This is a genomic window from Gluconacetobacter tumulisoli (genome assembly GCF_014174155.1).
In the GTDB taxonomy this organism is placed as follows: Bacteria; Pseudomonadota; Alphaproteobacteria; order Acetobacterales; family Acetobacteraceae; genus Gluconacetobacter; species Gluconacetobacter tumulisoli.
Genome location: NZ_JABEQM010000021.1, coordinates 1 through 52,942, shown reverse-complemented (window position 1 = coordinate 52,942; position 52,942 = coordinate 1). Strand labels below are relative to the sequence as shown.

General features: G+C 68.5%; 46 protein-coding genes and 1 tRNA gene. 16 read left to right on the top strand and 31 right to left on the bottom strand.

Features of this window, described 5'->3' with window-relative positions:
* Positions 1-328: 328 nt before the first annotated feature.
* From clpB to HLH28_RS17005, 6 genes are all read right to left on the bottom strand, one after another.
* Positions 329-2,932 (bottom strand): ATP-dependent chaperone ClpB, encoded by a 2,604-nt coding sequence (clpB, locus tag HLH28_RS17030; RefSeq protein WP_182961435.1) that lies wholly within the window; start codon positions 2,930-2,932, stop codon positions 329-331.
* A gap of 260 nt (positions 2,933-3,192) precedes the next feature.
* A complete protein-coding gene (gene adhP, locus HLH28_RS17025; RefSeq protein ID WP_182961433.1) occupies positions 3,193-4,221 on the bottom strand; it encodes an alcohol dehydrogenase AdhP in 1,029 nt (342 codons plus the stop codon).
* 97 nt (positions 4,222-4,318) lie between these two features.
* Positions 4,319-5,962: a S10 family peptidase gene (locus HLH28_RS17020; RefSeq protein ID WP_182961431.1), complete on the bottom strand. Its 1,644-nt coding sequence runs from the start codon at positions 5,960-5,962 to the stop codon at positions 4,319-4,321.
* A gap of 426 nt (positions 5,963-6,388) precedes the next feature.
* Positions 6,389-7,771, bottom strand: coding sequence for a M28 family peptidase (locus tag HLH28_RS17015; RefSeq protein ID WP_220790158.1), 1,383 nt, complete (start codon positions 7,769-7,771; stop codon positions 6,389-6,391).
* 64 nt (positions 7,772-7,835) lie between these two features.
* Positions 7,836-8,336, bottom strand: coding sequence for a GlcG/HbpS family heme-binding protein (locus HLH28_RS17010; RefSeq protein ID WP_182961446.1), 501 nt, complete (start codon positions 8,334-8,336; stop codon positions 7,836-7,838).
* A 29-nt stretch (positions 8,337-8,365) separates the two neighbouring features.
* Positions 8,366-9,424 (bottom strand): aldo/keto reductase, encoded by a 1,059-nt coding sequence (locus HLH28_RS17005; RefSeq protein WP_182961429.1) that lies wholly within the window; start codon positions 9,422-9,424, stop codon positions 8,366-8,368.
* Positions 9,425-9,537: 113 nt separating this feature from the next.
* Here HLH28_RS17005 and HLH28_RS17000 point away from each other — a divergent pair, with 113 nt between their 5' ends.
* Positions 9,538-10,428: a LysR family transcriptional regulator gene (locus HLH28_RS17000; protein ID WP_182961427.1), complete on the top strand. Its 891-nt coding sequence runs from the start codon at positions 9,538-9,540 to the stop codon at positions 10,426-10,428.
* Positions 10,429-10,543: 115 nt separating this feature from the next.
* Here HLH28_RS17000 and HLH28_RS16995 read toward each other — a convergent pair whose 3' ends face one another.
* Entirely contained in the window at positions 10,544-11,236 is a 693-nt protein-coding gene (locus HLH28_RS16995) for a fumarylacetoacetate hydrolase family protein (RefSeq protein ID WP_182961425.1), read from the bottom strand.
* 220 nt (positions 11,237-11,456) lie between these two features.
* On the opposite strand from HLH28_RS16995, the gene HLH28_RS16990 reads away from it, so the two are divergent.
* The gene (locus tag HLH28_RS16990; RefSeq protein ID WP_182961423.1) at positions 11,457-11,939 is read left to right on the top strand and encodes a hypothetical protein; all 483 of its coding nucleotides are present in this window, start codon (positions 11,457-11,459) and stop codon (positions 11,937-11,939) included.
* 111 nt (positions 11,940-12,050) lie between these two features.
* Here the strand turns inward: HLH28_RS16990 and ilvC are convergent, their stop codons facing one another.
* From ilvC to miaA, 4 genes are all read right to left on the bottom strand, one after another.
* Positions 12,051-13,070, bottom strand: coding sequence for a ketol-acid reductoisomerase (gene ilvC, locus HLH28_RS16985; RefSeq protein WP_182961421.1), 1,020 nt, complete (start codon positions 13,068-13,070; stop codon positions 12,051-12,053).
* Positions 13,071-13,135: 65 nt separating this feature from the next.
* The gene (ilvN, locus tag HLH28_RS16980) at positions 13,136-13,651 is read right to left on the bottom strand and encodes an acetolactate synthase small subunit (protein ID WP_182961419.1); all 516 of its coding nucleotides are present in this window, start codon (positions 13,649-13,651) and stop codon (positions 13,136-13,138) included.
* Between the two features lie 109 nt (positions 13,652-13,760).
* The gene (gene ilvB / locus HLH28_RS16975; protein WP_182961417.1) at positions 13,761-15,587 is read right to left on the bottom strand and encodes a biosynthetic-type acetolactate synthase large subunit; all 1,827 of its coding nucleotides are present in this window, start codon (positions 15,585-15,587) and stop codon (positions 13,761-13,763) included.
* A gap of 74 nt (positions 15,588-15,661) precedes the next feature.
* Positions 15,662-16,660 carry a tRNA (adenosine(37)-N6)-dimethylallyltransferase MiaA gene (miaA, locus tag HLH28_RS16970; RefSeq protein WP_182961415.1) on the bottom strand — a complete coding sequence of 333 codons (999 nt, stop codon included), beginning with the start codon at positions 16,658-16,660 and terminating at the stop codon, positions 15,662-15,664.
* Positions 16,661-16,689: 29 nt separating this feature from the next.
* Here miaA and serB point away from each other — a divergent pair, with 29 nt between their 5' ends.
* Entirely contained in the window at positions 16,690-17,586 is an 897-nt protein-coding gene (gene serB, locus HLH28_RS16965) for a phosphoserine phosphatase SerB (protein ID WP_182961413.1), read from the top strand.
* A gap of 159 nt (positions 17,587-17,745) precedes the next feature.
* On the opposite strand, the gene HLH28_RS16960 is transcribed toward serB, so the two are convergent.
* Positions 17,746-18,690, bottom strand: a complete 945-nt coding sequence (locus HLH28_RS16960; protein ID WP_182961411.1) for a cation diffusion facilitator family transporter — start codon at positions 18,688-18,690, stop codon at positions 17,746-17,748.
* Between the two features lie 242 nt (positions 18,691-18,932).
* Between HLH28_RS16960 and HLH28_RS16955 the strand changes: the two genes are divergently transcribed.
* From HLH28_RS16955 to HLH28_RS16945, 3 genes are all read left to right on the top strand, one after another.
* Positions 18,933-19,097: a hypothetical protein gene (locus HLH28_RS16955; RefSeq protein WP_182961409.1), complete on the top strand. Its 165-nt coding sequence runs from the start codon at positions 18,933-18,935 to the stop codon at positions 19,095-19,097.
* A gap of 52 nt (positions 19,098-19,149) precedes the next feature.
* Complete coding sequence (locus tag HLH28_RS16950; protein WP_182961407.1) at positions 19,150-19,956, top strand: NAD kinase; 807 nt, start codon at positions 19,150-19,152, stop codon at positions 19,954-19,956.
* A gap of 213 nt (positions 19,957-20,169) precedes the next feature.
* Positions 20,170-20,469 (top strand): FxLYD domain-containing protein, encoded by a 300-nt coding sequence (locus tag HLH28_RS16945; protein ID WP_182961405.1) that lies wholly within the window; start codon positions 20,170-20,172, stop codon positions 20,467-20,469.
* A 103-nt stretch (positions 20,470-20,572) separates the two neighbouring features.
* Here HLH28_RS16945 and HLH28_RS16940 read toward each other — a convergent pair.
* From HLH28_RS16940 to HLH28_RS16915, 6 genes are all read right to left on the bottom strand, one after another.
* A tRNA-Leu gene (locus tag HLH28_RS16940) sits at positions 20,573-20,658 on the bottom strand.
* Positions 20,659-20,721: 63 nt separating this feature from the next.
* Positions 20,722-21,444, bottom strand: coding sequence for a M48 family metallopeptidase (locus HLH28_RS16935; protein ID WP_182961403.1), 723 nt, complete (start codon positions 21,442-21,444; stop codon positions 20,722-20,724).
* Positions 21,441-21,971, bottom strand: coding sequence for a YcgN family cysteine cluster protein (locus HLH28_RS16930; protein WP_182961401.1), 531 nt, complete (start codon positions 21,969-21,971; stop codon positions 21,441-21,443). The genes HLH28_RS16935 and HLH28_RS16930 overlap by 4 nt, the downstream gene beginning before the upstream one ends.
* Before the next feature lie 59 nt (positions 21,972-22,030).
* The gene (locus HLH28_RS16925) at positions 22,031-22,495 is read right to left on the bottom strand and encodes a hypothetical protein (RefSeq protein WP_182961399.1); all 465 of its coding nucleotides are present in this window, start codon (positions 22,493-22,495) and stop codon (positions 22,031-22,033) included.
* The gene (locus HLH28_RS16920) at positions 22,492-23,409 is read right to left on the bottom strand and encodes an extracellular solute-binding protein (protein ID WP_338029761.1); all 918 of its coding nucleotides are present in this window, start codon (positions 23,407-23,409) and stop codon (positions 22,492-22,494) included. The genes HLH28_RS16925 and HLH28_RS16920 overlap by 4 nt, the downstream gene beginning before the upstream one ends.
* A gap of 141 nt (positions 23,410-23,550) precedes the next feature.
* Positions 23,551-24,687: an ABC transporter ATP-binding protein gene (locus tag HLH28_RS16915; protein WP_182961397.1), complete on the bottom strand. Its 1,137-nt coding sequence runs from the start codon at positions 24,685-24,687 to the stop codon at positions 23,551-23,553.
* Between the two features lie 73 nt (positions 24,688-24,760).
* On the opposite strand from HLH28_RS16915, the gene HLH28_RS16910 reads away from it, so the two are divergent.
* The 7 genes from HLH28_RS16910 (at position 24,761) to HLH28_RS16880 (ending at position 31,093) form a co-directional block, all read left to right on the top strand.
* Positions 24,761-25,039, top strand: coding sequence for a hypothetical protein (locus HLH28_RS16910; protein ID WP_182961395.1), 279 nt, complete (start codon positions 24,761-24,763; stop codon positions 25,037-25,039).
* A gap of 39 nt (positions 25,040-25,078) precedes the next feature.
* Positions 25,079-25,519, top strand: a complete 441-nt coding sequence (locus tag HLH28_RS16905) for a hypothetical protein (protein ID WP_182961393.1) — start codon at positions 25,079-25,081, stop codon at positions 25,517-25,519.
* Between the two features lie 166 nt (positions 25,520-25,685).
* Positions 25,686-26,201 (top strand): MarR family winged helix-turn-helix transcriptional regulator, encoded by a 516-nt coding sequence (locus HLH28_RS16900; RefSeq protein ID WP_182961391.1) that lies wholly within the window; start codon positions 25,686-25,688, stop codon positions 26,199-26,201.
* Positions 26,192-28,420, top strand: coding sequence for an FUSC family protein (locus HLH28_RS16895; RefSeq protein ID WP_182961389.1), 2,229 nt, complete (start codon positions 26,192-26,194; stop codon positions 28,418-28,420). The genes HLH28_RS16900 and HLH28_RS16895 overlap by 10 nt, the downstream gene beginning before the upstream one ends.
* On the top strand, positions 28,420-28,614 hold the full coding sequence (locus HLH28_RS16890; protein ID WP_182961442.1) for a DUF1656 domain-containing protein: 195 nt from the start codon (positions 28,420-28,422) through the stop codon (positions 28,612-28,614). Before HLH28_RS16895 ends, HLH28_RS16890 begins: the two co-directional genes overlap by 1 nt.
* A 33-nt stretch (positions 28,615-28,647) precedes the next feature.
* Positions 28,648-29,559, top strand: coding sequence for a biotin/lipoyl-binding protein (locus HLH28_RS16885; RefSeq protein WP_182961388.1), 912 nt, complete (start codon positions 28,648-28,650; stop codon positions 29,557-29,559).
* A 16-nt stretch (positions 29,560-29,575) separates the two neighbouring features.
* Positions 29,576-31,093, top strand: coding sequence for an efflux transporter outer membrane subunit (locus HLH28_RS16880; RefSeq protein ID WP_182961387.1), 1,518 nt, complete (start codon positions 29,576-29,578; stop codon positions 31,091-31,093).
* A 125-nt stretch (positions 31,094-31,218) separates the two neighbouring features.
* Here the strand turns inward: HLH28_RS16880 and HLH28_RS16875 are convergent, their stop codons facing one another.
* The 10 genes from HLH28_RS16875 to hpnA all read right to left on the bottom strand — a co-directional run bounded on the left by HLH28_RS16875 (position 31,219) and on the right by hpnA (position 45,897).
* The gene (locus tag HLH28_RS16875; protein ID WP_182961439.1) at positions 31,219-33,588 is read right to left on the bottom strand and encodes a phosphoketolase family protein; all 2,370 of its coding nucleotides are present in this window, start codon (positions 33,586-33,588) and stop codon (positions 31,219-31,221) included.
* Positions 33,589-33,638: 50 nt separating this feature from the next.
* The gene (locus tag HLH28_RS16870; RefSeq protein WP_182961386.1) at positions 33,639-34,871 is read right to left on the bottom strand and encodes an acetate/propionate family kinase; all 1,233 of its coding nucleotides are present in this window, start codon (positions 34,869-34,871) and stop codon (positions 33,639-33,641) included.
* Between the two features lie 129 nt (positions 34,872-35,000).
* Entirely contained in the window at positions 35,001-37,526 is a 2,526-nt protein-coding gene (locus HLH28_RS16865) for a glycosyltransferase family 2 protein (RefSeq protein ID WP_182961385.1), read from the bottom strand.
* Positions 37,527-37,718: 192 nt separating this feature from the next.
* On the bottom strand, positions 37,719-38,420 hold the full coding sequence (locus HLH28_RS16860) for a phosphorylase family protein (RefSeq protein WP_246396332.1): 702 nt from the start codon (positions 38,418-38,420) through the stop codon (positions 37,719-37,721).
* A gap of 20 nt (positions 38,421-38,440) precedes the next feature.
* On the bottom strand, positions 38,441-40,366 hold the full coding sequence (gene shc, locus HLH28_RS16855; RefSeq protein ID WP_246396335.1) for a squalene--hopene cyclase: 1,926 nt from the start codon (positions 40,364-40,366) through the stop codon (positions 38,441-38,443).
* 136 nt (positions 40,367-40,502) lie between these two features.
* Positions 40,503-41,816, bottom strand: coding sequence for a hydroxysqualene dehydroxylase HpnE (hpnE, locus tag HLH28_RS16850; RefSeq protein WP_182961381.1), 1,314 nt, complete (start codon positions 41,814-41,816; stop codon positions 40,503-40,505).
* A gap of 4 nt (positions 41,817-41,820) precedes the next feature.
* Entirely contained in the window at positions 41,821-42,705 is an 885-nt protein-coding gene (gene hpnD / locus HLH28_RS16845; protein WP_182961379.1) for a presqualene diphosphate synthase HpnD, read from the bottom strand.
* A gap of 49 nt (positions 42,706-42,754) precedes the next feature.
* Complete coding sequence (gene hpnC, locus HLH28_RS16840) at positions 42,755-43,678, bottom strand: squalene synthase HpnC (RefSeq protein WP_246396330.1); 924 nt, start codon at positions 43,676-43,678, stop codon at positions 42,755-42,757.
* 35 nt (positions 43,679-43,713) lie between these two features.
* Positions 43,714-44,889 (bottom strand): glycosyltransferase, encoded by a 1,176-nt coding sequence (locus HLH28_RS16835; RefSeq protein ID WP_182961377.1) that lies wholly within the window; start codon positions 44,887-44,889, stop codon positions 43,714-43,716.
* 12 nt (positions 44,890-44,901) lie between these two features.
* A complete protein-coding gene (gene hpnA, locus HLH28_RS16830; RefSeq protein ID WP_182961375.1) occupies positions 44,902-45,897 on the bottom strand; it encodes a hopanoid-associated sugar epimerase in 996 nt (331 codons plus the stop codon).
* Between the two features lie 191 nt (positions 45,898-46,088).
* Between hpnA and HLH28_RS16825 the strand changes: the two genes are divergently transcribed.
* Both HLH28_RS16825 and HLH28_RS16820 read left to right on the top strand, forming a co-directional pair.
* Complete coding sequence (locus tag HLH28_RS16825; protein ID WP_182961373.1) at positions 46,089-47,147, top strand: lysylphosphatidylglycerol synthase domain-containing protein; 1,059 nt, start codon at positions 46,089-46,091, stop codon at positions 47,145-47,147.
* A 12-nt stretch (positions 47,148-47,159) separates the two neighbouring features.
* On the top strand, positions 47,160-48,095 hold the full coding sequence (locus HLH28_RS16820) for a prephenate dehydrogenase/arogenate dehydrogenase family protein (protein WP_182961372.1): 936 nt from the start codon (positions 47,160-47,162) through the stop codon (positions 48,093-48,095).
* Between the two features lie 125 nt (positions 48,096-48,220).
* On the opposite strand, the gene HLH28_RS16815 is transcribed toward HLH28_RS16820, so the two are convergent.
* The 3 genes from HLH28_RS16815 to HLH28_RS16805 form a co-directional block, all read right to left on the bottom strand.
* Positions 48,221-49,867: an NAD-dependent malic enzyme gene (locus HLH28_RS16815; RefSeq protein ID WP_182961371.1), complete on the bottom strand. Its 1,647-nt coding sequence runs from the start codon at positions 49,865-49,867 to the stop codon at positions 48,221-48,223.
* A 73-nt stretch (positions 49,868-49,940) separates the two neighbouring features.
* A complete protein-coding gene (locus tag HLH28_RS16810; RefSeq protein WP_182961370.1) occupies positions 49,941-50,606 on the bottom strand; it encodes a histidine phosphatase family protein in 666 nt (221 codons plus the stop codon).
* Between the two features lie 12 nt (positions 50,607-50,618).
* Positions 50,619-52,709 carry a hypothetical protein gene (locus HLH28_RS16805; protein WP_182961369.1) on the bottom strand — a complete coding sequence of 697 codons (2,091 nt, stop codon included), beginning with the start codon at positions 52,707-52,709 and terminating at the stop codon, positions 50,619-50,621.
* A 122-nt stretch (positions 52,710-52,831) separates the two neighbouring features.
* Between HLH28_RS16805 and HLH28_RS18185 the strand changes: the two genes are divergently transcribed.
* Positions 52,832-52,942: NAD-dependent epimerase/dehydratase family protein (locus tag HLH28_RS18185; RefSeq protein WP_182961913.1), on the top strand; the 111-nt coding region annotated here is incomplete at its 3' end.

Sequence of the window (52,942 nt, the reverse complement as noted above, 5' to 3'; positions counted from 1 at the left end):
CCCAGAACAAACCAGATGCCCAATCCTCCTCAACAACCCAACCTAAGCCAGGTCGTCAGAACGCCGCCAACATATCCCTTCCAAACTCTCTCTATTCTATTGTCAAAGATCAGCACCGAAGGGGCAGTGCCGTTCGGTGAAGCGGCTTTTACGGGGACTGGCGGGGGATGTCAACACACTGTCTCGCCTGCCAAAAATCGCTGCTTCCGCCGGAAAACCGCCATTTCTGCCCCCCGTCCCCCCAGGCGGGCCGAAAGAATGATGAATTTTTTTCGTCAGCCCCGGGACCGGAGGCAGGGAAAGGCGGAAACCACCCTTCCCCTTGCCGTCAGGACGCGCCGATCGGCTTGCCGTTGATGGTCAGCCCGTCATCGTCAGCCGACACGCGCACCGTTTCCCCATCATGGATGGTGCCTTCCAGCAGCAGGCCGGCCAGCGGGTTCTGCAATGTCCGCTGGATCACCCGCTTGAGCGGACGCGCCCCATAGACCGGATCGTAGCCTTCCTCGGCCAGCCACAGATGGGCGGCCTCGTCCAGCGTCAGTTCGATATGCCGGTCGTCCAGCAGCTTGCGCAGGCGGGCAATCTGGATATCGACGATCCGGGTCATGTCGGCGCGCTGCAGGCGCGAGAACAGGATGATCTCGTCCAACCGGTTGAGGAATTCCGGCCGGAAATGATCCCGCACCACCTTCATCACCTCGGCTTGCACCCTGTCAGTCGATTCATTGTCCGGCAGGTGGGCCAGCACGTCGGATCCCAGATTGCTGGTCAGGACGATGATGGTGTTGCGGAAATCGACCGTCCGGCCCTGCCCGTCCGTCAGGCGTCCGTCGTCCAGCACCTGCAGCAGGATGTTGAACACGTCCTCATGCGCCTTCTCGACCTCATCGAACAGGATCACCTGGTAGGGACGACGCCGCACGGCCTCGGTCAGCACTCCGCCTTCCTCATACCCGACATAGCCCGGGGGGGCGCCGATCAGGCGGGAGACCGCGTGCTTCTCCATGAACTCGCTCATGTCGACGCGCAGCAGCGCCTTTTCATCGTCGAACAGGAAGCGGGCCAGCGCCTTGCACAGTTCGGTCTTGCCGACACCGGTCGGGCCGAGGAACAGGAACGATCCGATAGGCCGGTTGGGGTCCTGCAGACCCGCCCGGGCACGGCGCACGGCGTGGGCCACCGCCGTCAGCGCCGCTTCCTGGCCGACGACGCTGCGGCGCAGTTCGTCCTCCATCCGCAGCAGCTTGGCACGCTCGCCCTCCAGCATCCGGTCCACCGGCACGCCGGTCCAGCGCGAAACGATCGCGGCGATGCCCTGTTCGGTCACGGCCTCGCTGACCAGGCCGGCCCCTTCAGCCGCCCCCTCGATCTCCTCCTGCGCGCGGGCGATCTGATCTTCCAGGCCGGGGATAACACCGTACATCAGTTCGGACGCCCGCCCCAGATCGCCGCGGCGCTGCGCCACCTCGACATCCGAACGCGCCTGATCGAGCTGTTCCTTCAGCTTCTGGACCGCGTTCACCCGGTCCTTCTCGGCGTGCCAGGCGGCCGACATGGCGTTCGATTTTTCCTCGATCTCCGCCAGTTCGGCCTCCAGCTTCACCAGCCGTTCGCGGCTGGCCGAATCCTCTTCCTTGCGGATGGCCTCGCGCTCGATCTTGAGCTGGATCAGGCGGCGGTCGAGTTCGTCCAGTTCCTCGGGCTTGCTGTCGATCTGCATGCGCAGCCGACTGGCGGCCTCGTCCATCAAATCGATCGCCTTGTCGGGCAGGAAGCGGTCGGTGATGTAGCGGTTGGACAGCGTCGCCGCCGCCACCAGCGCGTTATCGGTGATCCGCACGCCGTGATGGAGTTCGTACTTCTCCTTGATGCCGCGCAGGATCGAGATCGTGTCGGCCACAGACGGTTCGCCGACATAGACCGGCTGGAACCGGCGGGCCAGGGCGGCGTCCTTTTCGATATATTTGCGATATTCGTCCAGCGTCGTGGCGCCGATGCAATGCAGCGTGCCGCGGGCCAGTTCCGGCTTGATGAGGTTGGACGCATCCATCGCGCCGTCGGACCGGCCGGCGCCGACCAGCGTGTGCATCTCGTCGATGAACAGGATGACCTGTCCCTCGGCGCTCTCGATTTCCTTCAGGACGGCCTTCAGCCGTTCCTCGAACTCACCCCTGAACTTCGCCCCGGCGACCAGCGCGCCGAGATCGAGGGACAGCAGCTTCTTGTTCTTCAGCGCCTCGGGCACGTCGCCATTCACGATCCGCAGGGCCAGCCCCTCGACGATCGCGGTCTTGCCCACCCCGGGCTCACCGATCAGCACGGGATTGTTCTTGCTGCGCCGCGCCAGGACCTGGATCGCGCGCCGGATTTCCTCATCCCGCCCGATGACGGGGTCCAGCTTGCCCTGCTGCGCGACCTCGGTCACGTCACGGGCATATTTCTTCAGCGCGTCGAAGCCGGCCTCGGCGTTCTCGCTGGTCACGGTACGTCCCTTGCGGATGGCCGCCACGGCCTTGTCCAGTGCCTGCGGGGTGGCACCCCCGTCACGCAGCGCGCGACCGGCCGGCGTGTCGGACGCCGCGATGGCGACCAGCAGCCGGTCCTGCGCCACATATTCGTCGCCGGCCTTCTGGGCCGATTGCTGCGCCGCATCCAGCAGCCGGACCAGGTCCGGCGTGGCCTGCGGCTGCCCGGCGCCGCCACCCTGCACGCGGGGCAGTTTCGCCAGCGCAGCCTCGACCGCCGACACGACCGCCGGCGTCTGGCCGCCCGCCGCGCGGATCAGCGCTGACGCGGCCCCTTCCTCGTCATCCAGCAGGGCCTTGAGCAGATGCTCCGGCGTCAGCTGTTGATTGTATTCCCGCACCGCGATGGTTTGCGCGGCCTGGAGGAAGCCGCGCGACCGTTCGGTGAATTTCTCGATATTCATTATCCCATGTCCCTTTCACTCAGGCGACCTGTCAGCCGGCGACATCGCCCCTTCTCGAGGCAGCGGCGTCACCGGAACGATTCCGAGATGGGATGCCGCAGGCGTTATGACAAGAGGAAAGCCATGGGCGGGCGGGATGGCAGCCCCCCGCTCGGCCGGGGAAGGTCGGGCTCCGCCCGAACCCGGCAAGGGCCGAGGCCCTTGCATCGCGTTCGTCCATAAAATCCATGATAATCTGTGGGTTAGGGACGTCGCCCGCCTCAGTTCCGGAAGTCGATCACCATGCGGCCCTGTACTGTGCCGTGTTCCAGATCGTCGAAGATGCGATTGATGTTCTCCAACCGTTCCGGGGCCACCACAGTGCGGACCTTGCCGTCGGCGAAGAAGGACAGGGCCTCGATCATGTCCAGGCGGGTGCCGACGATGGATCCCCGCACCGTCGTGCCTGCCATCACCATGTCGAAGATCGAAATCGGGAATTCACCCGGGGGCAGGCCGTTCAGCACGATCGTTCCGCCCCGTCGGGCGTAGCCCATGGCCTGCGCGAAGGCGCTGCGCGACACCGCCGTCACCAGCGTGCCGTGCGCGCCGCCCACATGATCCTGGATGAAGGCGGCGGGATCGGTCTGGGCCGCATTGACCGTCAGAGCCGCCCCCAGTGTACGGGCCGTCGCCAGCTTGCCGTCGTCGATATCGACGGCAATCACGTTCAGGCCCATGGCCACGCCATACTGCACCGCCATCTGCCCCAGCCCGCCCACGCCCGAGACCGCCACCCACTGGCCCGGGCGGGCATCGGTCATCTTCAGGCCCTTGTAGACCGTCAGCCCCGCGCACAGCACCGGTGCGACTTGGACCGGATCCACCCCCTTGGGCAGATGCGCCACGTAATTCGGATCGGCCACCACATATTCGGCAAAGCAGCCGTTGACGGTATAGCCGGTGTCGTCCTGCGTCTTGCACAGCGTTTCCCACCCGCCCAGGCAATGTTCGCAATGCCCGCAGGCGGAATACAGCCAGGGCACGCCGACCACATCGCCCTCGCGCACCCATTTCACCGCGCTGCCCACGGCCACCACATGGCCCACCCCTTCATGCCCCGGAATGAAGGGCGGCGTGGGCTTCACCGGCCAGTCGCCGCGCGCGGCGTGCAGGTCGGTATGGCAGACCCCGCAGGCGTCCATCTTCACCAGAATCTGGTCGGGCCGGATCTGCGGAACCGCCAGTTCCTCGATCGTCAGGGGCGCGCCGAACGCCCGTACGACGGCTGCCTTCATTGTCCCGGCCATTCTCTTGCCCTCCGCCCGTATGTCGGGTTTCAGCAAAGGCGCACCGGCCCCGCTGCCGCCATGATACAGATCAACGGCGGCAGGGTCACGCGGCGGATCAACCGGGCAGGTTGTCGGTCCGGCGGATGAAGTCGGCGGCGTTGTCGTGCAGTTCCTTCAGCGCCGGCGCATGGGCATAGACCATGTGGCCCGACATGTACTGATGGATTTCGACATTGCCCGCCAGCTTGCGCGGGATCGGCAGATGGCGCATTTCAAACACGCCCTCGAAATACGGCGTACCGAGATCGAAATAACCCTGGTTCAGCTGGACCTTCAGCAGGGGGTTTTCCTTGATCGCCATGGCCAGGTCGGGCAGCACGTTGGGCAGGCCGCGGTTTGAATGCGGGCTGTCGGGCTGTTCGTGGGTGAACGACCAGGCGCCGATGGAATGGGCGCTGACCTTGTATTCCTCATAGGCGCCAGTCGGGCTTTCGCCGCCGTAATGCAGCACGTCGCGTGCGTAATCGTTGAAGGTGGACAGATAGGCCGACCCCATCGATGAATCCATCGGATCATAGAACGGACGCTGCGACAGCGGATCGATCGAAATGCCGGAGAAACGGCTGTCCAGGCGGCCGGTGTCGGTGTCTTCGTCCCCCATCAGGGTCTTTTCGAACTCGCCGCCATTCACACGCAGGTTCGCGTGCTTGATGTAATCGACCGGCAGGCCCGTATAGGTATGCAGCCGCGCGGCGATGTCGTTGAAGCGCGCATCGGAAATCGCCGTGCCCTCCTGCAGGGCGCTGGTATAGTCGGTCAGGGCGAAATGCTCGACCTCATGCAGGAAGGCCTTCAGGTCCGCCGGCTGCTGCGGCAGCTTGTGGTGGTACCACGCCGTGGCAGCGAAGCTGGGCAGCGCCAGGACATAGGGCTGATCGACGCTGGGATTGTTCTGCGGACGATCGATGCTGTTATCGTAATCGAGGATCTGCGACAGCAGCATTACCCCGTTCAGGTCGATTTCCTTGTCCTGCTTCAGCATGTTGGCGACGATGGCCGATCGGGTGGTGCCATAGCTTTCGCCATACAGATATTTGGGCGAGTTATAACGGCGGTAGCGGCCCAGGAACTGGGCGATGAAATCCGTGAAGGCCCAGGCATCGGGATCGGTGCCGTAGAACGCCTTGTCCTTGTCCTTGCCGCCCAGGCGACCGAAACCGGTGCCCGGCGCGTCGATGAAGACCAGATCCGTCACATCCAGCAGGCTATCGTCATTATCGATCAGCTTGTACGGCGCGGCGGCGGTATGCGTGTCGTCCGCCGTCACGATGCGCCGCGGGCCGAACGCGCCCATATGCAGCCAGACCGTCGCCGAACCCGGCCCGCCATTATAGACGAAGGTGATCGGGCGCGCGGTGCTTGCCGCCCCTTTCTTGAAGTAGGCGACATAGAACATCGCCGCGACCGGCTCTTCCTCGGGCTTGGCCTTCTTTTCCGGGGCGGCATCGTCCCAGTCACGGGGATGGACGATCAGCGTGCCCGCAACGGCCTGATAGGCGATCTTCTGCCCGCGCACGGTGACCGTGCCGTCCGAAATCTTCTGCTGCGGGGTAAAATCGAACCCGCCTGTGGCGGATTTGGCCGGGATGTCGGCGTGGATCGGATGATCCTCGGCCCGCGCTGCAGAGAGGCGGGGCATGGCAAGGCATGGCGCCAGCATCGCCAGGGCGACGCCGGCGAGAAGGAAGGATCGTGTCATCTCATCTGTCTTGGTTGCTGCGCAGCACAATCACGCACCGTCATGCTGCAGACAGGCAGAGAGACGCGCCGCGCAAGGGTCGATCGAAAACCGGAACCTGGCGGGACAGTCGTCGCACGGCGCAAACAGGACGATCCCGCGCCGTTTCCGGCGGATTGGCAGGACGGATCTCCTTGCAGGATCGTTCGGATATAGCAGGGGCCCAGCTATAACAATGGCCTGTTCCCGGAACAATCGCGGGTGATCGCGTATGTCGTAAATTTAATTTTATTGTGATATGGAAAGAGAGATTCCCAATCATCTGCAAATAATATTTATTCTTCGCAATGATACGTCGGAACGGGGCGGCCTTTCGCCGGGCCTGACAGGGCCCGGGGCCCTGGTCCCCGGGCGTGGATCAACGACAGGTTCCGTAAGCGCGCGACGTCAGCGTGTATGGCCGGGAATCGGGCGCGGCGGCATGCCGGCGAAGGTCACGAGGCTTTCGGCCCCCGTCGCGGAAAGGGCCGATACACCGAAGACATGATCGTCGATATTCACGTTCTTCAGCACCAGCGACGTCGCGTTCGCAGGCGTATCGCGCCGGTCCGTCCAGACCGTCCCGTCGGCGAGACGCCAGCGCACGCGATAGGACACGGCCCCAGGAACGACCGCCCAGGTCACCGTCGTGTCGTCCGACAGCGCACCGGCGATCGTCGCCGTGGCGGGCGCCGCGGGGGCGGCTGCCAGGTCGGACAGCACCAGCATGTTCAACGCCGTGACCCGCGCCAGATACGGGAAATCCACGAACGCGATGGTGTCGCCATACTGGCGGCCGGCCTCGACCCGCACACGCTGGTGCTGGCGGTCGTAATCCTCGACCGCCTCGGTAAAGCGGACGGCCGGAAAGCCCTCGGCCAGGAAGGGAATATGGTCCCCACCGCGCATGAAACGGTCGGGCCGCCGTACCGCCAGCACCGACAGCCCGAGGCCCGGATGTGCCTCCGCCCCCATCACCACCGCCTTCGCCAGCGCGCGGGACGGCGAATCGTCCTCACCCCCCGTCGCGCGCTGCGCCTTGATGCCGGCGGCATCGGCAGCCGCGCGGATACCCTCGCTGAATACGCGAACGCGATTATCGACGTGCTCCCCCCCGATGCCATGGGTATTGCCGACGATGTCGTTGTTCAGCACGCCGGCCACTTGCCACCCGCGCGCCTTGGCCGTACGGGCCAGCAATTCGCCGCCCCACAATCCCTGCTCCTCGCCCGACAGCACGGCATAGACGATCGTGGCGGGGAAATGCTGCCGCGACAGCAGGCGCGCGGCCTCCATCACCAGCGCCACGCCCGACGCGTCGTCATTGGCACCGGGCGCGTCGGTGGTCGCGTCCATCACATCGTTCACGCGGCTGTCGATATGGGCCTGCACGATCACCACGCGGTCGGGATCGGTCGTGCCCTTCTGTACCGCCAGCACGTCTTCCACCCGCACACCATCCGGCGCGCGCGGGCCGGTGAAGCGGTCGCCGATCGTCTCGACCGACAGGCAGCCGCCGCAGGCCGCGCCATAGGTCGCGAACCGATCGGCCACCCAGCGCCGCGCCGCCCCGATCCCGCGCCCCGCGTCCGTCGTGGTGGACAGCGTGTGCCGCGTACCGAACCCGACCATCGCCGTCACCGTCTGGCGCAGCATCGCCTGGTCCGGATGGGGCAGGCCGCCGGGGGCTGCGGCCATCGGGGCGTGCATGGTCCCCAGGCACAGCACGGCGGACAGGGCGGGAACGAGACAGGGGCGCAGGCGGGCGCGCAAGCCGGAGAGACGTTTCATGTTACAAACATTGCCGCCTTTCCGCCGCCACGCAAGGCCGCCGCCCACCACCCCGGACGCCGGCCTAGCGGAACTGCGGGGAGACTTCCTTCAGCGCGTCGACGGCACAGGCCTCGTCCTTGTCGCCGCCGGGGGCGCCGGATACCCCGACGCCCCCCAGGATCGTCCGGTCGGCCCGGCGGATCAGCGCGCCGCCGGGCACGAACAGAACCTGCGGAATCGTGTTCAGGGCCCCGTTTTCCGGGCCCGTCACCTTCGCCGCGATCAGGGCGCTGGTCGTATCCTTGTCGAAGGCCAGGCCGTAGGCATAAGCCGTATAGGCCTTGCGATAGGACACCGACAGCGATTGCAGCGGCACGGTATCGCCCTTGATGATGACCTGTTCGTGTCCCGAAGGGTCGACCACCGCCGCCGTCACCGACCATCCGCGCGCGGCACAGATCCGCACCGCCGTCGCGGCCAGGCGTTCGGCAAGTTCCCATGACAGTTTCTGGGTCGTGATGATCGGGGACCCGGCTGCCCGGGCCGGGGACGCCGCAACGAGGGCGGCGCAGGCCACGCCCATCGCCACGAAGGTGGAGCGGGGCACCGCCGCTATGCCGTCTTGATCGACGGGCCGAGCAGCAGCAGATCCGCCGCCGACAACCGGTCCGACGATGTGCTGGCCTGGTGCCAGTAGGGATAGATCAGCGGCGGTGCGCTGGCCTTGTCCAGCCGGGCCATTTCCTCGGCCGAGAGCGCCAGTTCGGCGGCCTTCAGATTGTCGGCAAGCTGCGCGTCGGTACGGGCCCCGATCACCACCGAGGTAATGGCCGGGCGATGCGCCACCCAGGCCAGCGCCACCTGGGCCGCCGACACCCCGCGTTCCGCGCCGATCGCCACCAGGACCTCGACCACGTCATACAGCTTTTCGATGTCATAGACCGGCGGTTCGTTCCACTGGGCCAGCTGGCGCGTGCCCTCGGGTTCCGGCTTGCCGCGCCGGTGCTTGCCCGACAGCAGGCCGCCCGCCATCGGGCTCCAGACCTGGACGCCGAGACCCTGGTCGAGGGCCAGCGGCAGCAATTCGTACTCGGCCTCGCGCGCCTGCAGCGAATAATAGATCTGCTGCGACACCGGGGCGATCAGGCGGTTGCGTTCCGCCGTGCCCAGCGCCTTCATGATGTGCCAGCCCGAGAAATTGGACACCCCGGCATAGCGGATCTTGCCCGAGCGGGTCAGGGTGTCCAGGGCCTCCAGCGTTTCGTCCAGCGGGGTCTGCCCGTCCCATTCGTGCAGATAATACAGGTCGATGTGATCGCGTCCCAGCCGGCGGAGGCTGGCCTCGCACGCGCTGACGATATGATAGCGCGAGGACCCGGCGTCATTCTGCCCCGGCCCCATGTGGAAGCGGGCCTTGGTGCCGACCAGGATCTCCTGCGGGCGGCCCTTCAGCGCCTCGCCCAGGATTTCCTCGGACACGCCGGAGGAATAGACGTCGGCGGTATCGAACATGTTGATGCCGGCCTCGATGCACATGTCGATCTGCCGCTTGGCGCCCGCCACGTCCGTGCTGCCGGTCTTGGCGAAGGCGCCCTTGCCGCCGAACGTCATCGTCCCGAGGGTGAAGACGGATACGCGCAGGCCGGAGCGGCCGAGCTGGCGATACTGCATGGTAGGTCTCCCGGTCGAATATGATCGAATATCCCTGGGGACTATGGGCGCCGCCGCCGGGGAATGATAACCGTCAAATCCGGAAAACAGCTTCCGGAAAAGGCGAAGGATCGATGCGCGACGCGGACGAGATGGAGATTTTCGTCGAGATCGTCCGCCAGGGGGGCCTGTCGGCAGCGGCCCGCCATCTGGGGCTGGCGCCATCGGTCGTCAGCGACCGGCTGTCGCGTCTGGAACGCCGGCTGGGCACACGCCTGCTGGTCCGCACCACGCGCCGCCAGACCCTGACCGAGGCGGGGCGGATCTATCTGGACGAGGCCACCGCCATCATGGCGGCCACCGCCGGGATGGAGGCGCGGGTCCGCGCCACCGTGAACGCCCCCGGCGGCATGTTGCGCGTCACCGCGCCCGTGCCGTTCGGCCGCATCCGCCTGGCACCGTTCGTCGCCGGGTTCGCCCGGCGCCATCCCGACATGCGCGTCCATCTGGCGCTGGAAGACCGGATGACGGACATCGTGGGCGAGGGATATGACATCGCCATCCGCGCGGCCCCCGTCGTCGATACCACGCTGACCGGGCGACGGCTGATGGAAAGCCGGCGGGTGCTGGTGGCCAGCCCCGGCTACCTGGCGCGGCATGGGCGACCCGAGACGCCGGGCGACCTGGCCCGCCATGCCTGCCTGGTCGCCAACATGACCGGCCAGTGCCGCGGGGAATGGCGGTTCGGCCGGGGGGAGGACATCCGCATCCTGCGGGTCGACGGCGTGCTGGCATCCAGCAATTCGGAATTGCCCGTCCAATGGGCGCTGGACGGGCTGGGCCTGGCCCAGAAATCATTGTGGGAGGTCGAGGACCATCTGCGCGCCGGCCGGCTGGAGACGGTGATGGAGGCCTGGGAGCCCGACCCGGTCACCTTCTACGCCATCCATACCGTCAGCACCGCCCAGTCGCACAAGATCGCCCTGTTCATGAGCGAGTTGCTGCATCCGGGCGAGTTCCCGTAGGTGCCCGGTGGAAAAGGAAGGTCGGGCGCTGCCCGAACCCGGCAAGGGCCGGGGCCCTTGCATCCCGTTCGTTTTTTGAAGCCCCCGGGTTCCGGAGGCGACGCCGTCGTCGCAATCAGGCGCCGTAGGTCACATCCAGTGCGCCGAGGCCGTCGCAGGTCGCATGCAGCACGTCGCCGGGCCGTACCGCGCCCACGCCCGCGGGCGTGCCGGTCATGATCAGGTCGCCCGGGGCCAGCGCCACGAAGGCGCTGAGCTGCGAGACGATTTCGGCCACCGGCCAGATCATGTCCGCCAGGTCGCCCTGCTGCCGGATTTCACCATTTACGGCGAGGGCGATCCGGCCCGCGTCCGGCGAACCCATCCGATCCGCCGGCATGACGGGACCGATCGGGCAGGACTGGTCGAACCCCTTGGCCAATGCCCAGGGCCGGCCGGCCTTCTTGGCTTCGGCCTGCAGGTCGCGCCGCGTCATGTCGAGGCCGAGCGCGTAGCCATAGACATGCGACAGGGCGTCGGCGACCGGGATGTCCCGCCCGCCCTGGCCGATCGCCACGATCAGTTCGACCTCGTGATGCAGGTTCGACGTCTTCACCGGGAACGGCAGCACCCCGCCGCCGGGCACCACCGCGTCGGCGGGCTTGGCGAAGAAGAAAGGCGGCGCGCGACCCGGTTCCTGTCCCATTTCGCGGGTGTGTTCGGCATAATTCTGGCCCACGCACCAGATGCGGCGCACCGGGAAACGCGCGTCGCCGCCCACGACCGCCAGGCTGGCCTGCGGGGGCGGGGGAATCACATACTCGACCATATATCCTGCTTCCTGTCTGTGGCCACGACATGGCGTGGCCGCCACATAGCATGCGCGACGCGTCGGGATGACGCACGAGCCGGTGAGGCCGAGGGCCGGCAGCCCTCCCCCACGGCATGCAGGTGCGGGAAGCAATGCAATGACAGCCGGATGCGCCCCGGACGGCACTGCTGTATAGGCCATCGCCATGCGATACCGTTGCACAGAAAAGGGTCCGGCCATGCGCCATCATGTCGTCCGGCACGCGCGACACATCCGGGGCGCGATCGGGGCCATCGTGCTGGCCGCGACATTGGGGGGATGCTTCGGTCCGACCGGCCCCATCTATGGCCAGTGGTCGGGATATCAGCCCGACGGCGCCATCGGGTACGAACGCAATGTGCAGCTCGTCCTGGAAGGCACCCCCGACGTGCGCGAGGGGACCTATCGGATGCGGATGACGCCGCTTAATCCGGCCGCCCTGCTGCAGGGCGCGTCGAGCGTCTTCTACAGCGATCACTGGGAACTGGAATCCGGGACTGCCGACGGGCAGGCCTGGACGCGCCTTCATTTGAAGGGGCTGCCTGGCACGCAGTACGATACCTACGACATGCTGCCGGACCGCACGCTGGTGCCGCATATCCCGGGCCAGTCGCCGCAGGCCGCCATGCCCTACCGGCTTGGTCCCCTGCCGACGACCACCTACGGCTACGGACGGATCTGAAAACCGCCCCGCCGCAGATTCGCGGCCGAAAGCCGCTCAACGACCGGATTTCAAAGGCAGGCCCTTGATGGGGTCCAGGGGACTGTGTCCCCTGGACCCGACTCGTCGAGATCAGTTGCGGGTCTTGTCGACCAGCTTGTTCTTGCCGATCCACGGCATCATGGCGCGCAGCTTCTCGCCGACCTGTTCGATCTGGTGGGCGTTGTTGCGGGCGCGGATCGCCTTGAAGCCGACATTGCCGGACTGGTTTTCCAGGATGAAGTTGCGCACGAACGTGCCGTCCTGGATATCGGTCAGGACGCGCTTCATCTCGGCCTTCGTCTCCGGCGTCACGATGCGCGGGCCGGTGGCGTATTCGCCATATTCGGCGGTGTTCGAGATGGAATAGTTCATGTTCGCGATGCCGCCCTCATAGATCAGGTCGACGATCAGCTTCGTTTCGTGCAGGCACTCGAAATACGCCATCTCGGGGGCGTAGCCGGCCTCGACCAGCGTTTCGAACCCGGCGCGGATCAGTTCGACCATGCCGCCGCACAGCACCACCTGCTCGCCGAACAGGTCGGTCTCGACCTCTTCCTTGAAGGACGTCTCGATGATGCCGGCGCGGCCGCCGCCGTTGGCCGAGGCATAGGACAGGGCGATTTCCAGCGCATTGCCCGACGCGTTCTGCGCCACGGCGACCAGCGAGGGCACGCCGCCGCCGCGCTGGTATTCCGAACGCACGGTATGGCCCGGGCCCTTGGGCGCGATCAGGAACACGTCCAGGTCGGGACGGGCCTCGATGATGCGGAAATGGATCGCCAGGCCATGCGCGAAGGCCAGCGCCGCGCCCGGCTTCAGGTTCTTTTCCAGATGCTCGGCATACAGCGCGCCCTGGCCCTCGTCCGGCGTCAGGACCATGACGACGTCGGCCCAGGCGGCGGCCTCGGACGGGCCCATCACCTTGAAGCCCGCGGCCTCGGCCTTGGCCACCGCGGTGGAACCCGGACGCAGGCCGATCACCATGTCGGTGACGCCGCTGTCCTTCAGGTTGTTGGCGTGGGCGTGGCCCTGGCTGCCATAGCCGATGATCGCGACCTTCTTGGACTTGATCAGGTTCACGTCGGCGTCGCGATCGTAATACACGCGCATGGAAAATACTCCTGTTGCAACGATAGAAAGCGAAAAGACCCGTGCGTCGGGACCGGCCGGGGGCGTCAGATCGTCCGGGGGCCCCGGACGATGGCGGCGACCCCGGTGCGGGAGACCTCGGCCAGGCCGAGGGGACGCATCAGGTCGATGAACGAATCGAGCTTGTCGGTCGCGCCGGTCAGCTCGAAAACGAAGGATGTGGCCGTCGTGTCGACGGCGCGGGCGCGGAATGCCTCGGCGATGCGCAGGGCCTCGGTCCGGGATTCGCCCGAGGACACCACCTTCACCAGCGCCATTTCACGCGCGACATGGGGGCCGAGCGTGGTGAGGTCCGACACGCGGTAGACCGGGACCAGCCGCCCGACCTGGGCCTTGATCTGCTCGATCACCTGCGGCGTGCCCGACGTCACGATATTGATGCGCGACTGGTGGCGCGATTCCTCGACCGGTGCCACCGTCAGGCTTTCGATATTGTAGCCGCGCCCCGAAAACAGGCCGATGACGCGGGCCAGCACGCCGCTCTCGTTCTCGACCAGAATGGAAATGACCGCGGAGATCGTCGTCTCCTCCTGCGTGGTCATGATGTGTCCGTTCCTGCATGGATATCGGCGCGGGGCCCCGTCACCCCGCAACCGACTGGAAAAAAGAAGGTCCGGCCGACTCATCCGGCCGGAAGCATGGGCGCGTCCGTCAGACCAGCATGCGTCCCTCGGCACTGACCTTGACCTCGCCGTCCTGCTCCGGCCCAAGCAGCATCTGGTTGTGGGCGGCCCCGGACGGGATCATCGGGTAGCAGTTCTCGTCCTGCGCCACGCTGATGTCGGCGACCACCGCACCGGGTTCGGCCAGCATCGCGCGGATCACGTCGTCCAGTTCGCCCACGCAGGTGGCGCGCATGCCGCGGGCGTGGAAGCTTTCGGCCAGGCGGACGAAATCCGGCAGGGCGGCGCTGTAGCTTTCGGAATAGCGCGACCCGTGCAGCAGTTCCTGCCACTGCCGGACCATGCCCATATACTGGTTGTTGAGGATGAACAGCTTCACCGGCAGGCGATATTGCGCGATCGTTCCCAGTTCCTGGATGTTCATCAGGGTCGAGGCTTCGCCCGCGATGTCGATGACCAGCGCGTCGGGATGGGCGATCTGCGCGCCGACCGCCGCCGGCAGGCCATAGCCCATCGTGCCCAGGCCGCCCGAGGTCAGCCAGCGGTTCGGGCGGTCGAACTGGAAATGCTGGGCCGCCCACATCTGGTGCTGGCCGACCTCGGTCGAGACATAGGTGTCGCGGCCGGTTTCCATGGCCAGTTCGTACAGGCGGCGCACCGCGTGCTGCGGGCGGATGATCGCCGACGGCGTCATGTCCTGCTCGAAATGCAGGCTGCGGATCCCGCGCCAGGCGTCGATCTGCTGCCACCATTGCGCCAGCGCCGCGCTGTCGGGGATTTCGGACTGGCGGGCCCATTCCTCGATCATCATCTCGATGATCCGGCCGGCGTCGCCCAGGACCGGCACGTCGACCTGCACGATCTTGTTGATCTGCGACGGGTCGATATCGGCGTGGATCTTGAACGAATCGGGCGAGAACGCATCCAGCCGCCCCGTGACGCGGTCGTCGAAGCGCGCGCCCAGCGCCACCAGGACGTCGCACCCATGGGTGGCCAGATTGGCCTCGTAGGTGCCGTGCATGCCCAGCATGCCCAGGAACTGCCGGTCGGTGGTGGGGAACGCCCCCAGCCCCATCAGGGTGGAGGTGCAGGGAAAGCCCGTCATCCGTACCAGGCGGCCCAGCGCCTCGCTGGCGCGGGGACCGGAATTGATGATGCCGCCGCCGGTATAGAACAGGGGACGCTTCGCCCCCTTCATCGCGGCGACCGCGCGCGCCACCGCCTCGCGATCCGGTTCGGTGCGCGGACGGTAGGACGGGTGCGGGGCGCGGGACGCCGGCTGATAGGGCGCGGGGCCCACGGTCAGGTTCTTCGGCAGGTCCACCAGCACCGGGCCGGGACGGCCGCTGCGCGCGATATGGAAGGCCTCATGCACCACGCGGGCCAGGTCGCCCGCGCGCCGCACCAGGTAATTATGCTTGGTCGCCGGGCGGGTGATGCCCGTGGTGTCGGCCTCCTGGAACGCATCGGTGCCGATCAGCGGCACGCCGACCTGGCCCGAGAAGCAGACGACCGGAATGGAATCCATCAGCGCGTCGACCAGCCCGGTCACCGCGTTGGTGGCGCCGGGGCCGCTGGTGACCAGCACCACGCCAACCTTGCCGGTGGAGCGGGCGTAGGCCTCGGCCGCATGCACGGCCGCCTGCTCGTGCCGGACCAGCACGTGGCGGATCGCGTTCTGCCGGAACAGCGCGTCATAGATCGGCAGCACCGCCCCGCCCGGATAGCCGAAGACGACCTCGACACCCTGGTCGACGAGAACGCGGAGCAGGACTTCGGCCCCGGAGAGGACGACGTCCCCTGCCGCGGCGCGTGCGTTCGGCTTCAGATCGTTCAGGTTCGGTGTCGCGTTCATATCCCTGGCTCCTCCGTCCGGCGTGTTCAGGAGGGCCCCCAGCGAGGCCCATCCGGACGGAATGTCGGGTGGGTTTAGGGAATGCTCCGGCCCGCGTCAATCCGGTTTAGAATAAAAGAAACGATATCGTCGTCGTTTCTTTCCATTTGTTGCGCATCCGCGGATATTCTTGTCCCGATCACCCGACTGTCATCGGGCGCGGCCAGGGAATGGTGGCCGAACCAGGTCGATTGCCGCCGCGTATAGCGCCCGGTGGCCAGGACCGCGCGGCGTTCGGCCTCGTCCAGCGTGATCTCGCCCCGCAGATGGGCGGCCAGTTCGGGGACGCCGTGCGCCCGCATCGCCGGCAACGCGGGCGACAGATCCCGGGCCAGCAGGGCGCGGACCTCGTCCAGCGCGCCGGCCCGCACCATCGCCGCGAACCGGACCGCGATCGCCGCACGCAGCATGTCGCGTGGCGGATCCAGGCGTATGGCGACGAAACGGCAGGCCAGCGGCGGCAGCGTCGCCTCCCGCCGCCAGCGGGCGATGCCCCGTCCGGTGCCGGACCAGACCTCCCACGCACGGGCGATCCGCTGGGTGTCGGCGGGATGCAGCGTGGCGGCGCTCTCGGGATCCACTTCCGCCAGGCGGGCATGCAGGGCGGCAGGGCCTTCGGCCGCGGCCAGCGCCCGGGCCTCCGCCCGGGCGGCGGGACCGGGATCGGGGATGTCCGTCAGGCCGTCGGTCAGCGCCCGCAGATACATGCCCGTGCCGCCGCACAGCACCGGAACCCGGGCTTCGGCCCACGCGGCCTCGATTTCCGCGACCGCCCGCTGGCGCCACCACGCGACGCTGCCGGTTTCCGCGGCCGGCAGCACCCCATACAGGCGATGCGGCACCGCGTCCTCGTCCGCCGGCGACGGACGGGCGGTCAAGATCCGCAGGTCACGATAGACCTGCATGGAATCCGCGTTGACGATCATCCCCCGGACCGCGCGCGCAACCGCCAGGGCCAGCGCCGATTTCCCCGAACAGGTCGGCCCCGCGATCACCACGACCGGCCGCGCGGGCCCATCCGCCGCTTGCGTCATGCCGTCATCCCTGCCACACGCCTTGCGTCATGTCGCTGTCCCATACCCTTACGCTCGTCGCCCGCCGCGACGCCACGACCCTGACCGACGCCCAGGTCCGCGCCGCGCGCGACATGGTCAAGGGCGGCGCGCCCGTCATCCTGTCACCCGGTGAGGCCGTGGATATCCCCTGTCCCGCCCCCGGGCCGGGCATGCCGACGCTGGACACGATCCGCGCGGTCTTCGGCCCCCGCCATGTCGACACCCTTCTGACGCGTTCGCGCGGACGACGCAAAGGGCTTCTGGTCGCGGATATGGACAGCACCATCGTCGCGAACGAGACCCTGGACGACCTGGCCGCCCATGCCGGGATCGGCGAGCGCATCGCCGAGATCACGCGGCGGTCGATGAATGGCGAGATCGATTTCGAATCCGCGCTGCGTGAGCGGGTCGGCCTGCTGAAGGGCCTGCCGGCCTCGCTGCTGGACACCGCATGGAAGGATGTGCGGCTGAACGAAGGCGCGCGCGAACTGGTGGCCACGATGCGTGCGCGCAACGCGCACACCGCGCTGGTGTCGGGGGGCTTCACCTTCTTCACCGGCCGGGTCGCGGCGCTGTGCGGGTTTTCCGAACATCATGCCAACGTGCTGGAAAGCCGGGACGGCACCCTGACCGGCGAGGTCGGCACACCGATCCTGGGCCCGGACGCCAAGCGCGCGCACCTGCATCGCCTGGCCGAGGCCGGCCGGCTGAAGCCTGCCGCCACCATGGCCGTCGGTGACGGCGCCAACGACCTGGCCATGCTGCGCGAGGCCGGGCTGGGCATCGCCTTCCACGGCAAGCCGATCGTACGCGCGGCAGTGACCAACCGCGTCGATCATACCACCCTGCGCACCCTGCTGTTCGCCCAGGGTTATCCGGCTGCGTCCTTCGTTAGCGTGGACTGACGGGGCGCCGGCCCAAGGGGCGTTGCCCCTTGAACCCCATCAAAGGCGTCGCCTTTGAAATCCGGTCGGCGAGGGGCACGGCCAAAAGCTCGGACCTGTTCCCGGATCGGGGTCCAGGGAAGCTGGCGGCACGCGTCGGATCGGCCGACAGGCCGCATGTCAGGCCATTCTCGGGGCGCCAGCGGCCAGGCGGTCCTGGCCATTCTGCGCCTCGATGAACGTGTGGGTGATTTCGGGGAAGCTTTCCTTGACCCGTCGTTCGATGCGCGACACCGCATCCTCGACCCGGCCGGCCGACACGGCATCATCGAAATCCAGGCTGATCGCCACCAGCACGTCCGACGGGCCGAAATGCATGGACCGGATCTCATTCAGGCCCAGCACGCCCGGTTCCGCCAGGGCGATGGCGCGGACGCGGGCCAGCCCTTCCGCCGCCATGCCCTCGCCGGTCAGCAGGGATTGCGATTCCCGCGCCAGGAACATGGCCGTGAATGCCAGGATCGCCCCGATCACGATCGACGCCGCCCCGTCCAGGACCGGCAGGTCGAACAGGTCCGACAGGATCGTGCCCAACAACGCGACCACAAGGCCGCACAGCGCGGCCGTATCCTCGAACAACACGGTGAAGACGGTCGGGTCCTTGCTGTGCCGCACCGCCTCGATCCAGCCGCGCCGGCCCTTGCCGTGGCGGCGGAACGTTCGCAGCGCCGTCAGCCAGACCGCGCCCTCGAACACCAGGGCGATGGCCAGGACGGCGTAGTTGACCGCCACATGGTCAACGGGATGCGGATGGCGGATCCGGGCGATCCCTTCCAGGACCGACACGCCGGCCCCGACCCCGAAGATCAGCAACGCCACCACGAAGGTCCAGAAATACAGTTCGAGCCCGTAACCGAACGGATGCGACGCCGTCGCCGGCCGGGCCGCACGCCGCATGCCCACCAGAAGCAGCACCTGGTTGCCGGTATCGATCAGGGAATGGATCGCCTCGCTCAGCATCGCCGCACTGCCGGTCAGTGCCGCTGCGCCGAATTTCACCAACGCGATCAGCAGGTTGCCCGACAATGCCGCATAAACCACGAAACGGGAGGACGAGGGGGCCATGACTGCTCCGCCAGAGGATGGAGGATCATATCCCGCGCTGGCCGACGGCCCAAGCACCGCCCCCGCATCGGGCCGGGCGACCCTGACGGTGGCTGTTGCAGTCCCGTCGGCCGGCCCCTTATAAGCAATGGGTCATGATCGGCATGCCACGTGCGGTTCGCGCGGAAGCACGGGGCAGAACGACAGGGCGACGCCCGGGGCGCCCGGCGAATGCCCCCGCCCCCCCTCGGATGGAGTTTCACGTGCGCGCCACCGTCGCCCAGATGGCCCCCGGGTCGTCCCTGCCGGACATTATCGACCGGGCGCCCCACCGGGTCGAGGCCGCGATCCGCGCCGATCGGCCGGCCCCGGCGCGGCAGGTGCGCGCCGGGACAGCGGTGACCGCTCATCGCCGCCTGCCCCTGTGACGACGATGCCCCTGTCCATGCTTCCCGTTTCGCCGACGCCCCGCGCCGCCCGATGACCGAACCCCACCAGCCCCCGCCCTGGCCCATCGGCATGATACCGAGCCGTTTCGCCTTCGTCGCGGCGCCCAACACCGGCGCCCGCCAGACGCTGGAAATCCTGACCGCCCGCTACGGCCAGCATGACCCGCTGGAGGCCGATGCCATCATCTGCCTCGGCGGCGACGGCTTCATGCTGGAGATCCTGCATACCACCCTGGGCCGCAATATCCCCGTCTACGGGATCAATTGCGGGTCGGTGGGGTTCCTGATGAACCCGGCGATCCCCGACGATCTGCCGGCCCATCTGGCCAAGACGCAGGCGGCGACGCTGCACCCGCTGCGCATGCAGACCACCACCCGGGCCGGCGAGGTGATCGAGGCGCTGGCGCTGAACGACGTGTTCCTGTTCCGCCAGACCCGCCAGGCCGCCAAGATCCGCATCGAGGTCGACGGCCGCGAACGCCTGTCCGAACTGATCTGCGACGGGGTACTGGTCTCGACCCCCGCCGGATCGACGGCCTATAATTTGTCGGCACACGGGCCGATCGTGCCGCTGTCGGCCAACCTTCTGCCGCTGACGCCGATCAGCGCCTTCCGCCCCCGGCGCTGGCGCGGCGCGCTTCTGCCCTCCACCGCGCGGGTCAGTTTCACGATCCTCGAGCACGAGAAGCGCCCCGTCGCCGCCGTCGCCGATTTCACCGAGGTCCGCGACGTGATCTCGGTCGCGATCGAGGAAGACCGGACGCTGCACACCACCTTGCTGTTCGACCCGGACCAGAGCCTGTCCGAACGCATCCTGGCCGAACAATTCACCGTATAGCCCCGCCCATTGTCCGACAGGTGCCGCATTCATACCCATCCGCGTCATGAATCGCCGTTCGACCGCAAGCCCCGGGGCGCTGCCCTGAAACCCGCCAGAGGACCCCACCCCTTTGAAACCCGGTCGGTGGTGCATGATCGGGGTCCAGGGCCTCAGGCCCTGGTGGGTCCGGGCAAAGCCCGGGTTCTATCATTACTATTGGCCGCCCTGCCGGTGCTGCCCGCCCTCCCCGCCCACGCGCAGGACCTCATCGTCCGCGAAGCCCGATCGGTGAACGAGGCAGGCGGCCGGCACGCCATCGTCGGCACCGCCGAAAACCGGTCGGGCCGGATGCTGCAAACGGCCACGGTGATGTTCAACCTGTACGGCGAACACGGCACGATCATCGGCAGCGCCATCGACGAAACCCACGATCTGCCGCCCGACGGACGCTGGACGTTCCATGCCCGGGCCTGGACGCTGTTCGCGGATTTCGGGCTGGCGCGGATCCGGACCGTGCCGGCAGCCCGCTGAGGGGCACGCGCCCTTTATGCGGCACGAACGGCCGGCGTCAGAAACATCCTGTTTCAGGATAAAAGGGCGCTCCGGTTCAGGACGCGACCTGCGACAGACAGGCTGGTGCGAGCTGCGGGACTCGAACCCGCACGCCCTTGCGGGCGCAAGATTTTAAGTCTCGTGCGTCTACCATTCCGCCAAGCTCGCCCGGCTCGCCCTCTAGCACACTCGCCGAACCCGTAAAATCCGGTGGCGGGGGTTTTTCTCCGCCTATGCGGCACGCAGCAGCGCCGTGCCGTGGCGGCGCAGCCAGGCCTCTGCCGCGCGGCGATGCGGGGTCAGGGTGGCGACCAGGGCCCAGAAATCGGGGCCGTGATTCAGGTGCCGCAGATGCGCCAGTTCGTGGGCGATGACGTAATGCTGGACCTCGGCCGGGGCCATCAGCAGCCGCCAGCTCAGCATCACCGTGCCCTCGGCGTTGCAACTGCCCCACCGGCTGCTGGTATCCTTGATCGTCAGGCGCCGGGGACGCAGGCCCGACCGGGCGGCCAGTTCCGCCACCCGCGCGCCCAGCCGCACCCCGGCTTCGCGCCGCAGGAAGGCGCCCAGGCGCCTTTGCAGGAACGGGGCCTCGCCGCTGACCAGGACGACGCCGTCCTCGATCCAGACGCCGCGCCGGCCCTGCGGGCAGTGGCGGATGGCATGCGGCCGGCCGTCCAGCAGGACCTGCCCGCCATCCTGCCAGGGCGTCGGGGTGGGCAGCGTGTCGATCCGCGCCACCACCCAGGCGGCATGCGCGCGCAGCAAGGTCAATCCGGCCTCGCGCCCCGCACGGGGCGGCAGCGTGACGACGACCCCGCCGCCGCGCGGATCGATCCGCAGCGACACCCGGCGCGCCCGCGCCGAACTGCGCCAGCGCAGCGGGATCTCGCGCCCTGCCAGATGAATCGTCTCGCCCATCCCGCCCCGACCGTCGGACAGGGCGGCCGTCATCGGGACCCGTCGTCCGGGCCGGACCGATCGCCGACCTTCAGGTCCCGTGCGAGCCGGCGGACCCGGGGCTTGCGCGCGGCAGGCATCTGGCCCGGCCAATCGGCGATATGATGTTCCAGCGGGCCGGCGCGTCGTTCGCTGATGGCGCGGCCGCGCACCGAAACCCCGGCCTCATGCACCGTTTCCGGCCGGCCCGACACCAGCGGATGCCACCACGCCAGGGGCCGGCCGGCCGCCACCAGCCGATAGGCGCAGGATGGCGGCAACCAGTCGATATCCGCCAGCGCGGCCGGGGTCAGCCGCACGCAATCCGGTACCTTGCGCTGCCGGTCCGCATAATCCGAGCACCGACATGTGTCGGTATCCAGCAGCCTGCAGGCCACGTCGGTATACAGGACCGTATCGGTCTCGTCCTCGCGCAGCTTGTGCAGGCAGCACCGGCCGCAGCCGTCACACAGCGATTCCCATTCCTCGGTCGTCATCTCGTCCAGGCGGCGGACCTGCCAGAAAGGGGGAGAATCGGTCATGGGGGCTGTTTTACGCACTCCGGCCCGTGCCGGAAAGAAAAAGGCGCGGCAAGGCCGACCTATCGCACATCGACCAGCGCGACCAGCACCGACCCGCCGACCGCCAGCAGCAACGCCGCCAGGCCGGACGGCCCCAGCAGCGGCAGCCACAGCATGCGCGCCCGCATACCCTGCCCCGCCCCCAGCCCTTCCGCCGTGCGGGCCAGGCCCGCCGGCAGCCGGCAGATCGCCCCCAATGGCGGCAGCACCACCAGCGGCACAAGGCACAGCCCTTGCAGGACGGCACGGGGCACGCCGCCATCGCCCCCCGCCAGGCGCGGCAGCAGCAGCGCCAGCACGCAACCGGGAATCGCCAGGGCCACGGCCAGGGTGAGGCAGGCCGCCAGCACGCGGCCGGACAGGCCCGGCCCCGCGGCGCGCAGCAGGACGAACGCCGCCAGCCCCACGCCGGCGGCGGCCCCCGCCGTCGCCAGGCAGATGACCAGGTCGGACAGTCCCAATCCGGACAACGAGAGGCCCGTCACGCGGGGGCCGCCAGCCAGTCCGCGAACTTCCGGGCCAGGTCGGGCAGGTGATCCTGCCAGAACGCTGCGTCCATCGGCAGGGGCTGCGCCGCCGCGTCGTCGGGACGGGCGCGATACAGCGCGGCGAAGCGGGCCACGCGGTCCGACCCGGCCATGTAGTGCAGAAGATCGCGCGCCCGGTCCCGCTCGCCCGCGTCCAGTCCAGGGGCGATGCCCCACGACAGGCCGTCATCCAGGCCCTGCGCGCCCTGGAGCCCGACATCGCGCCGCCCCCCGGTGGCGGCCTGCGCCGCGACCTCGCCCGCCGCCGCGCTGGTCATCAGCACGCTGCCGTTGCCGATGATCCGCGCGGAATCCGCCGCGGTCGTCCACCAGACGATATAGGGCCGCAACTGGCTGAGCTTGTGGAACGCCCGCGCCACGCCTTCGGGCGTGGCCAGCAGGGCATAGACATCCCCAGGCGCCACCCCATCGGCCATCAGCGCGATTTCCAGCGTCGAGCGCGGATCCTTCCGCAGGCCCCGCTTGCCGGGATAACGGACAACGTCCCAGAAATCGCTCCAGCGCGGAGCGGTCGGGACGCGGCCCCGATCCCAGGCCAGGACGATGCCGTCATGCAGCGCCGGCACGCTGCAGGCGTCCGCGCTGCCGGGGGCACCGCCCAGGCGCTGCAACTGCCCCTGCATGCAGGCGATGCGGGCGGTGCTGTCCTCCATCAGGGCCATCGCCCAGGCGTGGCGCCCCCGCGCCGGACGGTTCGCCGGAACCTGTCCGTCGCCATCCCAGGCAAACCGCCGGACGCCGACGCCCCTGGCGCGTGCGAAGGGCTGGAAGAACGCTTGGTCCTGCGCCTTGCCCAGGGCACCGCCCCAGGTCGCGACCGCCAGCGTGTGCCCGCTGCCCCGGGCATCCACCCGGGCCGGCGCCGACAGCGCAAGCAGCAGAAGAATCCCGGACAGAGGACGGGACGGTCTGAAGGGCAGACAGGACGGACCGGACAGGGGGATCACTTTCACAGCGGGGACGAAAAGCGAATAAGGACTAAGGGCGGAAAACTAGACCAGTTCGCCCCGAAACGGAAAGGCCACGGCATGCGCCGGTTGCCACGCCAGCAGGGCCCGGCGGCCGGGCGACAGGCCGGCCAGGGTCTGGATCGGCGGGCGGCGGACCAGGACCTCCTGCCCGTCGGGCAGGCGCAGGCGCAGGCGCACGTGATCGCCCATGTGATGAACCGCCACGAGGGTGGCGGGGACGTCGCCGTCACCGCCATCCGCCGCGTCGCGGCCGTGGAAAGGCCCGGCGGAAAATCCCGCGGGAAACAGCGTCGCGATCCGGTCGGGCCGAACGCACAGCGTGCACAGCGCGTCGGCTTCCAGCCCGTCGGCAGCCATCGCCTCCATCACCGCGCCGCTGGCCAGGCGGACGCGGGCCTGGTCGTCCTCGACCCACTCGACGCGGCCGGTCAGGCTGTTGGCGTCGCCGAAGCCGGTGGCGACCCGGTCGCAGGCCGGGCGGTCGAACAGCTCGGCCGCCGTTCCCGTCTGCAGCAGCGTCCCCCCGGACAGGAACCCGATCCGGTCGCCCAGCAGCAGCGCATCTTCCCGGTCGCGGGTGGCCAGCAGGATCGTCAGGCCCTGCGCCCGCGCCAGGCGGGCCAGCAGCGTTTGCATCGCCCGCCGCCCCTCGGGCTCCAGCGCCGCGAACGGATCGTCCAGCAGCAGGACGGGGGGCGCGAAGGCCAGCAGGCGCCCCAGCCGGACACGCCAGGCCTGTTCCGGATCCAGGTCGCGCGGCCGGCGCGACGCCTGCCCGTCCAGCCCCAGCAGGGCCATGATTTCGCGCACGCGTGCCGCGGCCTGCGGACGGGGCATCCCCCGCGCGGCCAGCGGAAACGCCAGGTTCTGCCGCACGGTCAGATGGGCGAACAGCGGATCGCGCGCGCTGAACAGGCCCATCCCCCGCCGGCCGGGCGGCCGGGCGGTCACATCCTGCCCGTCCACGACGATGCCGCCCGCCACGGCCGGCAGGTGTCCGGCCAGCGTATCCAGCAGGCAGGACAGGTCCGCCGCGCGATTGCCCAGCAGCGCCAGGCACGTGCCGGCGGCGACCTGCACCGAGAATCCGTGGCGCGACGGGTCCAGCGGCGCGCGCACAAGTCCGCGAACGTCAAGACGTGGGAGGGAAGGTGGCATGCAAGAACCGAAACCTGACGAACGGACGAGGCGTTGGTAACAATGTACACATCCACATCGAGGGAGACGACCCATGTTCGGCTGCAAGACCAAGAAACCGACCCAGGAAGCCCTGAAGGCGACCCACGACGAACTGCTGTCGCTGAAGTCGCAGGTGGAACGGTTGATGAACGAGCACGTGACCCCGGTGCTGGCCGATGCGGCCGACAGGGCGGAGCACGTCGTTGCCAATGCGCGCGAACTGACCGATCATCAGGTTCAGGACGTCACCAGCCGCGTGCGCGCGAAGCCGCTGATCGCCATCGCCATCTTCGCCGCGGTGGGCTATCTGGTCGGGCGCATGCGCCGGTAGGTCGTCCGCCCAACACAGCAGAGGGACGAAGCGAGGACCATGAGAATAGCCGAACTTGGCAAGGCCACCGTGCAGGCGGAACTGACCGTCCGCCGGCAGATGGCCATCCGCATAGGCCGGCAGGCGGCTTTCCTGGTCATCGCAGGGATATTCGGCCTGCTGGCCATCCTGTCCGGCCATGCGCTGCTGTGGGCCTTCGCCTACCAGACGCTGGGCTTCAGCGTCCTGGGGGCGGCAATCCTGGTCTTCGCCGCCGACGCCCTGGTCGCCCTGCTGTTCCTGCTGCTGGGCCGTCGGTCCATCATGACGCCGCAGGAAATCCGCGCGCGCTTCGAACGGGATCACGCGATCAACGAGTTGCGCCAGGCCGTGGCCCTGACGGCGGTCACCACCGCCGTCGCGGGTCCGGTCGGCCGCCAGGCCGGCCGGGCGATCTGGCATGTCGTGCGGTCGGCCTTCGGCCGGAAGGGCCAGGTCTGAGCCCTTCCCCTTCCGGAACCGGAGGGATGGCATTGCCGGAAGGTATCCATGCTGAAATTGCATTGGCTCCCGTCCGGCATTTCTGGAAACGTGCCCCCGGACTATGATCGTGAGCACGCGAACGATTTGTGTGCTCATCAATTGGGAAACCGGGTAGCAGAAACGGATGGCCGAGACCGAGCGGAGCGCGCGGGAACGATCCTTTGGACGTCGCCTGGCCCATCTGGGGGCCGCCTGGCGACGCCAGATCGATCATGACCTGCGGGATTTCGGCCTGACCGAGGCCACGTGGCGCCCCATCCTGTACCTGGGCCAGCTGCCGCCGCCCGTCCGGCAGAGCGACCTGGCCCGCGCGCTGGGGATCGAGGCCCCGTCCCTGGCCCGCCTGCTGGACGTGCTGGAACGCCGGGACCTGATCGTGCGCACCCGCGACAAGGAAGACCGCCGCTCGAACCTGGTGCGGCTGAGCCCCGGCGGCCAGAGGATCGAGCACCAGGTGCGCCAGACGGCCGATTCCGTATCGGCCCGCCTGCTGCGTGACGTCTCGACCGGCGAACTGCAGGCCTGCTACGCGATCTTCGACCGGATCGAAAGCGCGCTGGGCACCCCTCGCGACGCCGGGACGACGCCGGTCGCCGAGAGCGTGGCCCCCGACACAGTGGCGGTCCTGCCATGCGGCTGATCCCGCCGAGCGGCGCATGGTCCCTGTCGATCCCCCTGGCCCGCTTCGGCACCTTCGCCTTTCCGGAATGGAAGACGGTCAGGCCGACGGCGGCCTATGCGGCGCGGGCGCTGCTGGCCGTCGGGCTGGCGCTGTTCCTGTCGTTCTATTTCCAGCTCCAGACGCCGATGTCGTCGGTGACGACGGTCCTGATCGTCGCCAATCCGGTCGTCGGCGCCATGGTGTCCAAGAGCTTCTGGCGCATCTTCGGCACGGTGGTCGGGGCGGCCAGCGCCGTCATCCTGATGGCGCTGTTCCCGCAATCGCCGCTGCTCTATTTCCTCGGCCTGTCGCTGATCATCGGGATCGCCTGCTGCGTGTCGACGCTGCTGCGCTTCTTCAAGGCGTATGCCGCCGTGCTGACGGGCTATACGATCGTGCTGATTTCGGTCTCCGCCTTCAGCGACCCCGACCATATCTTCATGGCCGCGATGTCCCGCCTGTCGGCGGTGACGGTGGGCATCATCTGCACGGCGGTGGTCTTCCTGGTCACGTCCATCAGCCGGCCGGAGCGAATCCTGCGGCAGGTGGACCAGACCCTGCGCAACATCACCGCGCGGTTTTCCCACCCCGCCGACCTCGAAGGCGCGATCGCCGGCGCCACGCCGATGCCCGACGACAGTGGCCAGCCGCTGTCGTTCCGGGCGATGACGGTGACCAGCTACGACGAACGCGCGCGCCTTCTGTCTCAGGCCAATGCGCTGGTCGAGGCGATCGAATATGCGGCCGCCGACAATTTCGCGATCGGCCGTCGCGCCCGCGGCCTGCACGCCGGCGTCGCCCGCCTGCTGGGATTGCTGAGCACGCATCACCCGATCTGGGAGGACGTGCCGCCCGACACCCCGCATTCCGCCGAGGCGCGCCAGATCGTGCAGACGGTGATGGCGACGTTCGCCGCCACCCCACCCGAGAACCTGCATCTGGACGATCCGGGCGACATGCGCGCGCGGATCGCCGCCGCCATCGCCCGCCTGGACGAACTGACCGAGCAGACGCACGACCTGCCGACGATCGCGTTCATCGACAACGAGCGCGACATTCTCGACCAGCTGCGCGCCGCGCTGGACGATTTCGTGGGACCCCAGCACCGCGTGCGGCGCCTGCCGCTGAAGGTGTATTTCGACTGGCCGGCAGCCCTGCGCAACGGCGCGCGCGGGGCGTGCGTGACGTTGCTGGGCTGCCTGGTCTGGTACGTCTTCCGCTGGTCGAACGGCGCCACGATGCTGACCTACCTGATCCCGGCCTCGTGCCTGCTGGCGACCAGCCCGCTGGCATCCCGGGCCAGCGCCCTGTTCGCCAGCGGCACGCTGGCCGCGATCCCCGCGGCCTTCATCTGCCAGACCTACATGCTGCCGCGGATCGACGGATACCCGCTGCTGTGGCTGTCGCTGTCGATCTGCCTGCTGCCGGGCATCTGGATCCAGTTCCATCCGCGCCACGCCATGCGCGGCTTCGGCTACGCGGTGTTCTTCAACGCGATGGTGCAGATCCGCAACCCGATTTCCTATGACGACATCTCGCTGATGAATCTGTGGCTGTCGTACCTGATCGCCCTGATCGGACTGGCCCTGGTGTTCAGGGTGATCCTGCCGGCCGACCACCGGCTGGATACCGGGCGGCTGGTGATGTCGATCACCCGCGCAACCGAACGCCTGGCGTGCCGGCCCATCCACCGGCGGGTGGACTGGATGGTGTGGGAAAACCTGCAGATGCAGAAAATCCTGCGCATGATCCAGCGATTCTCGCTCGTCGCGCCACCACGCCGCGTGTACGAGGTCACGGATGCGGCCTTCATCGCCGTATCGCTGGGCCGGGTGATCGCGCGCCTGCGCCGCCTGGTGCTGGACCCGGCGGTGCACGAGGACGATCGCGTCCGCGCCCGCGCGGCCCTGGCCGCCTTCCGGCACCTGCGCAGCCGCCCGAACCTGACCGCGACGACCCTGCGCGAAACCGCGCAGGTGATCATGACACATGTCGAGGGACGGCACGCGGCCTCGCACATGCCCACGCGCCGGATTGCCGCGTGCCTCGAACAGGCGTCGCTGCTGCTGGATGCGATTCCGGGATTCTTCCATGCGAATGGACCGCTGCAATTGTCAGCCAACATGCCTGGCGCCAATAACAGGCTGACCCTGGCCGTCCCCCCCGGAACGAACCTGTTCGGAATGAAAGCCGCGTGATGCTGACCGAGTTCAATTTCTTCGGTGTCTTCATGGCCCCGATCGTCGTCTACGCGATCGCGGCCCTGCCCGTGACCATGCTGATCCGCTTCGTGCTGTGGTGGAGCGGCATCATGAAATGGTTCTGGCACCTCGCGCTGTTCGAGGTCGCCCTGTACGTCTGTGTCCTCTGCCTGCTGATCCTCTACGTCTGAACTGCTGCCCCCAGGAAGGTTCGAGAATCCCCAATGCCCCTTCTGCGCACCCTGATCCGCGTGGTCCTGACCCTGACCGTGGTGGCCCTGGCCATCGCCATGGGCATCACCCTCTGGGACACCTACATGATCGCCCCGTGGACCCGCGACGGCCGGGTCCGCGTCTATGTCGTCGACGTGGCGCCCGAAGTCCCCGGCACCGTGGTGCAGGTGCCGGTCGTGGACAACCAGTTCGTCCATAAGGGCGACCCGCTGTTCGTGCTCGACCCCGTGCGCTTCCGCCTGGCGATCCGCGAGGCTCAGGCCCGGCTGGACGGCGCGCTGGAGGACCTGAAGCTGAAGCAGAACGACGCCAAGCGCCGCATGGGCCTGGGCGGCATCGTCTCGGCCGAAGAGCAGGAAGTCTTCAACTCGAACGTCGCGACCCAGGTCGCCGCCGTCGACGCGGCGCGCGCGTCGCTGGACCTGGCGAAGCTGAACCTGCAGCGCTCGGTCCTCTATTCCCCGGTCAACGGATACGTCACCAACCTGAACCTGCGGGTCGGCGACTACGTGACCGCCGGCGCGGCGCGGCTGGCGGTCATCGACGCCGACTCCTACTGGGTCAACGGCTATTTCGAGGAAACCAAGATGTGGGGCGTGCATGTCGGCGACGTCGCCCGCGTCAAGCTGATGGGCTACAAGCAGATCATCCCCGCCCACGTCGTCTCCATCGCGCGCGGCATCAACGACCAGAACGGCGCCCCCGACCGCCTCGGCCTGCAGGACGTCAACCCGATCTTCACCTGGGTCCGCCTGGCGCAGCGCATCCCCGTCCGCGTCCATCTCGACCACGTGCCCGACAGCGTGACGCTGGCCGCCGGCATGACCTGCACCGTCACCGTCGGCCCCGAATCCCGGGGACAGCGGGGACGCCTGACCACCTGGCTGCAAGACCATCTGTAAGGCCCCCGGCATCCCCATGACCATGAAGACAATGCCCAGAAGGGCCGGCCTGTTCCTGACCTCCGCCCTGTTCCTGGCGGGGTGCACGGTCGGGCCGCGCTACCAGCCGGACCGGATGAAGCTGCCCCCGGCCTTCGCCGAGGACGAGCATCCGGCCACCCCGGACGAGATCGCACGCACCAACGCCGAAATGAAGGATTGGTGGCATCGTTTCAATGATGCGGAACTGGACAAGCTGGTCGATCGCGCGATCGCGGGCAATTACGACCTGCAGATCGCCGGCCAGCGGATCCTGGCCGAACGCGCGCTGCGCGACGTCCAGGCGTCGGCCTGGTATCCACAGGTGGATGCGAACACCACCAACGGCGACAGCCGCTATTCGCTGAACATCGACAACTGGCCGCTGCGCCCGGGCAATCCGGCCAACCGGCCCGGCGCGTCCTACCTGTCGTACGGCGTCAGCGCCAGCTGGCAGATCGACGTCTTCGGCCGCATCCGCCGCAGCGTCGAAGCCCAGGAACATGCCGTCGAACAGACGATCGAGGACCGGCGCGCCGTCCTGATGACGATGCTGTCCTCACTGGTCAGCGACTATATGGTCCTGCGCGACACGCAGTTGCGGCTGGATATCTCCAACCGCAACATCCGTGTGGCCCAGGACGCCTATGACCTGACCAACCGGCTGTACCTCGAAGGCATCGGCAACACCCTGCAGATCGCCCAGGCCAAGGCCGAGCTGGATTCCCAGATGGCGGCCCGCGAACCTCTGCGCACCCATATCGCGCAGATCACCCACGCCATCGACGTGCTGATGGGCCAGGTGCCCGGCACGACCGAGGCCGAGCTGAAGGTGGCCCAGCCCCTGCCCAAGGTGCCGGACTTCCCGGCGACCCTGCCCTCCATCGTACTGGCCAACCGGCCCGACATCCGCCGCGCCGAACGCGCCTATGCCGAGGCCACGGCCCGCGTCGGCGTCGCGGTCGCGCAGATGTATCCGAATTTCAGCATTCCGCTGAACTTCAACCCCAACGCGTCGGCCATGTACCAGGTGTTCGAGGCCGGCGCGCTGAGCTGGCAGTTCTTCATGCTGGCGTCGCTGCCGCTGATGCACGGCGGCAAGCTGACCGGCCAGATCCGCGCCGCCCAGGCAGCGGCCGAGGCCAGTCGCCTGACCTATCGGCAGACGGTCCTGCAATCGTTCCGCGAGGTCGAGGACGCGATGGCCGCGTGGCACGACGACGTGGAGCACACCGAGCTGCTGCACCGCGCGGCCGAGGACAGCACGCTGGCCAGCGACCGGGCGCGCAGGCTTTACAGCGCGGGACTGGTAGGCTTCCTGGACGTGCTGACCACGGAACGCATGGCCCTGGCCGCCGAGAACGCCGAGGCGGTGGCCCGGCTGGAACGGCTGCAGGACGCCATCGACCTGTACACCGCCATGGGCGCCGGCTGGCAGGGCGTCGCGGCCACCGCCACCGCCCTGCCGGTGTCGCTGGAAACGCAGAACGTCCTGGCCCGCGCCCTGAAGCAGTAGGGCCGGCAAGGACTGCCGAGCAGGGTTTTCGGGCTTTGCCCGAACCTACCAGAGTCTGAGGCCCTGGACCCCGATTCAGGCCAGGCGGGGCGCGAAAGTGCGCCCCGCCCCCCCTGTCGTCCCCGTCAGGACCAGCGCCATTCCTCGATTTCCGGCATGTCCCGCCCATGTTCGGCGATATAGCGCGTGTGATCGACCAGCTTGTCGCGGATCGCCTGCTTGGCATAGGCCGCGCGCGTGGCCAGGCCCGGCACGCGATCGATGACGTTCGACACCAGGTGGAAGCGGTCCAGATGGTTGCGCACCACCATGTCGAACGGCGTCGTCGTCGATCCTTCCTCGCGGAAGCCATGAACGTGGAAATTCCGGGCATTGGTCCGCCGGTAGATCAGCTTGTGGATCAGCTGCGGATAGCCGTGGAATGCGAAGATCACCGGCGTCTCCAGCGTGAACAGCGCATCGAACGTGGAATCGGGCAGGCCGTGCGGATGCTGGCTGGCGGATTCAAGCGTCATCAGGTCGACCACATTGATGACGCGGATCTTCAGATCCGGCACATGCTCATGCAGCAGCTTGACGGCGGCCAGGGTTTCGATGGTCGGCACGTCGCCGGCGCAGGCCATCACCACGTCGGGCGTGCCGTCCTTGTCGTTGCTGGCCCATTCCCAGATGCCGATGCCGGAACTGCAATGGCGGACGGCCGCATCCATGTCCAGCCACTGGGGCTCGGGCTGCTTGCCGGCGACGATGACGTTGATGCGGTCCCAGCTTTGCAGGCAATGCGCCGCCGTGCACAGCAGGGTATTGGCATCGGGCGGCAGGTAGACGCGGACGATATCGGCCTTCTTGTTGATCACATGGTCGATGAAGCCCGGATCCTGGTGGCTGAACCCGTTATGGTCCTGCCGCCAGACATGCGACGTCAGCAGGTAGTTCAGCGACGCGATCGACCGCCGCCACGGCACCTCGCGCGACGTCTTCAGCCATTTCGCATGCTGGTTGACCATCGAATCGACGATGTGGATGAACGCCTCGTAGCAGGACATGAAACCATGGCGCCCGGTCAGCAGGTAGCCTTCCAGCCAGCCCTGGCAGGTATGCTCGCTCAGGATTTCCATGACATGCCCGTCGCGGGACAGGTGATCGTCATAGTCCAGCGTCTCGGCATTCCAGGCGCGGTTGGTGGCGTCCAGCACCGCGTTCAGCCGGTTCGAATTGTTCTCGTCCGGGGCCAGGACGCGGAAATTGCGCGACGGCAGGTTTTCCTTCATCACGTCGCGCAGCCACGTTCCCAGAATGCGCGTGCCCTCGGCCGTATCATGGCCGGGCGAGGCCACCTGCACGGCGTATCCCCCGATGTCCGGCAGCTTCAGCGGACGTTTCAGCTGCCCGCCATTGGCATGGGGATTGGCGCTCATCCGCCGGTCGCCCACGGGCGCCAGCGCCGCGATGTCGGGAAACAGGCGGCCGCTTTCGTCGAACAGCTCCTCGGGCCGGTAGCCGCGCAGCCAGCTTTCCAGCGCCTGCAGATGTCCCGGCTTGGTCAGGTCCGAGAACGGCACCTGATGCGACCGCCAATAGCCCTCGGTCCGCAGGCCGTCGATCTCCTTGGGGCCGGTCCAGCCCTTGGGGCTGCGCAGGACGATCATCGGCCAGACCGGACGGGTGGTGTCCCCCCCTTCGCGCGCCGCCTTCTGGATCGCGGCGATCCGGTCGAACGCCATGTCCATGGCGGCGGCCATCTTCTGGTGCATCGGGTCGGGATCGTGGCCTTCGACGAAGATCGGGTCGTAGCCATATCCCCGCAGCAGCGCCGTCAGCTCGGCGGGCGGAATGCGGGCCAGGACCGTAGGGTTCGCGATCTTGTAGCCGTTGAGGTGCAGGATCGGCAGCACCGCGCCGTCGGTCTGGGGGTCGAGGAATTTGTTGCCGTGCCACGAGGTCGCCAACGGCCCGGTCTCGGCCTCGCCATCGCCGATGACGCAGGCGACGATCAGGTCGGGATTGTCGAACGCGGCGCCATAGGCGTGCGACAGCGAATAGCCCAGTTCCCCACCTTCGTGGATCGAGCCGGGCGTCGTCGCGGCGGCATGGCTGGGAATCCCGCCCGGAAAGGAAAACTGCTTCAGCAACCGGCCAAGCCCGGCCTCATCCTGCGAAACGGCGGGGAAATATTCGCTGTATGTCCCTTCCAGATAGGTGCTGGCCACGATCCCCGGCGCGCCGTGGCCCGGGCCCGCGATGAACAGCACATTCGCGTCGCGCGCGCGAATGATGCGGTTGAGGTGCAGATAAAGGAAATTCAGCCCCGGCGTGGTGCCCCAATGGCCCAGCAGGCGCGGCTTGGTATGTTCCAGCCGCAGCGGTTCGCGCAGCAGCGGATTGGCCATCAGGTAGATCTGCCCCACGGACAGGTAATTGGCGGCATGCCACCACCGGTTGAACAGCCCGATCTCGGTCGCGGACAGCGGGGTCGCCGTCGGCGTCCCGCACATCGTCGTCTCACTCATCTTCGGTCCTTTCGAAACGGTCGCGCAGGGCACAGTCAGCCCCCCGCCAGGCAATCCGCGACATGGCGGCGGATCATGCTTTCCTCATCGGTCGGGATCACGCGGACCTCCACCGCGCTGTCCGGCGTGCTGATCACCGCAGCGTGGGCCGCGTTGGCGCTCTCGTCCAGCCGGATACCCAGCCAGGACAGGCGCGCGCAGGCCGTCGCGCGCACCGCGGCATCATGCTCGCCGATGCCGGCTGTGAAAACCAGCCCGTCCAGTCCGTCCAATACTGCCGCCATGGCGCCCACCTGCTGCACCAGGCGGTAGGCGAACAGATCCAGCGCCTCCCGCGCCTGGGCGTCGCCCCGCGCGCGCTCCTGCAGGTCGCGCATGTCGCTGGAGGCATCGGACACGCCCAGCAGGCCCGAATGCCGGTACAGCACATCCTCGATCCCGGCGGCGTCCAGCCCCTCGGCACGTAGCATGTACAGGATGACGCCAGGGTCGATCTGGCCGCAGCGCGTGCCCATCACCAGCCCGTCCAGCACCGAGAAGCCCATCGTGGTCTCGACGCTGCGTCCGCCGTGCAACGCGCACAGGCTGGCCCCGTTGCCCAGATGCGCCACCACCGTCCGCCCCGCCGCCAGGCGCGGCGCCAGGTCCGGCAGGCACGACGCGATATATTCATAGGACAGGCCGTGGAACCCGTAGCGCCGCACCCCCCGCTGCCCGTAGGCGCGCGGCAGCGCCAGGCGTGTCGCCACCGCCGGCATGGTGTGATGGAAGGCGGTGTCGAAACACGCCACCTGCGCCAGGTCGGGACGCAGCGTCGCCAGGGCGCGGATCGGGCCCAGGCTGGCGGGCTGGTGCAGCGGCGCGAACGGGGTCAGCGCCTCCAGCCGGGTCACGATATCCGGGGTGATCCGTACGGGCTGGATGAAATCGGGCCCGCCATGCACCACCCGGTGCCCCACCCCCGCCAGCGGTACGTCCCCCAGATGGGACGTCACCCAGTCGATCAGGCTGCCGACCGGTCCGTGATGGGCGTCCGTGCCGTCGGCTGAATCGGCGGCGGCCGGATCGGGGGCCGGCCAGGTCCGTTCGACCAGGACATGCCCGTCGGCGTCCACGGCACGAAAATGCGGATGGGTGGTGATGCCTTCCAGTTCGCCCGAGGCGATCCGCCGTGCGGTTCCACCCCCCTGCCCCGCGTCATCCTGGTGGAACAGGGCGAACTTGACGCTGGACGAACCGGCATTGAGCGCGAGTACCGCCGTCGCCATGACATGTCCCCTTCCATCCCCGATCTGCCGACCAGTCTAACAGGCCGGGGGATGGAAGGACATTGACCCGTGTCAAACCCAGCCCTGCGACCGGGCGCCGCATCGGCCGGCGGCAGCGGGCCGACCGGGTCAGGCGGCAGGCGCCGCCGGGTCGACCAGATCGAAGAACGGCTGCAGATCGACCGTGAAATGGCGGGAATAGGCCGGATCGTTGCGAAAGATCGGCCTGTCGCCCCATTTTTCCTGCATGTACTGCGTTTCCTCGAAAAAGCGGGCCTCGGTCTCCGGCCGGTTGTCGCTGCCGCGTGACAAACTTTCGTGATGATAGGCGACGAATTCGTTGCACTGGATGATGCGATAGCCGGCCTCCCGCACGCGCAGGCACAGGTCGACGTCATTATAGGCGACGGTCAGGTTCTGTTCGTCGAAACCGCCGACGGCGCGGAACAGGCTGGCGCGGATCAGCATTCCCGCCGCTGTCACGGCCGAGACCTCGTGCGACAGTTGCGCCCGCCCGATGAAGCCGTACTCGTTGCCGTCCAGCCCGCGATGCACATGCGCCGCGACACCCGCCGGCCCGACCACGACGCCGACATGCTGCACCGTGTCGTTGGGATACAGCAGCTTGCCCCCGACGATGCCGATGTCGTCGCAGGACGTCGCCTCGTTCACGATCGTCTTCAACCAGCCGGCATCCCGGACGAAGACGTCGTTGTTCATGAAGAAATAGAAATCGGCGGTGCTTTCCTGCGTCGCCAGATTGTTCAGGCGGGAATAATTGAACCCCTCCTCGATCGTCAGGACGCGGATCCGGGGGTTCTTCGCCATTTCGGCGCAGAACAGCTCGGCCTCGCGCGTCAGGGACCAGTTATTGACCAGGATGATGTCGTATTTGCGATAATCGGTCGTCGCCAGCACCGTCTCGACGCACAGGCGGGTGATGTCGATCTGGTCCTTGAACGGAATGATGATGGTCACCGACGGCTGGGCGCGCGGCGCCTTCCAGTCCACGCGGTACAAGGTCAGCCCCCGCAGCGACGACACGCTGGCCTTCTTGCCGATCCGCTTGAGGTGATCGCCCACGCAGCGGACGCCGGCATCGATGGCATAGGTCTTGTTCCCGATCGCGACCGCCGTGGAATTCGGCGTCTTGCGCCAGTGATAGAGGATTTCCGGCACGTGATGGATCTGCGCGTGCGGCACCGCCTCGGTCAGGCGCAGGACCAGGTCATGATCCTGCGCGCCGTCGTAATCCGACCGGATCTCACCCACCGTGCGCATCACGGCGGCATCGACCATCATCAGGTGGCAGATATAGTTGCAGCCCAGCAGATAGCGGTAATTGAAATCGGGCTTCAGGTTCGGCTCCAGGAAATAGCCGGCCTGGTCGATCTTGTCCTCGTCCGAATACAGGACCTTCGCGCCGGTCCGGCGCGCATCCGACATCATGACCTCCAGCGCCACGTCGACCAGCAGGTCGTCATGGTCGAAGAAGACGATCCACTCCCCCCGCGCCGCCTTCAGGCCCGCGTTGGTCGCGCCGGCAATCCCGAGATTCTTCTTCAGCGGCACCGAACGGATCCGGGAATCGGCCCGGCAATATTCGTCGATCCGCGCCGCCACCGGAATGGATTTCACCCCGTCATCGACGATGATCAGTTCCCAGTTCTGGTAAGTCTGCGCGATCACCGACTCCACCGCCGCGGTGAAATCGCTCATTTCCGGCTTGTAGGTCGGGCAGATCACGCTGATCAGCGGTTCGGCGGGCGCATGCGCCGCGGTCGCGCGCCGTTCGGCGACACGCGCGCGCAGGCAGTCGTAATACCGGCGCGCCCAGCGATCGTAATCGCCCAGATTGTAGCCCGGGCTTGGAACCAGATCGACCACCTGCCGCCGCAGCGACGTGATTTCCCCATGCAGGCGCGCGATGGTTGCCGACAGGTCGAGCAACCGCCCTTCCAGCTGGTCGGTGACGATCGACGTCTCGACCGGGCTGCCGCCCAGTTCGACATTGTCGGGCATGACGAAGAACCGGAACCGGACCGGACCGAACCGGCGGCGGGAATTCGGCACCACCAGTTCGAACCCGCAATTGGCCTCCCCCCCGATCGCCGCCGTCACGTCGCCGCGATAGCGATCGGCCCGCACCTGCGCGATCGGGGCGTCGTCCATCGTCACCAGGATATGGCAATGGCCGCCGACCTCGCCGGTCAGGGTGTCGATCCGCTGGATCCATCCCCGCAGCGCGCCGGATTTCAGCCCGTCCACGAACGACCGGTATTCGTATTTCGAACGGATCCGGAATTCGCATTTATCGCTCAGCCGGGACGAATCTTCCGGGTCCAGCGTCGGCACCACCGACCGGTCGGGAAAGCGCAGCGACAGGCTGTGCGGGCGATCGTCGATGAACTGGTCGGGAATGGGAAAGGCGAAGCCCAGGTCGGTCGCGGACGTGCCCAGGACCTGCTGCACGTCCGGACGGGGCTGGCCGCAGCGTATCGTCCCGACTTCCTGCTCGTCGATCAGGACATGAAGTTCCGTGACTTCATCGGGCGCGTTGGCGTCGAACGCCCAACCTACCGCCAGCCTACCCGTAACGCCATCGAAATGACCCTGAAAATTCGTCAACTGACGAAGCGGAACCGGACTGGACATGCACCCTCGTTTCAGACAGGCAAGGCCACCACGGAACGAAACCTCCGTCATGCCGCCCCGCCGAACAAACCCGACAGGCCACAGCACAGACGTGAAACATTGAGATTAAATTAAGGCGACTGTCCGAAACGCCTCTATGTTGCGACAGCAGGGGAATCGGGCGTGCGGCATCCCCCGGTCCCGGGAACAGGCTTACGGATTTCCGGACAGCCGGCCCCGCAGAAACGCGATCGCCCGCGACCGGGCCTGTCCCGCATCGCGGCCCAGCGCCACCAGGGCCGGGATCTGCGACGGGCGCCGCAGGACGCTGGCCAGGATGCGGCCGATGCCGATGCCGCCGTCCGGTCCCAGCGCCAGCACCGCCGCCGGCGGCAGGCTGCGGCTGGCCGGGTCACAGACCACGCGCAGCACCGCGAACGGCACCCCCGCCCGGACGCAGGCATCGGCGACGATGCCGCTTTCCATGTCCAGGCCCGCGCAACCCGTACGGCGGAAACAGGCCCCCTTGCGTCCGGCGGTCACCACCACGTCGTCGCTGTGCAGCAGGTCCGTCGACACGATATCGGGCCGGCCGTCGCCCAGCCAGGCCAGCCAGCCCGGATCGGCGGCCAAGCGCCGCCCGTCGGGCAGCACAACATGGCGCGGCACCAGCACCGCACCGGGGCGCAGGGCCGGGTCCAGGCCGGCCGCCAGCCCGAAGGACAGGATCGCGTCCACCCCCGATTGCAGCAGGGTCGCCACCGCAGCCTCGGCCCCCGCGCGGGTGGCGCCGCTGACGCCGATCGCGGCGTCGGGGGCGAACGCGCGGATCAGCCTGGCCTCGGCCTCCATCCCCACGACGATGCCCGGCCGCGCGGCCGGCATTCCACCCCGCGCCGACGCGTCATGCGCCATTCCCGATCCGTCCGGCGCCATCAGAAGCCGAACGCGACGTGGCGGCTGTTGCTGGAGGCCAGGTTGCGATAGCGCGACAGCGCCATCAGCGGGAAGAACTGGCGATAGCCGTGATAGCGCAGATAGAAGACCTTGGGGAAACCCACCGCGTTGTACGGTTCCTCGTCCCACTCGCCATCCTCGTTCTGCATCCGCGTCAGGAAGGCCATGCCACGCGCCACCGCCGGATCGCCATGCAGGCCGGCCGCCATCAGGCCCAGCACCGCCCAAGCGGTCTGCGACGGCAGGCTCTCGTGGTAGATGCCGGGGGTCGCGCCTTCATACGACGCGCAATCCTCGCCCCAGCCGCCGTCCTCGCGCTGGACCGCGCGCAGCCATTCGACCGCCCGGACCATCGAGGGGTCGTCATGCGCCACCCCCGCAGCGTTGTATGCGCACAGGACCGACCACGTGCCGTAGATATAGTTGGTGCCCCAGCGCCCGAACCAGCAGCCTTCCTTTTCCTGGTCCGACCGCAGGTAGTCGATCCCGCGCTCGATCACCGGCCGGTCCTCGGGATGGCCGAGCTGCGCGAGGAACGAGATGCAGCGCGCGGTCACGTCCGCCGTCGGCGGGTCCAGCAGCGCGCCGTGGTCGGCGAAGGGAATATGATTGAGGAATTCGAGGTTGTTGTCGATATCGAACGCGCCCCAGCCGCCGTTGCTGCTCTGCATCCCGATGATCCACTGGCGGGCGCGCTCGATCGCCTCGTCATTCGCGGGATCACCCTCGCGGTGCAGCAGCATGCCGACCACCGCCGTGTCGTCGACGTCGGGGTAATAATCGTTGCGGTACTGGAAGGCCCATCCGCCCGGCTCCACGTCCGGGCAGTTGATGGCCCAGTCGCCCTTGACGTCCAGGATCTGCCGGTCGCGCAGCCAGGCGGCGGCGGCGGCCAGCTTCTGCCGCGTTTCCTCGGGCCGGACGCCGTCGGGGCCGGAGGCGGCCTCGATCATCGCATGGCCGGCCAGGCCGGTATCCCAGATCGGCGACACGCAGGGCTGGCAATAGGTCTCCTCGCCGTTCTCGACCAGCAGGTTGCGCACCGCTTCCCACGCCGTGGCGGCGCGCGGGTCGCTGTCGGGCACGCCCAGCGCGCGATACATCATCACCGTGTTGGCCATCGCGGGATAGATCGCGCCCAGCCCATCCACGCCGTTCAGCCGGGGTTCGATGAAATCGACGGCCGCCTTGATCGCGCGGCGGCGGGTGGTCTCGGGGATCAGGCGTTCCGCCGGACGCACCACCTTGTCCACATATCTGAACACGCGACCCAGGGGCGAGCGGTACGGCCCGCGGATCCAGTCCCGGATGCGGGACGGGGGCGTGACGAACAATTCCTGGACATGCACGCCGCGCGGGTTGATCGCGCGCGGACGCAGGGCCGCCAGCACCAGCAGCGGGGCGATCACCGTCCGCGACCAGTACGACATGTTCCACATGGAAAAGAACGCCTTGCGCGGCAGCAGCACCAGCTCCACCGGCATCGCCGGCGTGGCATGCCACGGCACCTCGCCATACAGCGCCAGCTGGAAGCGGGTGAAGACGTTGCTGCGCTCCGCCCCGCCATGGTCCAGGATCGCGGCGCGCGCGCGGGCCATGTGCGGCGCGTCGACGTCGTCGCCGATGGCCTTGAGCGCGAAATACGCCTTTACCGACGCCGAGATATCGAACTTGCCGCCATAATAGAGCGGCCAGCCGCCGTGGTCCCCCTGGATCCGGCGCAGATAGACGCCGATGCGCGCCTCCAGCGCCGGGTCGATCCGGTCCAGGTAATGTTCCAGCAGGACATATTCCGCCGGAATGGTGGCATCGGCCTCCAGCTCGAACACCCAGTGCCCGTCGTCGTTCTGCCGTCGGCCCAGCGCCGCATGGGCGCGGTCGGCGGCGCGGTCGACGTCCGCCATCGGCACGATCGGGTCCCGTACGGCGGGGCGGGAGGAGTCGAGGGTATCGGTCGCGTTCGGCATCATTCCACGTTCCCCGCCATCCGGCGCGGGCCTGTCCAAAATTCCTGTCTGCGGGTGGTCCGCGCGCCGCGCGTCACCCCGTCGCCCGGGCGGATCGTCCGCGCGCGCGCAGGACGCGTATCGCGGCCGCCCCGGATCTCATTGCACCTTCGATTGTCGCGGGCAACCCCGTGGCCGTCCAGTCCCCCGCCAGCAGCAGGTTGTCCAATGTCGTTTCGGTTCCGGGACGGAGACGTTCCTGCGCGGGGGTCGCGGCAAAGGTCGCGCGTTTCTCGCGCACCACGCGCACCGGCGGCATCGCGACCGGCAACGGCCGGGCCAGCGCCGGATCCAGGGCGGTGCGGACCTCGTCCCATACCGTCGCGGCCAGCGCATCAGGGTCGCGGTCGCCATAGCGGTTGGCGGCGCTGACCGTGACCGACAGCACGTCGCCCTTGACGAATACCCATTCGCTGATGCCCCCGACGACGCCGATGAAGCGCGCCTGTGCCAGCGCCCCCAGCGCCACAGGCGGATCAGGCATGCGGAAATGGACGTTCAGGATGCTTTCGAACGCGTCCGGCGCGGTGAAGCCCGGCACCTTCCCGGCCAGCAGGCCCGCCGCCACCGGCGCCGGCACCGCCAGGATCACCGTGTCGTCCCGCCCCACGGACACCGACCGGTCCGGCAGGCGCAGGCCGGTCACCCGGCCGCCCGCGACCTCGATGGCGGAGATACGGCAGCCGGTTTCGACCTCCGCCTTCAGGATCGACAGATGCGCCAGCGCCGGATCGACGAAGCTTTCGGACAGTCCCACCTCCGGAAAGCAGGGGATGCAGGCGCGGCCGCCCTTGGCCAGGCTTTCGCGGATCACCGCCCCCAGCAGGGCGGCGCTGCCGGTGTCGCACGGCGTATTCAGCGCGGACACCGCAAACGGCGCCAGCAGGCGGGTGGCCAGCATGCCGGGCGCCAGGCAGTCGGCCACCGTGTCGTCCGGGCCGGCGCGGGTCAGGCGCGTCAGGCCGCGGATTTCCGACAGGCGCATCCCCGGCACGCGCCGGCGCTTCGACAGCAGCCAGAGCGGCACCCTTCCCCGCGACAGGTCCAGCGTCCAGCGCGACCGATCCCCCAGGTCGACGAAGGGAAAGATCGGCCGGCCGGGGCCGGTCAGGCTGCGTTCCGCCCCGATCAGGCCCAGATAGCGGAACACCGCGTCGTTTGCCGACAGCAGCAGGTGATTGCCGTTGTCGATCCGGCAGCCCAGATGCCGGTCCTCGTACGACCGGGCGCGGCCGCCGCAGGCCGGTCCGGCCTCGTAGACCGAGATCCGCACCCCGCTGCCGGCCAGTTCGACCGCCGCCGACAGGCCTGCCAGCCCGCCGCCGACGATATGGACATGTCCCGTCATCCGGTCAGCCCACCAGCGCGCGCGCCGCGATCAGCAGTTTGCGCGGCCGCGACAGCGATACCCGCCGTTCCGGCGTGCGCCAGCCCTGCTTTTCCTGCGCCGTCAGGATGGCGGCATAGGTCGCCCCCATCAGGCGCGCCGGCCGCATGGCGCGCCGGTCGCACCGGCCCATCGCCCGGTAGGCGGCCCGGAAATGATCGCGCGCCCGTCCGGCCAGCACCCGGCCCACGCCGTCCAGCCGGCGTGCGCGCACCACGCGGGCCGGATCGGCCGGCACGTCGAAACGCGCCAGCAGTTCCCGCGGCAGGTACAGCCGCCCGCGCGCCGCGTCCTCGGCGATGTCGCGCAGGATGTTGGTGATCTGCAACGCGCGGCCCAGATGGTAGGCCACGCGGTCGGCGTCTTCCGAACCGTCGCCGAACACCCGCACCGACAACCGTCCGACGGCCGAGGCCACGCGATCGCAATACAGGTCGAACGTCGCCTCGTCCGGGGCGACGATCGGACCGGCGGCATCCATCATCATGCCGTCGATCACCGCGTCGAAATCCGCCTGCCGCAGGTCGAACCGGCGGATCACCACCCCCAGGACGCGATCCAGCGCATCCCCGGCCCGGCCCGCATACAGGCCGGCGATCCGCGCATGCCAGGCCCGCAGGCGGGCGCACCGGTCGTCGGCATCGCCTTCCTCGTCATCCGCCACGTCGTCCACCAGGCGGCAGAACGCATAGACGGCGTACATCCCGTATCGCCGGTCCGGCGGCAGGATCCGCATGCCCTTGCCGAACGACGTGCCCGACGCGGCGACCACGCCCTCGACCTCCGCCAGGTCGGCGGGATCACACCCCAGAGGCGCCGTGTCCGTCGTTCGCCCGCGTGCAAATCCCATTCCCGCCTTCCCGTTCACGTCCTGCGTTCCATCTGAAAAATCCGCGCCATCATGCCAGCACCCGCAGCGCGCCGAACCCGGCCCGCGCCACGTCCATCTTCGACAGCTTCACCCGTCCGGCCACCGGATCCTCGCGCCGCAGGCGTTCGGCCAGACGATGGGCCAGACCGACGATCACCGCGCTTTCCAGCCGCATGCGCCGGTCGCGCACCAGCCCGGGCAGGCGCGCGGCCTCGCGGTTCAGGATGTCCACCTGGTCCAGCAGGGCGTCGATCACCCGACGCAGGCCGGGGGACGCGCGGCTGGCGCCCAGATCGTCCAGCGACGCCCCTTCACGCGCCAGCCAGGGCAACGGCAGGTAACAGCGATCCAGCACGCGCAGGTCGTCCGCACAATCCTGAAGATGGTTCAGCACCTGCAACGACGTGCACAGCGCATCCGACGGGCCGAACGTCGCCGCGTCCTCGCCATGCAGGCACAGCAGGAAACGACCGACCGGATTGGCGGAATAACGGCAGTATTCCACCAGTTCGTCCCAGGACTGGTACCGCCCCTTCACCGCGTCCTGGCGGAACGCCACGATCAGGTCGGTGGCCGTCGCCGCCGGCACCCCGGTCGCGGCCAGCGACCGCCCGACCCGCACCGCCGTCTGCGCATCGCGGCGCGGCGGCGCCTGGCGGCGGCCCAGCACCACGTCCTCCATCGCGTCCAGGCGCGCGATCTTGGCGTCGGCATCCAGCCGGTCGGTATCGACGATATCGTCGATCACCCGGGCGAAATCGTAATACGCATGCACGTGCGGGCGCAGCCGGCGGCTGATCAGCAGCGACCCCACGGGGAAATTCTCGTCCGACGCGCCCTTGCCGGACGACACGTCTTCCGTCCCCCACACGGCGTCCGGCGCCGGGTCCCCGCCGTTGCTCTGGCTGGTGCTGTGGCTGGCGTTCACTTCATGTCCTGTCATCGTCGTCATGCCGGGCGGACACTATCGCGTGCCGTGGCCTCTGCCTACCGCCTGCCAGGGACGCTGTCGCCGGCCCCGGTCGGTTCGGTGTAGGCACGGTTCTTCCACACCACGCCGCGTCCGCGGTGATGGTCGACGGCCGAGCCGATGGTGGCCGCGGTATAGAACACCGCCACCAGCGGCAGCAGCAGCGCCCAGGCCGGCGACAGGCGGGACCGGCGCAAGGTCGGCACGAACGACGCCATCGACACGCCCCAGGCCAGCGCCCCCAGCAGGCGCGGCACCCCATGGCCGAACAGGGCGAACAGCATCGGCGCGATCCAGACCAGCGCCATGCCCAGCACCGTTCCCGCCAGCAGGGCCGGCGAATAGCGCAGTTGCACATAGGCGGTGCGCGCCACCATGCGCCAGATATCGCGCGGATGCGGATAGGGGCGGATCGAGCGGGCCAGCCGGCTGTGGCCCAGGTACAGGCCGCCGCCGCTGCGCTTGACGCGGGCGGCCAGGGTGCAATCGTCGATCAGGGCGCCGCGCAGCGACTCGATCCCGCCGATACGGGCCAACGCGCTGCGCCGGATCAGGATCGACCCGCCGGCAGCGCCGGCCACCCGGCTGCGCGGATCATTGACCCGTGCAAAGGGATACAGCAGCGCGAAGAAGAAGACGAAGGCCGGGACCAGCATGTGTTCGGCGGCACTCTGGCAGTTCAGTTCCACCATTTCGGATACCTGGTCCAGGCCGTCGGCCTGCGCCTTGGCCACCAGGGTGGAGAGGTGGGCCGGATCGTGCCGGATGTCCGCGTCGGTCAGGAACACATATCCCGCCTCGTCCGGCACCTGCCGCCGGGCCTCGGCCACGCCCTGCGCCACCGCCCAGAGCTTGCCGCTCCAGGCCGGCGGGCGCGCCTGCCCCGTGATCACCGTCAGGCGGTCCAGCGGGTCGGGCACCGCGCGGGCGATGTCGCCGGTGCCGTCCGTGCTGTTGTCATCCACCAGGATCAGGCGGAGCGACCCGGGATAATCCTGACCCACCAGCGAGGCCACGCAGGCCCCAACAGATTCCGCCTCGTCCCGCGCGGGCACGACGATGCAGACGTCGGGGCAGGTCCCGTCCGGCCGGGCCGGGGAAAGGATCGGGCCGGCCTGCCAGAACCGGCCATGGAAGAAGACGAGGACGACCCAGATCAGGACCGACAGAAGCGACAGGACCAGCCAGAGCATTCGATCGCGCCTTTACCCCAGCATGCCGCTCTGGCGGAACCAGTCGATGGCGTCGGACACCGCCGCGCGCGCCGGACGGGGGGCATAGCCCAGGTCACGCTCGGCCTTGGCCGAGGAAAAGAACATCTTCTTGTGCGACATGGCCAGCATCTCGCGCGTGACGCGGGGCGCGATCCCGAAGCCGCGCGACAGCCATTCCGAAACGACCGCCACCGGCCAGATCACCGATTGCGGCAGGCTGATGCGCGGCGGCCGCACGCCGGCGATGTCCGCCGTCATGGCGAACAGGTCGCGCAGCAGGTAGTTCTGGCCGCCCAGGATGTATTTCTCGCCCACGCGGCCGCGTTCCAGCGCCAGCGCGTGCCCCTCGGCCACGTCGTCGACATGGACGATATTGACGCCGGTATCGACATAGGCGGGCATCTTCCCGGCGGCGCAATCCAGGATCATCTGCCCGGTCGGCGTCGGCTTGATGTCGCGCGGCCCCACGGGGGTCGAGGGATTGACCACCACCGCCGGCAGGCCGCGTTCGCGCACCAGGCGCAGGACCTCCTGCTCCGCGCGGTATTTGGACCGCTTGTAGATCCCGATCACCGCGTGTTCGTGCACCGGCGTGGTCTCGTCCGACACGCTGCCGTCGCCGATCAGTCCCAGCGCCGCGACGGACGAGCAATAGACGATCCGTTCCACCCCCGCGTCCTGCGCCGCGATCATCAGCTGCCGCGTGCCCTCGACATTCGCCATCATCATCGGCGCCGGATCGGGCACCCACAGCCGGTAGTCGGCGGCGACATGGAAGACGTAGCGACAGCCCTTCACCGCCGCGGCGAAGCCCGCCGGCGCGGACAGGTCGCCCTCGACCAGCTCCGCCGGCAGGTCGCGGATATTCGTCAGGTCCGCCCCCTTGCGCGCCATCAGGCGCAGCGAATGTCCGCGTTCGAGAAGGTTGCGGGCGACGGCCGAACCAACAAAGCCGGTCGCACCGGTAACAAGCGTGGGGGCGGTCATGATGCGGCCGGGTGCTCCGATAACGTCATAAGGCGCGCCCGCGAGAAAACGCGGGGCGGCGGGGGTTCCATTTATCCCGACACCTCATGGTGGCGCCAGACCCTCCTCTGGTGTAAGTCAGGCGCAACCCATGCGCCGGAACGCCCCGCCGAGGACGCTCCATGGTGCGGCAGACGAAGTGCGATCCATCCTTGAAAAAGCTCACTATCCTGCTGGCCTTCCTGGGATTGGCCCTGATCACCGGGTGTACCGCGTGGCTCGGCGCGGGGTCGGTCGTGAAGGCCGTCCTGTCCATCGGATTGGTCGGATTCGGCGCGACCGTGCTGGCCCAGCTTGCGGTCGACGCAATTCTGGGTCTTGCCTGGCACGCGGCTTGCCGCGAGATCGGGCTGGGGCACCTGACGGGATCGCGCATGGTACGCGACGCGGCGGCGACCTGCCTGCCGTTCTCGCAGCTGGGCGGCATCCTGATCGGCATCCGCGCGACCTGTTCGGGCCTGGCGCGGCGGCAGACCGGCCGCCCCGTCGAATGGCCCGAGGCCGCCAGCGCCAACATCGTCGACCTGACGACCGAGGTGCTGGGCCAGATCGTCTTCGTCCTGGTGGCCGTGGTCTTCCTGGTCGCGCACCAGCAATCCAGCCCGTTCGCCAAGCCGGTCATCATCGGCACCGTCCTGCTGGCCCTGGGCATCGGCGGCTTCATCTGGACGCAGCGGCATGGCGGCACGATCCTCAAGCGCGTCGCGCGGGGGCTGAGCCGCAACATTGCCTCGCAATGGCACAGCGCAATGCTGAGCAGCGCCGACACGATGCAGCAGCGCCTGGACGAGGTCTGGTCCCATCCCGGCCGTATCGCCGAGGCCGCGCTGCTGCACGTGATCGCCTGGATCGGCAGCGCGGGCACGGTCTGGGTCGCCTATTATTTCCTGGGCGCGCATCTGAGCTTCGCCGGCGCCATCGCCATCGAGGGCGTGGCCTGCGGCATCATGTCGGCGTCGTTCCTGGTCCCCGCCGGACTGGGCGTGCAGGAAGCGGCCTACATAGCGCTGGGATCAGCCTTCGGGATCGACCCGTCGCTGTCGCTGGGCCTGTCGCTGCTGCGGCGGGGCCGGGACCTGGTGATCGGCGTGCCCGTCCTGCTGCTATGGCAGGCGTCGGAAATGCGCGTCCTGCGCCAGCGCGAACGCGCCATTCCCCCGGCGCGCGACCAGAAGCCCGCGGCCTATGCCGCGTCGGAACGCTCGCGCTGAACAGGCCCCATCATGACCGCGTCCCCCACGACCGCTTCCCTGACCGTTTCCCCGGCGGATTCCTCCGCGCCGCTGTTCCGCAGGCTGGCGATCGTCGGCCCCGGCCTGATCGGGTCGTCCATCCTGCGCCGCGCGCGGCGGGACGGCACGATCGCGGCCGAACTGGTGGCCTGCGACATCGACCCCGACGTGTGCCGCCGGGTCGCGGAACTGGACCTGGCCGATGAGGTGGAGCAGGACCCGATGCGCGCCGTCGCCGACGCCGATTGCGTGATCCTGTGCGTCCCCGTCGGCGCGGTGGCCGAGGTCGGGACCCGGATCCTGCCGGCCATGAAGCCCGGCGCCATCCTCAGCGAGGTCGGGTCGACCAAGGTGTCGATCCTGACCGCCATCACGCCGGCGCTGCGCGCCGACGTGCCGTTCGTGCCGACGCACCCGATGGCGGGGACCGAGCATTCCGGCCCCGATGCCGGGTTCGCCACCCTGTTCGACGACCGCTGGTGCCTGCTGACCCCGCTGCCGGACACGCCCCCGGCGGCGACGGACCTGATCGAGCAAATGTGGCACCGCATGGGTGCGCGCACGCGCGTCATGGACCCGGCCCACCACGACCGGGTCTGCGCGATCGTCAGCCACCTGCCGCATCTGCTGGCCTTCACCATCTGCGGCACCGCCGACGACCTGGCGGACGAAACCCGGTCGGAAGTGCTGGATTTCGCAGCCTCGGGCTTCCGCGATTTCACCCGCATCGCGGCGTCCGACCCGGTGATGTGGCGGGACATCTTCCTGAACAACCGCGAGGCGCTGCTGGAAATGCTGGCCCGCTTCACCGAGGACGCGCAGGCCATGGCCCGCGCCATCCGCTGGGGCGACGAGGCGTTCATCGTCGACCGGATCGAACGCGGACGGCGCATCCGCCGCAGCCTGATCGAAAACCGCCAGGCCTGATCGGGCGTTGCCCGAACTCACCAGGGCCTGGGGCCCAGGACCCCGATCAGGGATAAACAAATGGGATGCAAGGGCCGAGGCCCTTGCCGGGTGCGGGCGGAGCCCGGCCTTTCCGTCCGCCGACCTCAGTCCGCCAGTCCGGGTTCCGGATCGTAGACCGGGCTGTAGGTCATGCCCTCGATCCACGAGCGGATATCGGCAGGGCGGTCCACCTGCGCCATGTCGGACGCGAAGATATATTCGGCCAGGCGGCAGGCCGAGGTGATCTGGACCTCCAGGATCTGGCTTTGCGGCGGATAGAGCATGCCGCGCGCCTGCGCCGTCACGTCGACCTGGTCGGCCAGGGCATGCGCCGCCTCGATGATCAGGGCGTCGGTGATCAGGCGCGGCCTGGTCGCATAGGTCGCCAGCCCCAGGCCGGGGAAGATATAGAAATTATTGGCCTGCCCGGGACGGAAGACCGCCTCGCCGCGCGTAACCTGGGGGAACTGCACCCCGGCCGCGTACAGCGCCCGCCCGTCCGACCATGCATAGGCCTGTTCGGCCGTGCATTCGGAATGGGGAATCGACAGCGGGAAGATCACCGGCCGCACGTTGATCTCGGCCATCAGCGACACGACTTCGCGCGTGAAGGCCCCGCCAGCGGTGGATACCCCGATCAGCACGCTGGGGCGCACCCGGCGGACGGTGGCGGGCAGGTCGCGCGTGGGCTCGGCCACGTGGGCATAGCGGCGCTGCTCGTCGCTCAGGTCGGTGCGCGAGGGTTCGATCAGGCCCCGGACGTCCATCATGGTGATCCGCGCCCGGGCCTCGGCCTGCGACAGGCCCTCGGCCTGCATCGCCTTCACCAGCAGGTCGGACGTGCCCAGCGCCGACGAGCCCGCGCCGTAGAACAGGAAGGTCTGGTCCGACAGTTTCTCGTCCTTGATCCGCAGGGCGGTGATCAGGCCGGCCAGGGTCACCGACGCAGTGCCCTGGATGTCGTCGTTGTAGCACAGCACGCGGTCGCGGTACTGTTCCAGGTAGCGGATGGCGTCCGTGCCCTTCCAGTCCTCGAAATGGATGCAGCAGGCGGGAAAGACCTCCTGCACGGCGGCGACGAATTCGGCGACGAACGCATCCAGTTCCGCCTGCGGCGGCGGCTCGCGCCGCAGGCCGAGATAGAGCGGATCGGCGCGTAGGGCCGCGTTGGTGGTGCCGATATCCAGCTGGATGGGCAGGGTCGTCTGCGGCGGCACCGCGGCGCAGGCGGTATAAAGCTGCAGCTTGCCGATGGGAATGCCCATGCCGTTGGCGCCGATGTCGCCCAGCCCCAGGATGCGCCCGCCGGTGGTGACGCAGATGAACCGCACGTCGGACACCGGCCAGTTGCGCAGGATCTCGGCGATGCGCCCCTTCATCTCCAGGCTGATATACATGCCCCGGGGGCGGCGGTAGATGTGGCTGAAGGCCTTGCAGGCCTCGCCCAGGGTGGGGGCGTAGACGATCGGCACGAAGCGCGCCGGATCGGACATCAGCACCTTGTAGAATAGGGTCTCGTTCCGGTCGACCAGCGCGGACAGGTAGATATAGCGTTCCAGATCCGTCGGCTTGGCGTCCAGATGGCGCTGGACCCGTTCCGCCTGCCGCTCCAACGTCTCGATCTGCGGGGGCAGCAGGCCCTCCAGCCCGTAGGCGCGCCGTTCCTCGCGTGTGAATGCGGTGCCCCGGTTGAACGCGGGGTCGTTCAGCAGCGCCGTGCCCCGCAGGGTCTGTCGGGCAGGTCTGTTCATCTTGTTCGTTCTCCCAAAAACTGGATGGCCTGTTGAGCGGCCTCTTTGAATGGTCCCGGGCGGGTGTCCGGCGTCAGACCCCCGGAAGCTCGTTGACGGTGACGATGCGCCAGGCCTCGGGGAAGCGCTCCACGATCGTCAGCGACAGGTTCTGGATCGAGAAATGCAGCGCCGTATCCGCATGCACGCGCAGGGCATGCGCCAGCGCCGCCCGGATCGCGCCGCCATGGCTGACGACGACCATGTCCTGCCCGGCATGCCGGCGCGCCAGGCGATCCAGCGTCTCGCCGACGCGGGCGCAGACGTTCAGCATGCTTTCCCCGCCGGGCGGACATTCGCTGGCGGACACCGACCAGAACAGATGCGGCGGCAGCGTCAGGCAATCGGGCAGTTCGTGATGGCGCAGCCCGTGCCATTCGCCCATCGATTGCTCGGTGAAGCCGGGCTCGACCGTCCAGTCCACCGGACCATATCCGGCCTCCTGAATCGCCTGGGCCGTCCGGTGCGTCCGCCCCAGCGGGGACGTGAACCACAGGGCCTCGCGCGGGAGGCGGGCCGCCAGCGCCTCGTACATCGGGCGCTGGGCGATCAGGCTGTCGGGGCACAGCGGCACGTCCAGCGCGCCATAGAGCCGCATGCGGGCGTTTTCCTCGACCAGCGCGTGGCGGATCATCCAGAAGCGGGTGACCCCGGGCTGGAGCTTGGGGGTATCGAGGAAATGGCCGTGAGTCTGGGTCATGCGCGGATCCGGTCAGCAGCGGGGCAATGGTGCGTCGCCATCCATAACCGGATGCGGGGCGTAGGTCTGTACCGGGTCGGCCCGCGCAATGGCGGGCCAGTGCCGAAGGATCAGCCCGATCTTGGCCACGACCCGCAGCGCATCGCCGATTTCCCGATCCATGCGCCTGTCGGGAACCAGCCCGTCATGCGACGGCTCGCCCGACACCAGGCGCGCCCCCGCCGACAGGCGCAGCGCCCCCGCCAGGCCGTCGGGCCGCCCGTCATGCGGCAGCGGAACCGGCTGGCCGACATGGCACAGCAGGCTGGCCAGGGCGCGGTCCGCATCCGGCGGGACCAGCCGCGACAGATCGGTGTTCAGCCAGCGATAGAGGGCGCGCGCATCCTCCAGCGACAGGGGCACGAACGAAGCGCCGGCCCCCGCCGGATCGCGCACGAAGAAGGACAGGATGGTCGGCCGGTCGTCCCAGGCATCGGCCAGGGGCGGCCGCGCCGGCGACGGCGCCGGCAGGCGCGCGAGGTCGGGGCTGGCGTCGATCGCCCGTTCGACCGCCGTCAGGAAACGGTTCAGCCGGTCGCGCACCACCGCGCGGGGGATGGCCCGCAGGGCTGTCATTTCCGCCAGCGCCGCGGACCAGCGCAGGGCCAGGCCGATATTCTCGCCCGCGGGCAGCACCCGCCCGGCGGGACAGTCAGGCCATGCCCCGCGATGGCTGTACTGCGCCAGACCCGCCGGCAGGCGCCCATGCCCCAGCCGCGCCGCCATCCGGGCAGGCAGCAGCAACGCGCCGCAGAAGGGTGGTCCGGTGAAGAATTTGGACCCGGTGACCATCACCATCCAGCCGCGATCCAGATAATCGCGCACCCGGCAGGGATCCAGCCGGGCCTGGCAGGCGTCGACCACGATGTCCGGCGGGTTGTCCCCCGCCGTCAGGCCGTCCAGCACCGCCGTCCCCGGCGCCAGCAGCCCGGTCTTCGACAGGTCCAGCCGGTGCAACAGGACATGCCGGCCGGCGGCGCGTGCGTGCCGTGCCAGCAGCACGCAGTCGCGATCGACATCGCCGGCCGGGCGCAGCGCGCCGTCGGAGCCGCGCAGGGGTACCGACAGCAGCATCGTATCCGCCGGGAAGCCGTCGATCAGCCGGCCCTTCTCCACCTGCGCACCCAGCGCCGTGTCGTTGGCGAAATGGCAACCTTTTGCCGCTAACGGTACGCCACTCCCGGTTTCCTCGGGGGCCAGAAGGATATTGCTGACCGGATGTCCACCAGGTGCCAGCGCAGCGAGGACCAGAGCGTCCAGTTCGCAATCCGTTCCGGACGGGGCCAGCACCACGCCCTCGTCATCGGCAAGATGGAAATGCGCGGCGATCTGCGCGTGCAGGTCACGCACCAGCTCCGTGCGCCCGGCATCGCCCCGTCCGGCGACGCATTCCGTCACCAGCCGCAGGCGCGCGGCCTCGGCCCCCGCGAAGCCGCGTTCCGACAGGGACGAAGCCGTCGAGGACGCGAAGGTGACCGCCCACGGGCGCGGCCGGTGGGAACATCCGTAATGATTGAGCCCGGTCGCCGGGTCGATGGCCAGGCGCCCATCCCCCCCTTCGGCCATCAGGGCCTCGGCCGGGCCCAGCAGGGGCCACAGGTCCGTCAGCCGCACCCGCAGGGCGGCGAAGCCGTCGGCCGGTACGCCGGCCGACGGCTGCAACGGGGCGAGCATCGCCCACACCGCCCCGAGGCACGCGGCGGAGGGCGGAACATCGCCGGCCATGTCGGCGCACCATGCCGCCTGCCCGCCGGCGCCTTCATCCACGACGTCGAGGGTCCGGAACAGGGCGGCGGTCCGGGCGGCGCACATCCCCGCCAGGACCGGGTCCACCGACGCGATTTCCAGCAGCCGGGCCAGTTCCAGCGCGTGGCGCAGGAAGAACGACGCGACGCCGGGCGGCGCCAGGCACGGTGCTCCCAAAACGACCCCGCCGTCGGCGTCGACCCGGAACGGCGTCTCCAGCGCCGAATCCAGGGCGATATGCCGCGCACCCGCGATCACGCGCAGGTCGGGGCGTTCGAGGACGGAGATCAGATCCTGGGTCAGCTGTTCGGCGAGCACATGAAAATCCCTGTTGCCGTCATCACTATGCGCGCACGCGGCAGGGTCATCAATTCCGCACCCTGCGCCTTCGCCATGCGGACGCGCGGGGCATCGCGGATCTTTCGAAACCGGGGACTTCCATGCGGATTCTAGTGACGGGCGGTTGCGGGTTCATTGGTTCGGCGGTTGTGCGCCGTCTGATCGGGTTTACGGGGCACGAGGTGGTCAATGTGGACTGCCTGACCTACGCG

What these genes read in the sequence shown, in the direction of transcription:
- ilvN (WP_182961419.1), bottom strand. Translation starts at nt 13,651, where the DNA reads ATGACCACGCAGGAGGAGACGACGATCTCCGCGGTCATTTCCATTCTG.
- clpB (WP_182961435.1), bottom strand. Translation starts at nt 2,932, where the DNA reads ATGAATATCGAGAAATTCACCGAACGGTCGCGCGGCTTCCTCCAGGCC.
- HLH28_RS17015 (WP_220790158.1), bottom strand. Translation starts at nt 7,771, where the DNA reads ATGAAACGTCTCTCCGGCTTGCGCGCCCGCCTGCGCCCCTGTCTCGTT.
- ilvC (WP_182961421.1), bottom strand. Translation starts at nt 13,070, where the DNA reads ATGCGCGTGTATTACGATCGCGACGCCGACGTGAACCTGATCAAGTCC.
- HLH28_RS16905 (WP_182961393.1), top strand. Translation starts at nt 25,079, where the DNA reads ATGAGAATAGCCGAACTTGGCAAGGCCACCGTGCAGGCGGAACTGACC.
- HLH28_RS16875 (WP_182961439.1), bottom strand. Translation starts at nt 33,588, where the DNA reads ATGTGCGGGACGCCGACGGCGACCCCGCTGTCCGCGACCGAGATCGGG.
- HLH28_RS16930 (WP_182961401.1), bottom strand. Translation starts at nt 21,971, where the DNA reads ATGACCGATTCTCCCCCTTTCTGGCAGGTCCGCCGCCTGGACGAGATG.
- HLH28_RS16910 (WP_182961395.1), top strand. Translation starts at nt 24,761, where the DNA reads ATGTTCGGCTGCAAGACCAAGAAACCGACCCAGGAAGCCCTGAAGGCG.
- HLH28_RS16835 (WP_182961377.1), bottom strand. Translation starts at nt 44,889, where the DNA reads ATGCTCTGGCTGGTCCTGTCGCTTCTGTCGGTCCTGATCTGGGTCGTC.
- HLH28_RS16885 (WP_182961388.1), top strand. Translation starts at nt 28,648, where the DNA reads ATGCCCCTTCTGCGCACCCTGATCCGCGTGGTCCTGACCCTGACCGTG.
- HLH28_RS16915 (WP_182961397.1), bottom strand. Translation starts at nt 24,687, where the DNA reads ATGCCACCTTCCCTCCCACGTCTTGACGTTCGCGGACTTGTGCGCGCG.
- serB (WP_182961413.1), top strand. Translation starts at nt 16,690, where the DNA reads ATGTCGCTGTCCCATACCCTTACGCTCGTCGCCCGCCGCGACGCCACG.
- HLH28_RS17020 (WP_182961431.1), bottom strand. Translation starts at nt 5,962, where the DNA reads ATGACACGATCCTTCCTTCTCGCCGGCGTCGCCCTGGCGATGCTGGCG.
- HLH28_RS16820 (WP_182961372.1), top strand. Translation starts at nt 47,160, where the DNA reads ATGACCGCGTCCCCCACGACCGCTTCCCTGACCGTTTCCCCGGCGGAT.
- HLH28_RS16890 (WP_182961442.1), top strand. Translation starts at nt 28,420, where the DNA reads ATGCTGACCGAGTTCAATTTCTTCGGTGTCTTCATGGCCCCGATCGTC.
- HLH28_RS16870 (WP_182961386.1), bottom strand. Translation starts at nt 34,871, where the DNA reads ATGGCGACGGCGGTACTCGCGCTCAATGCCGGTTCGTCCAGCGTCAAG.
- hpnD (WP_182961379.1), bottom strand. Translation starts at nt 42,705, where the DNA reads ATGGGATTTGCACGCGGGCGAACGACGGACACGGCGCCTCTGGGGTGT.
- HLH28_RS16935 (WP_182961403.1), bottom strand. Translation starts at nt 21,444, where the DNA reads ATGACGGCCGCCCTGTCCGACGGTCGGGGCGGGATGGGCGAGACGATT.
- HLH28_RS16900 (WP_182961391.1), top strand. Translation starts at nt 25,686, where the DNA reads ATGGCCGAGACCGAGCGGAGCGCGCGGGAACGATCCTTTGGACGTCGC.
- HLH28_RS16990 (WP_182961423.1), top strand. Translation starts at nt 11,457, where the DNA reads ATGCGCCATCATGTCGTCCGGCACGCGCGACACATCCGGGGCGCGATC.
- miaA (WP_182961415.1), bottom strand. Translation starts at nt 16,660, where the DNA reads ATGACGCAAGCGGCGGATGGGCCCGCGCGGCCGGTCGTGGTGATCGCG.
- HLH28_RS17010 (WP_182961446.1), bottom strand. Translation starts at nt 8,336, where the DNA reads ATGGGCGTGGCCTGCGCCGCCCTCGTTGCGGCGTCCCCGGCCCGGGCA.
- adhP (WP_182961433.1), bottom strand. Translation starts at nt 4,221, where the DNA reads ATGGCCGGGACAATGAAGGCAGCCGTCGTACGGGCGTTCGGCGCGCCC.
- hpnE (WP_182961381.1), bottom strand. Translation starts at nt 41,816, where the DNA reads ATGACGGGACATGTCCATATCGTCGGCGGCGGGCTGGCAGGCCTGTCG.
- hpnA (WP_182961375.1), bottom strand. Translation starts at nt 45,897, where the DNA reads ATGACCGCCCCCACGCTTGTTACCGGTGCGACCGGCTTTGTTGGTTCG.
- HLH28_RS17000 (WP_182961427.1), top strand. Translation starts at nt 9,538, where the DNA reads ATGCGCGACGCGGACGAGATGGAGATTTTCGTCGAGATCGTCCGCCAG.
- HLH28_RS16880 (WP_182961387.1), top strand. Translation starts at nt 29,576, where the DNA reads ATGACCATGAAGACAATGCCCAGAAGGGCCGGCCTGTTCCTGACCTCC.
- HLH28_RS16810 (WP_182961370.1), bottom strand. Translation starts at nt 50,606, where the DNA reads ATGACCCAGACTCACGGCCATTTCCTCGATACCCCCAAGCTCCAGCCC.
- HLH28_RS17005 (WP_182961429.1), bottom strand. Translation starts at nt 9,424, where the DNA reads ATGCAGTATCGCCAGCTCGGCCGCTCCGGCCTGCGCGTATCCGTCTTC.
- HLH28_RS16865 (WP_182961385.1), bottom strand. Translation starts at nt 37,526, where the DNA reads ATGTCCAGTCCGGTTCCGCTTCGTCAGTTGACGAATTTTCAGGGTCAT.
- HLH28_RS16860 (WP_246396332.1), bottom strand. Translation starts at nt 38,420, where the DNA reads ATGGCGCATGACGCGTCGGCGCGGGGTGGAATGCCGGCCGCGCGGCCG.
- HLH28_RS16960 (WP_182961411.1), bottom strand. Translation starts at nt 18,690, where the DNA reads ATGGCCCCCTCGTCCTCCCGTTTCGTGGTTTATGCGGCATTGTCGGGC.
- HLH28_RS16950 (WP_182961407.1), top strand. Translation starts at nt 19,150, where the DNA reads ATGACCGAACCCCACCAGCCCCCGCCCTGGCCCATCGGCATGATACCG.
- ilvB (WP_182961417.1), bottom strand. Translation starts at nt 15,587, where the DNA reads ATGAACGCGACACCGAACCTGAACGATCTGAAGCCGAACGCACGCGCC.
- HLH28_RS16815 (WP_182961371.1), bottom strand. Translation starts at nt 49,867, where the DNA reads ATGAACAGACCTGCCCGACAGACCCTGCGGGGCACGGCGCTGCTGAAC.
- shc (WP_246396335.1), bottom strand. Translation starts at nt 40,366, where the DNA reads ATGGCGGACGTCGACCGCGCCGCCGACCGCGCCCATGCGGCGCTGGGC.
- hpnC (WP_246396330.1), bottom strand. Translation starts at nt 43,678, where the DNA reads ATGACGACGATGACAGGACATGAAGTGAACGCCAGCCACAGCACCAGC.
- HLH28_RS16895 (WP_182961389.1), top strand. Translation starts at nt 26,192, where the DNA reads ATGCGGCTGATCCCGCCGAGCGGCGCATGGTCCCTGTCGATCCCCCTG.
- HLH28_RS16995 (WP_182961425.1), bottom strand. Translation starts at nt 11,236, where the DNA reads ATGGTCGAGTATGTGATTCCCCCGCCCCCGCAGGCCAGCCTGGCGGTC.